The sequence below is a fragment of the Halogranum amylolyticum genome, from assembly GCF_900110465.1.
In the GTDB taxonomy this organism is placed as follows: domain Archaea; phylum Halobacteriota; class Halobacteria; order Halobacteriales; family Haloferacaceae; genus Halogranum; species Halogranum amylolyticum.
Genome location: NZ_FODV01000006.1, coordinates 105,823 through 163,493, shown reverse-complemented (window position 1 = coordinate 163,493; position 57,671 = coordinate 105,823). Strand labels below are relative to the sequence as shown.

Here is a 57,671-nt window from a genome sequence, read left to right as displayed (position 1 = left end):
TACGTTCCGTTCCGCAACGCCAACCTGCTCTCGATGGCCGTCTCCTACGCCGAGGCCAACGACTGCGACGCCGTCTTCGTCGGCGCGCACAGCGAGGACTACTCTGGATATCCTGACTGCCGACCGGAGTTCTTCGAGGCGTTCGAGACGATGGTCGACGTCGGGACGAAACCCGGCACGGACATCTCGCTGGAGGTGCCGTTCGTCCACGACTCGAAGACCGAGATAGCGAGACGCGGCGTCGAACTCGGCGTTCCGTTCGAGCACACGTGGTCCTGTTACCGCGCGGAGGCACCCGCCTGCGGCACCTGCGACTCCTGTGCGTTCCGCCTGCAGGCGTTTCGAAACGTCGCTACCCGCGACCCCATCGCCTACGAGGAACGGCCGCAGTTCGTCGACGCGGAGTAAAACTGCGCTCTCCCCTCCTCACACCCCGATCCGCGTCACGCCGAGAACCCCGCCGCAGTCGGGACACTCCCAAACCTTCGCGTCGCTGAACCGGGCGTCCGTCTCACTCTCGACGACTTCTCGAAGTTCCTCGCCGTAGTCGGTGCAGTGACCCATACGGTGTGTCTGTACCCGGACCCGACAAACCCGTTTCGGCCTGCGGAGGAACGTCCTTTCGTCGCAGACTCCCCCACCCGGACACCACTTTTCGCGTCTCCCTGTGAACTCCGACTATGAACGATCAGAAACGCGACACCGCTGCGAGTTTCGGGGCGGCCGCCGAGGACGACGTCGAGAGCGCTGTCCACCGCGGCAGCGACGACCTCGAGTTCGACGCGTGGATCGAACAGACGGGGGGTGTCCGACGCGGACCGCGCGGAACTCCAGCGGCGGTTCCGTGAGGCACCCGCCGGCGCGCACGAGCGGTTCGCAGTCGAGTTCGCCGACGACGGCGCAGTCGACTCTTTTGCGAACCCGAAGGCGCTGGTTCGTGCTCGAAAACGGTAGGTTCTCTGGGGGACGTGACACCGAGTCGCAACCGGTAAACACCAGAGCCACGAGATGCATCTGTGTCGCGACTCGACCGTCACGTCCCGCCGCTGGCCGGGTTGGCCGTCGCCGTCCTCGCGGTCAGCACCAGCGCCATCCTCGTCACGTGGAGCGAGGCGCCGAGTCTCGTGAAGGCGCTCTACCGGGTACTGTTCACGACGCTCCTGCTCGCGCCCGTCGCCGTCGCTCGCCACGCCGACGACTTCCGGAAGCTTCGACTCCGCGACGTCGCCGTCGCCGTCGCCTCGGGCGTCGCGCTCGCGATCCACTTCGCCTCGTGGTTCGAGAGTCTAGAGTGGACCACCGTCGCCGCGAGCGTGACGCTCGTACAGGCCCAACCGCTGTTCGTCGCCGTCGGTGCCTGGGCGCTGCTCGACGAGCGCGTGACCCGTCGGACGGTCGTCGGCATCCTCGTCGCCGTCGTCGGCATGATCGTGATGTCGGTCGGCGACTTGCTCTCCGGCGTCGCCGTCGCCGCCCCACGACCGCTGTACGGGAACGCGCTGGCCGTCGTCGGCGCGGTCGCCGCCGCCAGCTACTTCCTCGCCGGCCGGTCGCTCCGCCAGCGGATCGCGCTTCTTCCCTACGTCATCGTCGTCTACACCGTCTGTACGACCGTGTTGTTCGGACTCACCGTCGCGGAGGGTCACGCGCTCGTCGGCTACCCACCCCGCGAGTGGCTCCTGTTTCTCGGGATGGCGGTCGGACCGGGGCTGCTCGGCCACACGCTCATCAACTGGGCGCTCGCGCATCTCGAGTCGAGCGTCGTCAGCGTCTCGCTGCTCGGCGAACCGGTCGGGAGCACGCTGCTGGCGCTCGTCCTCCTCGGACAGGTGCCGACGGCGGCGACGCTCGTCGGCGGGGCGGTCGTCCTCGGCGGCATCTACGTCACCGCCGGGAGCGATGGGTCGGCCGACGACGCCGCCGACCGTACCGAGCGGTCGACGACTGAGTGAGTCTCAGACGTGATAACCCATCCACAAGAGTCAATACCGATAATTGTCTCCCAATCGACATGGTTCGCCCCGACGCACCGATTCGCGTCCTCCACGTCGACGACCAGCCCGCGCTCGGTGAGTTGGTGAAGACCCATCTCGAACGCTACGAAGGCGGCGGTGACGTCGACGTGGAGGTGATCTCGGTGACGACCGCATGCGAGGCGCGGGACCGACTCGACGGCTCTCGTATCGACTGTGTCGTCAGCGACTACGAGATGCCCGAGACGGACGGATTGAAACTCCTCGAAGCGGTCCGCTGCCAGTACCCCGACCTCCCTTTCATCCTCTTCACCGGCAAGGGGAGCGAGGAGGTCGCTCGCGACGCCTTCCGGGTCGGCGCGACCGACTATATGCAGAAGGAGACCGGCACCGACCAGTACGCCGTCCTCGCGAATCGAGTCCACAACGCCGTCGCCCAGTACCGCGCGGAGACCGCCTCAGAGCGGTACGGCGCGGCCATCGAGGCGCTGGAGAACGCGGTGTACGTTCTCGACGGTGAGCGACGGTTCACCTCCGTCGACGAACTGTTCGTCGAGACGACGGGGTACGACCGCGAGACGATACTCGGCACCCACGTCGGGGAGATCGACGCCGACGGGACGATGGTCGACCATCTCGAGTTGCTGACCGACTCCGCGGAGTCGGACACCGTCCAGTTCGACGCCGAGATTCGCGACGGCGACGGCGAGCGTCGCCACTACTGCTATCATCTCACCACCCACCAGTTCGCTGGCGAGTCGCCCCGAAGCGTCGTCGGGACGCTCTCCGACCGCACCGACCACGACGGTCGCCGGGCCGACCGCCGGTACTACGACGGGCTGACCGACCTCGTCATCGACACGTCGACGACGTTGATGGGCGCCGAGACCGACGAGGTCGACACGAAACTCCGGTGGACGCTCCAGAGCGTCGCCGAGTACGTGGGTGCGGGGCGCGCGACCATCTACAGCACCGAGAGCGCCCCCGCCCTCGGCGGCGACGGCGGCGACGACGCCTCGGTCACGCTGGCGGACGTCGAGAAGAGCCACGAGTGGCGTCGGTCCGGGGTTGCTCCCGGCGACGAGACGGCTGCCGACTGTCCGGGGGCGGAGTGGTGGCTCGACCAGTTCCGCCGGTTCGAGAACGTCCGCATCGAGCGGCTCTCGGCGATGCCGCCGGCGGCCGACTCGCTACGCGAGCGGTACGAACGACAGGGCGTCTCCTCGGTCGTCGCCGTCCCACTCGTCGGCGATTGGTCGCTCCGCGGCGTGCTGGAGTTCGCTAGCCACGACACCGAACGGAGCTGGTCGGACCGCGAGGTCCGTCTCCTGCGGACGCTCGGCGACCTCGTCGGCCACACGCTCGAACGTCGTCGTCGCGACCGGGAGATGGCGCGCTACGAGACCCTCGTCGAGACCGTCCCCGACGGGGTGTTCCTCCTCGACGAGGCGGGGCGGATGACGCAGGTCAACGAGGCGTTCGCCGCCAGCCTCGGCGCGGAGGTCGACGACGTGCTCGGCGACCCGTTTCTCGACCTCGTCGACGAGGGGCTCGTCGCGTCCGGCATCGCCGAGGAGTACGTCGAGGGCGTCGACGCGATGCTCTCGGGCGACCGAGAGAAGAACGTCTTCGAGGTCGAGATCGACGCACCGGACACCGACGGCCGCCGGACGTACGAAGCGCACACCCGGTTACTGCCGCACGACGACTCGTTTCGGGGCATCGCCGGCATCGCCCGCGACGTCACCGACGAACTCGACCAGCGCGCTCGGCTACGGCGACAGAACGAACGCCTCGACGAGTTCGCGAGCGTCGTCTCACACGACCTCCGGAACCCGTTGAACGTCGCACAGGGGTTCCTCGAGATGGCGCGTGAGACGGGCGACGACAGCTATCTCTCCCGGGTCGAGGAGGCGCTCGGCCGTATCGACCATCTGGCGGACGACGTGCTCTCGCTGGCACGACGAGGGCAGACCATCGGTGAGACGTCGCAGATCGACCTCGGACGGTCGGTCACGCGAGCATGGGAGACCGTCGAGTCCCACGACGCGACGGTCGAGGTGGCCGACGGCCTCGAGACCGTCGTCGCCGACGGGACGCGCTTCTCGGAGGCGCTCCAGAACCTCTTTCGCAACGCGGTCGAACACGGCGGCCACGACGTCGCTGTCACCGTCGGACCGCTCGCCGCGGATCGGGGGTTCTACGTCGCCGACGACGGTCCCGGCATCCCGCCGGACCGGCGGACCACCGTCTTCGACCACGGACACACGACCTCGAACGCTGGAACCGGGTTCGGGCTCGCCATCGTCCGCGACATCGTCGAGGCCCACGGCTGGGAGATCACCGTCGTCGCGAGCGAGACGGGCGGCGCTCGTTTCGAGATCCGGTTCGGACGCTCGGACGCGGACCGACAGACGGCCGAACTGGAGTGAGAGAAAGAGCGACCGACTCCCGCGCGACTCCGACCTCTCGGCGACGTCGTACTCGCCGAGTAGGCTGGACCCCCTCGATCACTCCGAGTCGCCGACTACTCCAGTAGCTCTCTGGTCTTCCGGTGACGATACCGGAACATCGGCTCGAACCCGACGACGGCGAAGGGAGCGACCGCCGTCCCCAGGCCGTCGAGCGGGAGTTCGTACTCGACGTTGTCGTGGACGATGGTGCCGCCGTCGTCGGCGACGAAGCGGTGGGTGTGGACCCACTTCTTGAACGGCCCGTCCTGCATGTCGTCGCGGAAGATGGCGCTCTCGTCGTCGCGGTCGCGGTAGACGATGCGCGAGACCCACTGTTGGCGCGGGCCGACGTCGAACGGCCGCATCGACATCCGGACCTGCGCGCCCTGCTCGAGCAGTTCGGGGTCCGCTTCCCCGTTCGGCCCGCGGGCAGCCTCGACTCTGAGATTCATCCAGCCGGGCGTCAGTGCCTCCAACCCCAAGATGCGCGAGTGGAAGTCCCACACCGTCTCCAGCGGTGCGTCGACCCGAACCTGTCGGTGGTACGTGGGCATGTCAAGAGAGTAGAACGCCGCGAGGGAAAAGCGCACTCGCCGCGGCGGTCCGTGCCTGTTCGGCGGCGGCACAAAGAATTTGTCACCCCGATAGAGAGTGAACGTATGATCCCCCTGTTCGGTCCTCTCCCCGGCGGTCCGGAGCTGCTCGTCATCTTTCTGCTCTTCCTGCTCGTACCCGTGTTCGGACTCGGTCTCGGGTTCTGGGTCTACCGCGACGCGAAGCGCCGCGCCGTGCCGTACGCGCCGGCGTGGGCGCTCGGCATCGTCGCGCTGTTCTTCGCCGGCTTCGTCCCCGGTCTGCTCGCGCTGGCGGTGTACTTCTACATGCGCGAGCAACTGAGCGGACAGGCGCAGACGATCTGAGACACTCGAAGGCGCACGCGACGCGAACGAGTCGCTCCCGGAGGGGGCGTCGTCGATCTACAGCGTGAACCGGCGGACCGTCGTCCCCGCCACGGTGAGGTCCTCGTCGGTCGCGGCGGCGACTGTCACCTGGTTCTCGCCGTACTCGATGCTGACCGTCGCTTCGAACTCGCCGTCCTCGGGTTCGACGAGCACCGTCTCGGTCGGCGTGCGGACGGCGACGACGGCGCCGTCGGTCTCGCCCATCACCTCGAGGTGGTCGCCGCTGAAGCGCGTGTCGACGCGGAGCGTCGGCCCTTCGGGACGGTCGGTCTCGAGGTAGCGTTCGCGGACGAACGCCGGCATCTCGACGGGTTCGCCCGCGTCGATGCCGTGGGCGAGACGGACGTACTGCGCCATACTCCAGGCCAGCGGCGTCGCAGCGCCCGTCCCCTCGCCGAACGCCCAGTTGTAGGCCGTGGTGTGTTCGCGGTCCCAGACCTGCTCGGAGAGCATCCGACCGGAGTTGGCGAACCCCTGCATCGTCTTGAGCAGGCGGTTCGGCTCAAGCGGCCCCTTCTCAGTCCCCTTTAGCAGTTCGTACTCGCCGCGTTCACCGGTGAAGATGGGCCACAGTCGGCCCTTCCCCTTCGTCTCGATAGTCCACGGCGCGCCCTCGGCGTCGGCACCCTGCTCGCCGTAGCCGTCGCCGTTGTAACGGTACCACGCCGGACCGTGCGGCGTGTCCACGCGGATGGTGTCGTCGGCCTCTTTGACAGTGTTTCGGATCACCTTGTCGTCCCACGGCTTGATCCCCAACCGCGTGAATTCGAGGAAGCCGCCGTCGATGATCTCGCGTTCGTCGAGCGTCGGCCCGTCGTTGGCGAGCGTCCGGAGGTGGCCCGCTTCGGGGTCGCCGTCGCGGGTGACCCGAACGTAGTACGGCGTGTTCGTGTGGAGGTCCGTCCCCGTCTCCGTGGCGGTCCACTCCTCGACGCGGTCGGTCCACTCGTCGGCCAGCGCCAGCCAGATCAGCGAGTCGGCCTCTTCGCCTTCGTCGAGGCCGATGGCCGCCGCACACGCGAGTCCAGCGATCTCGGCGGCGATGGAAGAGGGCGAGTAGCCGGCCTCCTCCTCCCAGCGCTCCTGTGCCGTCTCGGGACCGTTGCGAGCGACGTAGTCCGCAGAGCGTCTGACGTTCTGGAAGTCGAACTCCGTCTCCTCGAAGTCGACGCCCGACTCCCAGAGCATGTACGCCATCACCTGCGGGAAGGAGATATTGTCGATCTGTTCGCCGCCCCAGCGGGTCTTCCCGTTGAGATAGGTGTTCTGCGGGATGAACCCCTCGTCGTCCTGCTGATAGTTGTAGATGTACTCGAGGGCGTCCGTCGCCGTCTTCAGGTCGCCGACGGCCCAGAACACCGTGAACACCTGATAGAGGTCGCGCGACCAGACGAAGTTGTAGCCGTACCCCTTCGACTCCTCGGCGGCGACGGCCTCACCCCACGGCACCGACGGCGAGGCGATACCCGCGCCGAGGAACGTCTTGTCCTCGACCGCGCGCAGCCCCATCAGCGAGGCCTTGTACTGGTTGGCGAGAGGGGGTTCGTCCGCGACGGACGAGGGCAGCGGCTTGTCCGCGAGGAACGTCTCCCAGGAGTCCATGTACGCCGATCGAACCGTCTCGTAGCCGCGCGTGAGCGCCCCGACGGCCTCGCCGAGCGCGGCGGCGGTGTCGGCGTTCTCGGCGAAGCCGAGTGCGAGCGTCTGCTCGACGCTCGTGCCGCCGCCGATCCGTCCGACGAGGACGACGTTCTCGTCGTCGAGTCGTTCCTGCGAGTCGGGGAGTTCGCCCCGACCGAACAGTTGGCCGAGGTAGTCCGACCCGGCGACGCCGACCGTCGCCCAGTCGAACCGCTCCTCGGCCGTCACCGCGACGGCGATACTGTATCTGTTGCCGTCCTCGTCGATGAGAAGCGGGTCGTCCTCGTGACCCTTGTCGTAGGCGCTGGCGTCGCGCGCGACGAGGTGGTAGCGGCCGGGTTGGCCGAGACGCAGACCGCGGTCCATGTTGCCCGTGTTCGTCAGCGCCGTGTCGGCGATGACGTAGACCTCGTACTCGTTGTCGTCGTCGGCCTCGAACTGCATCTCCGTCAACAGCGCGTCGTGTTCGGGGTCGGTGGCGTACTCGACGGTGAGCGTCCACTCGTGACCCCGCCCGTCGCCCTGTTCGGCGACGATCTGTCGGAAGACGAGCGAGTCGTCTTCGACCATCTCCGCGCGGCGCTCGACAGTGTCGGCGGCGTCGTCGCGGCGGGTCTCGTTGTGCGTCCGCGCGGTGTACTCGGACTTGGGGTTCGTGTCGACGACGAGGAAGTCCAGCGTCCGGAGGTTCATCAGGTCGACCCGCGGGAAGCGCACCTCCGTCAGCGCGCCCTCGGTGAGCGTGAACCACACGCGCGAGGGGTCGGTCTCCACGTGGTCGGCGACCGTTCCGACGCCGTACTTCTCGCCGGTCGTCCACCGCGGCCGTCCCTCCGGTCCGGACGGCGACTTCTTCGCCGACGGGAGCGCGTCGTACTCGCGGAGGAGTGCGGTCGTGTGGAGTCGGAGGGCGTGTGACCAGCCGAGCGGGGCGGCGCTGTCGGGCGTGCCGTCGTCGAACACCTGTTCTGTGAGGTAGCCCGCCTCAGTACACAGCGGTCCGTCACCCTCGATGAGTTCGTAGAGGTCGCCCGCTCGGTCGAAGAAGTCGTCGGCGTCGCGCTCGCGACCGAACGAGTCGAGCAGCGTCGCGAGTTGGGCGGCGACGTTCGCCCCCCACGCGGTCGACACCGACCACACCTTCTCGTAGTCCTGGTCCCACGTCCGCCAGAAGTCCTCCTCGAACCGGATGAGGCCGGCAACCGGACTCCCCGGCGGGTCTCGGTAGAGACCGTCGAGCGTCTCCTCGACGTGCGTGGTGAGTCGGTCGAGATCCTCCGCCGTGAGCCCTTCCAGCGAGTCGTACTCGTCGAGGGCGTCGACGAGCGCGAACGTCGCCGAGTCGTAGCGCGCGTCGATGTCGCCGTTCTCGATACGGAGTGCGTACACCTCGCGGTCCTCGTCCCAGAGGTCGTCGAGCGCCTCGTAGATCGCCGTCGCCTGCTCGGCCGCGTGTCGTCGCAGACTGTCCTCGACCGGCGCGCGAGCGACGGTGCTGTACGCCTTCAGGAAGGTTGCAGCGGTGTGGGTGAACCGGCCGCTCATGTTCTCCCAGAGGTTCTGACAGCGCTCGGGGAGACCGTCGTCGGCCAGCGTGTCGTCGAGTCCGTCGACGCCCGCGCGGATCGTCTTGCGGACGTCGCTCGCGAGGGCGTGTGGCAGTCCGTTGCCGCGGTGACGCAGCAGCGTCGCGAGGTAGGCGACGACGCTCGCCGTCTGGTCGGCCTGATACTCGGGTTGGTCGGAGCCCTCCACGCGAGCGTGAGCCCACCCGGGGGCGAGCGACCCGTCGACGGCCCAGACGCGGTGCGGCCACGTCCCGTCGTCCTGCTGGGTGTCGCAGTAGAACTGGGCGCTCGTCTGCAGTTGGTCGTCGACCTCGAGATCGAATATACGGTCGACGTCCAGGAGGTAGGAGGCGACCTCGGCGTCGTCGCGGAACCAGGTGTAGCCGTAGCCGCCCGAGTGCGCGTAGAACGGGTCGAACTCGGGGCCGGCGATGTGTGACCCGGTCGGCGCCGTCAACAGCGAGAGTACTCGCAGGTCCGCACGCACCAGATTCGAACGCGGCGCGTTCTCGGGGACGGTCACCTCCGCGTGCGCACGCCCGGCCTCGCGAAGCGAGTCCGCGTCGGCGTGGTGGGTGGCGCAGTGTCTGAGGTCCGCCAGCGCCTCCTCGCGGCTGACCTCGTCGTGATCCGAGAGCTGCGTGACGAGCGTCGTCTGGGCGGCTCGACCGGTGCGTTCCAGCGGGGCGCTCACGACGACGTCGCCGCTGAGGTGGGTGTCCTCGTACCGGTTGAGGACGGCCTCGCGCGGGAAGTCGAAGTAGTCCTCCGAGAGGATCTCTTCGAACCGCTCGGGGATCTGTCCACGTACGTCGTCGAGCCCCGTCGAGGCGGTGACGTAGTCGTGCTCATTGCGGTGGAACACCTCGACGGCCTTCGTCCCGTTCGGGCCGCCGTTCTCGTGGATGAGCCGTCCGACCTGCGTCTCGCGCCCCTCGGGAGCGAGCGTCAGGAAGGCAGTGAGGTGAGCGTCCGCGGGGATGGCACCGCGCAGTTCGACGTGTGTCACGTGCGCACGACCGAGCGTGAGGTCGTACTGGTGGACGGTGAACGCGCCGGCGTCGTACTCCGTCTCGACGAGGTTCGTCTCGCGGTAGTAGTGCTGCCGTACCGAGTCCAACTCGTCGAACCAGTGAGTCCCCTCGTCGGTCTCGATACCGAAGCGCGAACGGTCGATCCCGTACAGCCCCGACAACGCTGAGGAGTAATCCCGAATGAAACCGCCGGGGTCGACGTAGACCAGTCGGTCCCCGTGTCCCGAGAAGGCGCCCGCCGCCGTCGGACACTCCTCCGGGAAACGCCCACCCCGGTTGCGTTTGTAATCGTTCAGCGCGGTTCGCAGTCGCATAGAGTGACAGGCGGGTCCCACTATATAAATATTGGCGGAATCCGCAAGGTGGGGGGCTCAGACCCGGTGAAACCAGTGGCTCGCCGACCCGCGCTCTCCCGACTTCGACGGACGTTGTGCGACGTTCCGAGAGTAGGTATATAAACCTTGACTATACTTTTACTACGGGTGTACACAATACTCGTTCAAGGAGAAAAACCAAAGTACCGTTGATGGCTGGAGTCTACCATGCATCATCCTGGGCCACCCCGATTCGCGGCGGTGGGCGACACGCTCGAACTCGCCCCTCGCGACCCGGACCCTGCTGCGACGTACAGCTGGCACGTCAAGAGCGCACCCGTCTCCAGCCAGGTGACGGTCGGCACCGACGACGTCGAGGAGTTCGTCCCCGACGCGCCCGGCCGATACACCGTCGAACTCGACGCGCCGGACGGCACCCACGAACTCACGATCCGGGCGTTCCCCGGATCGCTCCGTCCCGTCGGCGGCACCGGTCTCGGTGCCTCCGGCATGAGCGGTATGAGCGGCTGGAGCGGCGTCTCGGGCATCTCCGGCGTCTCCGGGGTCTCCGGTGTCTCCGGCGTCAGCGGCTCCGGGAGCGGCGCGCTCGGTGCGGAGAAGGAGGGCGAGGGTGGCGGTCGACCGCGCGTCCAACTGCGCGGGCGGGTCGAGGGCGACACCGTCGTCGTTGAGGCCCACCCGCAGCCGAACCCCAAGAGCAGTCGGTCGGCCGAGGAGCTCGACGTCGAGTTCCTGCTCGACGACCGCGACGACGTCTCCCGCGGCGACGTCACCGTCGACGACCGCGAGGTTCGCATCCCCGTCGACGCCTTCGACGAGCGCGTCCGCGTCCACGGCGTCGCCATCGGCGAGTCCTACTCCGTCCCGGACTCGGTCTCCGTCGAGAAGGCCGGCGAGTCGGTCTCGGTCGTCCGTCTCAACGACCCGCCGGAGTGGTCGAAAGACGTCACGCTCTACGAGATCTACGTCCGCGGCTTCGCCTCCGACGACGAGGAGTCGGACAACACGTTCGAGGCGCTGACGAAGCGTCTCGACTACCTCGAAGAGCTCGGCGTCGACTGTCTCTGGCTGACGCCCGTGCTCCAGAACGACCACGCGCCGCACGGCTACAACATCGTCGACTTCTTCGACGTCGCGGAGGACCTCGGGACGCGCGAGGACTACGAGGCGTTCGTCGACGCCGCCCACGACCACGGGATGAAGGTGCTGTTCGACCTCGTGATGAACCACTCGGCGCGCCAGCATCCGTACTTCCAGGACGCGTACAAGAACCCCGACTCGGAGTACTACGACTGGTACGAGTGGCAGGACAGCGGCGAACCGGGCACCTACTTCGACTGGGAGTACATCGCCAACTGGAACTTCGAGAACACGAAGGTCCGGCGGTATCTGCTCGACGCCGTCGACCAGTGGATGCGCGTCGCCGACGGCTTCCGCTGTGACATGGCGTGGGCCGTCCCCAACGCCTTCTGGCAGGAACTGCGCGACCGCGTGAAGTCCTACGACCGCGAGTTCCTCCTCCTGGACGAGACCATCCCGTACATCGCTGACTTCCACAACGGGATGTTCGACATGCACTTCGACACGACGCTGTACTTCACGATGCGGCAGGTCGGCAACGGCCACCAGTCGGCCGACGCCATCCTCGACGCCATCGACCAGCGCACCGAAGTCGGTTTCCCCGACCACGCGTCGTTCATGCTCTATCAGGAGAACCACGACGAGACGCGCTACGTCGTCGAGTGCGGCGAACCGGCGGCGCTGGCCTCCGCGGGCGCGCTGTTCACGCTCCCGGGCGTCCCGATGCTCTACGGCGGACAGGAGCTCGGCCAACTCGGCCGACGCGACGCGCTCGCGTGGGAGGAGGCCAACGAGGAGCTCCGCGACCACTACGAGACGCTCATCGACACGCGAAAGGAGATCCCGGCGCTCCAGTTCGAAGGCGGGTTCCGGCGCGTCGACTACGAGGCCGACTCGGACCGCGTCACGTCGTTCGTCCGTCAAGATGGCGGCGAGGGGTACGTCGTCGCGCTCAACTTCGGCGGTGGACGCGCGTCGTTCTCGGTCGCCGAGTCCGTCGAGACGCGCGACGTCGTCTCCGGCGAGGACGTCCTCGTCGACGGCGAGTTGACCGTCGACGACGTCGTCGTCCTCCCGATTCAGGACTGAGGACAGCCTCACCCCGTTCTTCCGTTGCACCGCCGACAGACCACATTCAGCGACACAGACACCACCACATGAGCCACACCTACGGAGAGTGCAGCCTACTCGAAGACCGAACCGCCGACCTCGTCGACTGGCACGACGACGTCCTCGCCAGCCACGACCGAGAGTTCGAGGCGATGAAGGAGATCGTCACCCGCCTCGGCGCACACTACACCGACGGCCACGCCGAGGTCGGCTTCTGGACGCCCGAACTGCTCGACGAGGGCGTCTCCGAAGGCGACGTCTACCTCGAAGTTCTCACGCCGACCGACGGGGTCGAGCCGTACGGCCACGACAGTCTCACGTTCCACCGCGAGCGCGTCCCGCTGCGTCGCAACGGCGAGTTCCACTGGGGCGTCGTCTCCGGGATGCGTCCCGGCACCCGCGAGCAGCTCGGGTCGCTCTACCGACTCACCTACCAGCACGACGGCGAGTGGCAGACGATCCCCGACCCACTCGCTTACTCCGTCCCGTTCGGGGCGTTCGCGCCCGCAGAGCTGTACGACATGGAGCGACTGGACGAGGAGCGCGCCGACAGCGAGTACTTCCAGGCCTTCGGTACGGACGCGGAGCGCATCCCGACGTCCGAGGACGACGGCGTTCCGCGCGTCGACCCGGCGACGAGTATGCTGGAGATCCACCCCGGGACCGCCACGGAGGCCGGGTCGCTCGGCGGTCTCGCCCGGCAGTACGAGACGATCGGCGAGAAACGCCGCGCGGGCGACGATCTGACGCCCGCCGAGCGCAACTTCGTCGGCTACGACGCCATCCAGGTGATGCCGGTCGAACCGATCACCGAGAACGAGGAGCTCCACGAGTTCTGGTCCGTCGAGACCGACGACCCCGAGGCCAGCGAAGTCGAGGTCGCCGTCGACCGCCCGGAGATGATCAACTGGGGGTACGACATCGTCATCTCGGCGTTCTCGGCGACCAACCCCGCTATCCTCGAGACCGGTCGCCCCGACGAACTGGTCGACTTCATCGCCACCTGCCACAACCTCCCCGACCCCATCCGCATCGTCTTCGACGTCGCACTCGGCCACTCCGACAACGGCGGGCTGAAACTGCTCAACGACTACTACTTCGAGGGACCGGGGATGTACGGCCAGGAACTGGAGTACCCCCACCCAGTCGTCCGCGCGGTCCTCCTGGAGATGCAGCGCCGGAAGATGGACTTCGGTGCGGACGGCATCCGTGTCGACGGCGCACAGGACTTCACCAACTGGGACGAAGAGTTAGAAGAGAGCGTCCACGACGACGACTATCTGGCCGAGATGGACGAGATCGTCCAGGAGGTCGCGGGTCAGAAGTACCGTCCGTGGATGATCTACGAGGACGGCCGGCCGTGGCCGCGCGAGGACTGGGAACTCGCTTCCTCTTACCGCGCGCTCATCGAACAGCACCCCCACTCGTTCCAGTGGTCGCCCATCACGTTCGCGCACAACACCCCCGCCCTGCTGACGTTCTGGGCGACGAAGTGGTGGCGCGTCCGAGAGGTGGCGGACTTCGGCGGTAACTGGCTGACCGGCGTCGCCAACCACGACACCGTCCGCCGCGGGACGCAGATCGACCCGACGGTGGAGTTCAACCAGTCGCCGGTGAACCCCTACCTCGGCGAAACGTTACCAGAAACGCTCGACGAGGCCTACGACAACCCGGCGTCGTCGATGCTGTTTCACTGCATGCTCCCGGGCGTCCCGATGGACTTCGTCCACGCCAACATGCGTGCGCCGTGGGGGTTCATGCGCGACACCGACTCCGTCTGGAACGTGAAGGTCGTCGCCGACGAGTCGAAGTTCCTCTACTGGCAGGTGCGCCCGCAGGACTTCCAGAACCCGACGCACTTCCAGCGGATCAAAGAGCTCGGCTTCGAGAGCCGCGACGAACTGCGGACGTTCATGAACGCGCTCTCGGCGGCCGTCGACGCGACGAACTACGACCTCGACGTGATGGCCGCGATGCTGTCGGCGATCGACCAGCCGTTCGGCGACGACCTCTCGCCGGCGGACCTCGAAGCCTACGCCTACGCGTGGATGCGGGACGTCCACGACTTCGCGAATCTGGCGCACTGGCACGACTCGCAGGACGACGACCGCACCGCCTTCGACCTCTCTGTCCGCGAGTTCCGCCACGAGCGCGAGTGGTTGCTGGCGGATCTCGACTACGACCGCGAGGACTTCGGCTACGTCCACCCGACGGAGGGGACCGTCCTCTACTACGGGCTACGCGAGTCGCCCGACGGCGACGAACAGGTGCTGTTCGCCGCCAACATGGAGGGCGTTCCAGTGACGGTGTCACCCGCATCGCTGCGCGAGCAGATCGCGGTCCCCGTCGCGACCGAGGGGTGGGACGTCGAACTGGCCGCGCCGGGCGTCGACGAGGATGCGGACGAGTTCGAACTGTCGAACAGTCAGGCCGTCGTCTGGACGCGCGAGTTGTAGCGTTCGCTCCCCTCTCCGTCGTATTATGTAGGGGGTGTAGGGGAGATTCGTAGTTTCTCACTCTCTTGCTATCGAGCGGTTGTGTCTCTCGAAAGGGGGACGCGCTGTCGACTCGCGCGCCTCAAAAGCGGCCCCGTCTCACGCCGTCTCGTTTACGACTTGCACGTCGGTCTCGCCCGCGACTCGCGCGTCCGTCTCGACCGACACGCCCGACACGTAGTCACCGGCCGGGCCGACGTACGTCCCCTCCGTGCCGCACTCCGTCGTCAACGAGCACACCCGCGTCTCCGGCGGCCAGACGACGCGAATTTCGTCTCCACTCGCGTCGACGGTCGCCTCCTGCCGGTAGGTCACCGTCGCCCCCGACTGGGTGACGAAGGTGACGACGAGGTCGACCTCGCTCGCGCCGTCCGGTGTCGCGACCTGCGCCGGGTCGGTCGCTGCCGGGAGGTTCGTCACCCGCGCGCCGTCGGGCGTCAGCGTCCACTCGACGGTCAGCGACCCCTCGGGCTCCACGCCGCCGACGTCGTAGCGGGCGTACCCCGTCTCGCTCTCGAGGCGGACCGTCGCAGACGTGGCGCGGGCGGGCACGCCGAGCGTCGACGTCGCGTTCACCCGCTGGCCTTCCAAGACGTCCAGCTGCTGGAGCCGCGGCGTCACCGGGTCGACCGCGCCGGTCCACTCGCCCCGGTAGGTGAACCGGTACGGCGTCCGGTTCGCGGCGACGTTCAACGTCTCCACGTCCCGGTCCGGTCCGCCGTCGAGCACGTAGAGGACGTCGCCGTCGAACCCGGGGTCGTTGCGGAGGTACTGGAACGGATGCTGCTGCCAGTCGCCGTAGGGGTCGGGGAGGAAGACCACGGCGTCGTCGAACTCGGTCTCGACGAGCGGTTCGTAGGTGGCCGCGAGATTCGCCGTCCGCTGGCCGTTCTCGGCGAACGGCTCCGAGAGCACCTGCGCCTCGGCGGTGGCGACGACGGGCGCGGAGACGACGAGCGCGAGAAGCAGGACGCCGCGGACCTCCGCCGGGGAGAACCGCGCTCGCGCCTCGCGACGGAGCGTCCGGACGACCGTGAGCGCCCCGACGGCCGTGAACGCCGACAGCGGCAGGAGGAGATCGAAGTGGTAGAACGGCCCGAGCAGGTCGATCAGTTCGTTGCGCATCCCGTTCAACGTCCCCCAGAAGTAGACGTTGCCGAGGACGACGCTCGCGACCAGCCCTGCGAGGACGAGTTGCACCTCGCGGTCGGGCATCCGAGCGGCCGCCCGTCCCCGCTTCGAGAGCGGCGAGGGTCGCCGTGCGGACGCCGGACCCGCGAACGCCCGCCGGATCGTCACCCCGAGACCGAGGAGGAACCCCAGCGTCCCGACGAGGCCGGCCGTGGTCCACTTCGTCGCGAACAGCGCGAGCAGTCGGACGGTCGTCTCGACGGCCAAGGCGGGGGTGTAGTGCCGCTCGTAGCCGAGGATCTCGCGGCGGCCGAAGCCGACGCCGTCCGCCGGGGCGAACGCCGCGTAGGGGAAGACCAGCGGGTCGCCCGTCACGACGGCGTTGTACGCGAGCGTCGCGCCGACGAAGCAGAGACCGGGGACGGCGATACCGAGATACCGCCCGAACACCGGGCCGAACTCCTCGGCCTTCCACGCCCGCCACAGCGACACCAGCGTGTGGCCAATGAAGGGGAGCGCGAACAGCACCGCCGTGTACGACCGCGCGAAGAACACGACGCCGATGGCGGTCCCCGCGACCACACTCCAGGGGAGACTCTCGCGGCGGGCCGCCCGGACGTACGCGAAGCCGAACAGGAGGTTGAAGAACGTCGCCGGCGCGTACGAGAGGAACGTCGCGGAGGTGACGAGAAACAGCGGTGATCCGAGGAGGACGAGCGTCGAGAGCGCGCCCGTCTGCCGGTCGAACGCCTGCGCCGTCAGCCCGTAGACGAGCGCGGCGTTGCCGGCGGCGACGACGCCGAGGACGACGTCGAACCGGCCGGTCAGCGCCTTCGAGAGCGCGAAGACGGCGGGGACGACGGGGGAGTACTTGCCGTACATCTCGACGCCGCCGACCTCCGTCGGCGCGTCCGCGACGACGAAGAACCACGGGCGGACCACCTCCGCGAGCCGGCCGGGGTAGAGAAACAGCTGTCCCTCCAGCAGCATCGACGCCTGCAGGAGGTAGACGCCCTCGTCGTCGTTGACCGAGTGGTACGGAAAGAGGTTGGTCGCGAGGACGTAGACGGCGATGCCGGCCAGCAGCGCGACGACGAGACCGAGGAGGGCGAACCGTCGCTGCCGACGCTCTCTTTTCATCCGTCAGTCGCTCGAGTGGACCGCCGTACGCTGGCCGTGCGGGAACCACGACAGCTCGTGGTCGGCGTTGACGGCCACGGCGACGTCGGCGTCGAGCGGCACCGTGTCGTCGTGGTTGTGCATGCACTGGACGCTGTCGCCGTTGTCCAGTTCGACTTCGTAGAGGATGGTCGGCCCGAGGTAGCGCCGCTGGACGACGTGCCCGTGGGCGTCGCCGTTCTTCGCAGGGGTCGCGATCACGTCGTCCGGGCGGACGAGGACGTCGATGCGGCTCTTGTCGTACTCGGGGGCGAGACCGTGGATCTGTTCGCGCGGGACGGTCCCGAGGTCGGTCTCGACGTCGTCGCCGTTGACGTACCCCGAGAGGAAACTCGCGTGGCCGAGGAAGGAGGCGACGAACCGCGACTCGGGGTGTTGGAACACGCCTTCAGGGTCGCCGATCTGTTCGATTCGACCGTCGTTGACGACGGCGACGCGGTCGGAGATGGACATCGCCTCCTCCTGGTCGTGTGTGACGGAGACGGCGGTAACGCCCGCTTTCTTCAGGATGCGACGCACCTCCTCGCGCATCTGCACCCGGAGGTCGACGTCGAGGTTCGAGAACGGTTCGTCGAGCAGGATCATCGCGGGTTCGGGAGCGAGCGACCGGGCGAGGGCAACCCGTTGTTGCTGGCCGCCCGAGAGCTGGTCGGGGTAGGAGTCGCCCTGCGCCTCGAGATCGACGAGGTCGAGCAGTTCGTCGACGCGCTCGCGCCGCTCGCGTTTCGACCACTCGTTGAGCCCGAAGGCGATGTTCTCGCGGGCAGTGAGATGCGGGAACAGCGCGAACTCCTGGAAGACGACGCCGATCCCCCGCTGTTCGGGCGGGACGAACTCGCCGGGTCGGGAGACGGGGTTCCCGTTCAGGCGGATCTCGCCACCGTCCGGCCGTTCGAGCCCCGCGACGAGGCGGAGCGTCGTCGTCTTCCCACAGCCCGAGGGGCCGAGCAGGGTGAGGATCTCTCCCTCTCGGACCGACAGTGAGAGATCGTCGATGACCGTCTCCTGGCCGTAGCGTTTCGTCACGCCGTCGAGTTCGAGGACGGCGTCGTCAGTCGGTTCACCTTTCAGTACGTTGGTTCGGTGTTCGAGTTCACTTGACATCGTATCCCTCCTGTGAGAGGATGACCAGCATCGACAGCCCCGACACGAACAGCAAGATGAGCGCCGGCATCGCCGCCTCTCCGAAGTAGCCCTGTTCGTGTGCCGCCCACACCTGCGTGACGAGCGTCCGGAACCCCGGCGGCGAGAGCAACAGCGTCGCCGGTAGTTCCTTCATCGTCGTGAGGAAGACGAGCGCCGCGCCGCCGACGACGCCGGGTGCGACGAGCGGCATCGTCACCTCGCGGAACGCACCCGCCGAGGTGCGCCCGAGCGTCCGCGCCGCCTCGGGGAGCGCCGGGTTGACCCGGAGGAAGGAGGCGCGCATCGACCCGACCGCCTGCGGCAGGAACCGGACGAGGTAGGCGAAGACGAGCAGGTAGACGGTCTGATACAGCGGCACCTCACCGCCGATCTCCAACTGCGTCCCGAGGTAGACCAGCGCGAGGCCGAGCACGACGCCCGGAACCGCGTAACCGACGTAGGTCGACCGCTCGAACGCGTCTGCGAGTCGCGATCGGTGGCGGGCTGCGAGGTACGCGACCGGCAGCCCCAACGCCGTCGCCACGACCGCCGCGGCGGCCGACACGCCGACCGAGTTCACCACGTAGGTCAACTCGAACGCCAGTCCCCCCCCGACGTCGCCGACTCCCCGTGTGAACCACACGAAGAGGATGCCGACGGGAACGACGAGCGCGAGTCCGGAGACGGCGGCGCAGAACCCGAGCGCCGGGAGCTTCCACTTCCCGAGGCGGGCGACGTCGCCCGTGCGACCGCCCTGTCGCCCCGAGTGAAGCGGTTGGTCGCCGCGGATGCGCGACTCGAGTGCGAGGACGAGGAACGTCACGCCGACCAGTTGGAGCGACAGCAGCGCCGCGAGGTCGCGGTTGAAACTGTTGAACTCGACGTAGATAACCCGCGTGAACGCGTTGAACCGCATGATCGCGGGCGTCCCGAAGTCTGACAGTGCGTAGAGTGCGACGAGCAACGCGCCGGCGGCGACGGCCGGGCGGATCTGCGGCGCGGTCACGCGCTTGAACGCCTCCCAGCGCGTGTGTTCGAGCGTCCGCGCGGCGTCGATCAGCGTCGTGTCCATCGACTTCAGCGCCGCCCGCGTCGTGATGTAGACGTAGGGGTAGGTGTAGAGCGTGAGCACCAGACTCGCGCCGACGAAGCCGTAGATCTCCGGTAGGCGCTCGACGCCCAGCGGCGCGAGCAATCGCTGGAACGACCCCTGCGGACCGAACGCCGAGACGAACGCGAACGCGCCGATGTAGCTCGGGATGACGAGCGGGAGCGAGACGGCGACGGTCCAGAACTTCTTGAACGGGAGGTCGGTACGGACGGTGAGATACGCCAGCGGGACGCCGAGGAGCACCGACGCGACGGTGACGGCCGTCACGAGCAGCGCGCTGTTGACGAAGACGTCCAGCGTCTGCGGTCGGAACGTCAGCGCCAGCGCCTCTTCGAGTCCGACCTGGAGCGCGTTCTTGACCAGCCAGACGAGCGGGAGCAACACCGCCGCAGCGACGGCCGCACTGGCGACCGTCGGTGCCAGCGGCAGGTTATCTGTCCGTCCGTCGTTCGCCGTCGTCCCGGTCTGTTGGTCCGTCGCCATCGTTGTCAGTCGTTCTCAGAGGACGCCGACGTCGCGCAGCAGTTCGACGGTCCCCTGGAGATCCGACAGTTGGGTGAGGTCTAACCCCTCGGGTGGGTTCAACTCGTCGATGTTCGGTAGCTCCGCCAGCGGTTCGATCTCGGGGACCAGTGGGTACTCGAAGGTCTCGCGGGCGAAGTAGTCCTGCGCCTCCGCCGACAGCAGATGGCGCACGAAGTTCGCGGCGAGCGTCGTCTGATCGCTGCTGTTGACGACGGCACCGCCGGCGACGTTGAAGATGGCGCCCGCGTCGTTCTGAGTGAACGCGACGTCGATCGGCGGGTTCCGACGTCCGGCCTGCACCCGGAGCGTGTAGTAGTGGTTCGCGAAGCCGGCACCGATCTCGCCGTCGGCGACGGCCTGCGAGACGAGGAACTCGTCGTTGTACGACTGGACGCCGAGGTCCTGCATCCCTTGGAGCCACTGGCGCGTCGCCTGCTCGCCCTCGAGGATGCGCATCGCCGTGACGAACGCCTGGAACGAGGAGTAGGTCGGTGCCCACCCGAGGTTGTCGCGGAACGCCTCCGTCTCGGGGAACGCCATGACGTCCTCGGGGATCTCCGACTTCGAGAACTGGTTGGTGTTGAACGGCACCGACCGGGCGCGGCCGGAGGTGCCGACCCAGTTGCCGTCGGGGTCGCGGAACTGTTCGGGGACGAACTCCAGCACCTCGTCCGGGAGCGACGTCGTCCGCCCGGCCTGCTTCAACTGGCCGAGCGCCCCGGCGTTGACTGAGAAGAATACGTCGGCGGGGCTGTTGTCACCCTCCGTCTGGATGAGGTTGACGAGGTTCATCGCCGAGTCGTACTTCGGCTGGACCGTGAAGTTCGGGTAGAGATCCTCGATGAACTCGACGAGCGTCCCGACGAGCGGTTCGCCGCGGCCGGAGTAGAGCGTCAGTTCGCCCTCGAGGTCGGGCATCTCGTTCATCGAGACGCCGCCCTCGATGGTCCGATCGCCGAACGGCGACCGACCGGAGCCGATCTGCTCGCCCGCCGTCCCGTTGGCGGTACTGTTCCCGCTACCGCCGTCGCCGCCGTCGTTCCCCGAGGACGGCAGCAGACTGCTACACCCCGCGAGGCCCGTCGCTCCGACCGTCGCGCCCGCCGCGAGGAATCGTCGTCGACCGTGCAGCCGTGGCTCCCTATCGTCGTCGTTCATGTATGATTTAGGTGTACCTAAATCATTTATAGCTGCCGGTTCGGGAACCGCTTACGAAGAACTCTCCGGGCTCAGTCATCGGCGACTGCCGGTTTCTTCGGGGCCGCGAGGGCGTCGAGACAGTCGAGCCACTCGTGCATGTGTTCGCCGACGTAGGTGAAGAACTCCCCGTTCGTGTACTCCTCCCAGTCGCCCTCGGCGAGCGCGTCGGCCATGGCCTCGAAGACGGCCGCGTAGCTCTCGGCGTCGCCGCCGACGTCGTCGATCTCCTCCCAGAGATGTTCGTTGAGTTCGAGCCCCGGCACCTCGTTGTTCAGGTCGTCGAACGTGGGTCGCGGTGCCTTGTTGTGCTCACACAGCGGGTAGCCGTTGACGACGTCCTTATCGAGGACGTCTGCGGCGCGCTTCAGGAAGACGCCCGACCAGATGTCGTCGAAGCGACCGACGTCCCACTCGTTGTCGTCCATCGGCAGTTGGTAGAACGCCGGGATGATCTCGCGCTTGAACGCGAGGTTCATCGAACAGACGGTGAGATACTGACCGCGGTCGGCGACGAAGTCACCCGTGAAGTCGTCTTTCGACGTTCTGGTCTGGGCCTGTCCCCGCAGGTCGCCGTCCATCAGGATGCGGACGGCGTCGAGGTCGGGGACGTTCGTCCAGAGCCCCTGCGAGGCGACGACGTCCATCACCTCTGCCGTTCCCGTCTCGACCGTCTCGTCCATCGCGCCGTAGGGGTAGCCGCGGGGGTAGAGGCCGTGTTCGTCGGCGTTCTGATAGAGGACGTTCACCCACCGTTCGTCCGAGCGGACGGACTCTATCTCGCCCTCGTAGTGGAGGTTCTCCATGTGCCGGCCGAAGAAGTCCCACTCGTCGTGCGGGAGAGTGTCGTCGTCGATGAAGACGCCGTAGTCGAACCGCTCGTGTGCCCACATGTAGAGTAGGCCGAAACTGGTCTCGGCGTGACTCGCCGCGGGGACGACGTGGGCGTACTGTGCGACGTCGTTCGCCTCGTACCACTCCGCCCGTCGACTCCCGTCGAAGACGGCCCCGTCGACGCCCTCCTCGTCGAGCATCGCCTCCATCGCGTCGGTGTCACAGAAGTCCTCGGTGACCAGCAGTACGAACAGCCGATCGAGGTCGAACCCGTGCTCGCGGGCGTTCCGGAAGTACGACCGCATGCACTCGTACTCCCGAATCGTCGGCACGACCACACAGATGTCCTGGCTCATTGCTCCTGAGTTTTTAGGCCAACCAAAAATAGCTGTTGTTTGCGCTCGGCTCGTCTGGTTCTCGATGTCGAGAATTAACGGATAAGGTACATGCTCCGTCGACGAGAAGGGGTGGTGATGAGTACTCCGACTCGCACATTCCGGGCGGTCGTTCGCGACGCGCTCATGCTCGACACGCTCGACGAACCGACGGAGGTCGCCGACAGACGGGACCGAGGCGGCCTCCGCCGGGTCGTCGCCAGTGGCTCGGTGAGTCTCACCGGGCTGGCACTTCTAGTTCCCCACCTCACACATCTCGGCGGCGGGCCGCTCCTCGGCCTCTCGCTCGCTGTCATCGGTTCGCTGGTCTCGTTCGGTCTCTTTCTCGTCGGAATCGCTCTCGCCCGCAGCGGGTTCACGACGACGAACGTCGTTCGCATCTCCGTCTGGAACCTCCTCGGAGTCGTCGTCCTCGGCTCGGTGATGGTCGCGAACCTCGTCTACCAGACCCAACTCGGGACGACGCTCCGAGCGCCGACGTTCACCGTCGCGAACCTGCTGGCGCTCGGCGCGGCCGCACACGTCATCATCGGGTTCTACGACGCTCGCCGTGTCCGCGCAGAGCAACTCGCCCGCGAACGCCAGAAGATCGCCGTGCTGAACCGCGTCATCCGACACAACCTCCGGAACAGCGCGACGGTTCTACAGGGTCACGGTGACATCCTCGCCGACGGCGTCGACGACGAGGAGCTGGCCAACTCGGCCCGAGTCGTCAGCAGACACGCGGCGACCATCGGTAGCCTCGCCGACAACGCCAAAGAGATCATCCGAATCTACGACCGCGGAGCCGTCGACTACGAGGCTTACAACGTTCGAGCGCTCGTCGAGGACGCGGCCGCCGAAGCGGCACGCACGTATCCCGACGCAGCCGTCACCGTGGACGTCGCCGACGGCGACGCGGAGTACTGGGTCGACGCCGACTCGGATCTCTCGCTCGCCCTCGAGGAACTCGTCGAGAACGCCGTCGAACACAACGGCTCGGAGACGCCGACCGTCGACCTCTCGCTCACTGCGGACGACGACTGGGTGACCGTCGGCGTCTCCGACGACGGACCGGGCATCCCGGCACACGAGAAGGCTGTTCTCACCGGCGAGGCCGAACTGACGCAGCTCCGACACGGCAGCGGCCTCGGCCTCTGGGTCGTCCGCGCGGTGGCCGACGTTTCACGGGGCGTCCTCGGCTTCGAGGAGTCTGCGACCGGCGGTTCACGCGTGACGCTCCGACTCCGCCGGTCGCGGTCGCCGCAGTGAGTGATTATTTCGACAGCGTCGTTCGCTACTCGGTCAGCGCTCGCAACAACGTCACCGCGGGCTCCTTCGCGAGCGGTTCGTTGGCGTTCCCGCAGTGCGGCGACTGGACGCAGGCCGGACAGCCGTCCGCACAGTCGCAGTCGTCGACGAGTCGAGCAGTCCGCACCAGCAAGTCTTCGATCCGGTCGTAGCCGCCGCGAGCCAGGCCGACGCCGCCGGGGTAGCCGTCGTAGATGAAGATGGTACTTCGCTCGGTGTGGTCGTGATACGGCGTCGAGATCCCGCCGACGTCGCCCCGGTCACAGAGCAGCGACAGCGGCAGCAGCGAGATGGTCCCGTGTTCGGCCGCGTGGATGCCGCCGTTGAACCCCCACTCGCCGTACTCCTCGCGTAGTTCGGCGTCGACGTCCGGAGGAACGGTGTAGTACAGCGCCTTCGTCCGGAGCGTCGTCGCCGGGAGGTCCAGCGACCCGCGGCCGATCGCCTCGCCGCGCTTCGGGTCCCGACGTTCGAAGCCGGTGATCTGCGTCGTCACGGTGACGTCGGCGAACCGGACGTGGACGTCTGGCCGCGCCGACAGCGGCTTTTCCAGCAGGTCCGCCTCGACGTCGATCTCCTTGTCGCTCAGGATGCGCGTGTAGTAGTCCGCCCACGTCGGTTGGAGCTCGGCGACGTCGCGGTCGAGATCGAGGTCGACCACCTCGTAGGACTGCCCCTGGTGGTGGTAGACGGCTCCCGGATGGGCGTCGCGGAGGCCGTCCGAGAAAGAGAGCGAGCCGACGACCTCGTTCTTCCGACGGTCCAACAGGTCGATCTCGCGGTCGTCGATGGTTCGCAGGCTCATCTCGTGTTGCGGGCTGCCGCCGGCGTTCGTCCAGCGGACGCCGTCGGCCGTGTCGCGCCGGTCGAGCTTCCCCGCGGACTCGAGGTCGGCGACGAGGTCCGGGAACGGCGACCCGAAGTGCCGTTCGTCGTCGGTCGACAGCCAGTTTTCACTCGCTGCTGACCGGACGTGACCCGGCAACAGCTGTTCGTTCTCGGGGTTCGAGAGCGCCCACTCGGGGTCGCCCTCGAAGAAATCCTCGGGGTTGTTCATCAGATACTGGTCGAGTTGGTCCTCGCCGCCGACCATCACGACGAGCGCGGGGTCGTCGCCGCGGCCCGCCCGCCCCGCCTGTTGGAAGGCAGACATCCGCGTGCCGGGGTAGCCGTCGAGTAACACGGCGTCGAGACCACCGACGTCGACGCCGAGCTCCAAGGCGTTCGTGCTCCAGACGCCGCGAACCTCGCCGGCGTGCAGACCCGCTTCGATCTCGCGGCGACGCTCGGGGCAGAGCGCGGCCTGGTACGCCTCCACCGCACCGGCGGCGTCGCGCGCGCCGCGCTCTCGGAGTTCCGTCGAGCTATCCGTGGCGTACCGCTCGGCCGCCTGACGAGCGCGGGTGAACGCCAGCGTCTGGTGACCCGCCGCGACGAGGTCGACGAAGAGGTTCTTCGTCTCGACGTGGTTCGACCGACGGCGACCGCTTCCTCTCTCTCCCTCGTACTCCGGCGGGTTCCACAACAGCCAGTGCCGTGGGCCGGTTCCGCTCGTGTCCTCGTCGACGAGCGTGAACGACGACTCCTCCTCGCCGGTCACCCGTGCGGCGTGGTCGACGGGGTTGCCGATGGTGGCCGAACAGCAGACGAACTGCGGGTCGGCGTCGTAGCGCTCGCAGATCCGCTGGAGTCGCCGGAGCGTCAGCGCGACGTGGCTGCCGAAGACACCTCGGTAGCTGTGTACCTCGTCGACGACGACGGTCTCCAGCGAGGAGAAGAACCAGTCCCAGAGACGGTGGTTGTAGGGTAGAAGGGCGTAGTGCAGCATGTCGGGGTTCGAGAGCAGGACGGTGGGTCGGCGGTCTCGGACGTCGCGTTTCTCGGTATCGTTCAGCCGCCCGGTGTACTGCGCGACGGAGACGCGACTGCCGAAGCCGAGTCCTCGCGCCAACTCCGAGAGCGTCTCCTCCTGATCGGCGACGAGCGCGTTCTGCGGGCCGAGATACAGACTCCTCCCGCCGTGGTCCATCGCCCGCTCGAACGCCGGGACGGTGTAGGCGAGGCTCTTGCCGCTCGCCGTCTCGGTGGCGAGAACGACGTTGTCGCCGTCGCGGACGGCCTCGATCGCCTCGGCCTGGTGGCGATAGAGACTCGTGATGCCTTCGGACTCCAACGTCGACGCGAGGCGAGATTCGAGGTCGACGTCGACGAACGTGGGGTCGCGGGCGGGAGTCCGTCGATGCTCGTGGATCTGCCCCTCGTAGTACGGTCGGCTTCGCAGCCACTCGACGATGTCGTCCACGGTCGGACTCGGGACGCAGCGTGCCTAACGGTTGTGGTGGTGGCGGTTCGTCGTGTCTGCACTGGTGTGTCGACGGCCGCACTCACCGTGGCCGCCAGCAGCGGGCGACGAGTGCTTCGTTCGTCACCCTTTCCCGACCCGAACTCCGGCCAGCACCAGGAGCACGACCGCCGCGACGACGATCACGAAGACGGGTCCCGTGAGGGTGGCGGACGTCGGTGCCTCGGGAGCCAAGACGAACAGCCAGAACGTCATCCCGCCGACCAGACTCGCGAGGGCGAGGAGGGCGACCCTCGGAGACGAACTCGCCGGGACTACTCCGAACATCGCCCCTCCGACTCCGCTCGCTCTTGGATCTCTCGAAGCGCCTGCTCCTGTTCGTCGCGTGTCAACCCGCCGGACTCGACGTGTCGTCCCTCGTACTGCCAACCGGGGATCATCTCCCAGACGCTCTCGCTCTCGTCGGCGCGCTCGCGTCGACCCTGACGGTACAGCGCGCCCGTGGCGACGAGCGCGGCGATACCGAGGAAGCTCCCGAGAACCACCCACCACGCCCGTCGTCCGAAGGAGCCGGCGGCGGCGACGACGGGGAACACCAGCGCGGCGGCGAGACCGGTCAGGACAGCTCTCGCGACCGTCGAACTACTGAAAACCATGCGATGTGTTATCGATGCGGAGTCAAGTAGCTTGTCCTGTCAAAGATCGTGTCGGTCGCTCTCGCTTCCGCCTTCGTTCCCGCGCTCGCGAAGCCCCGTCTCCCGGTCGCGTCGGGTCGTCGGGTCGACCCCGCGGTCTCGACCGTCGGACTCCCACTCGGGGACCGCCGCCCAGACGGTGCCGAGCGCGTCGCCTCCGGCGTCCGTCTGTCGGTAGAGTACGACTGCGACGACGAGGCTCGCGAGGGTCAGCGAGAGACCGACGACGCCCACCCAGCGAGGCGGCGTCGCCGGGTCGACGCCGCTCGTGGACAGCGTCGCGACTACGACCACCCAGCACACCAACAGGACGCCGACGAGGTCGGCCGCGCTGACCGCTTCGAGGCGGGCCAGACCGGGGACCATGGTTCGAACGTCATCGTGAACCAGCAAATACGCTCGGGTGATTCTCACGCGCTGGGGGTGGTTCTCGCGCGGCGAGTCTACTCTCTGCCGGCGCGCAGGTAGTGGAACACGTACGTCTGGGTGTAGCCGGCGTAGTCGCCGCCGAACGCCTCGCGGATCGCCCGCGACGTGGTGGCGTAGCCACCCTGTTCGCAGTCGGGGTAGTAGTCGGCGATAGCCGTCCGAATCCACGTGTCCAGCGGGACGGCCTCCAGGTAGCCGAGCGAGAACAGCAGCACGCAGTCGGCGACCTTGTCGCCGACGCCGACGAACCGCGTCAGCGACTCCCGGGCGTCCTCGTACGCCATGCCGAGCGCCTCGTCCGGATGCGCCTCGCCGTCGGCGACCATCTCCGCCGTCCGCTGGACGTAGGGGGCGCGGTAGCCGAGTTTCAGCTCCCGTAGCTCCGCTTCCGTCCGCGCCGCCAACTGCTCGGGTGTCGGGAAAGCGTGGTACGCCTGTCCGTCCATCTCCACGACGTCGCCGAACTCACGGGCGAGCGCCAGTTGCATCCCGTGGATGCGCGAGACGCGCATCTGTGCCGAGCAGATGAACGAGACGAGACAGGCGAACGGTGGGTCGCGGACGAGTCGCATCCCCGGGTAGGCTGCGTAGGCCCGTTCGAGCAACGGGTCGTCCGGCGTCGCCTCGAGGATGGCGTCGAGGTCGTCGTCGAGGCGGAGCAGATGCGTCAGGATCGGCACGGCGTCGGTCGTCGACTCCCACTCCAGGAGGCCGTCGGTCTGACGCACTCGGACGACGGCCCGTTCGTCCGTCACGCCCGACAGCGGCGGGACGACCGTCTCGTACCACTCCTCGCCGCCGTGGACGTTCAGTTCGTCGTACATCCCGCCGTCGGCCCGGTCCCAGAGGTAGCTCTGTCCGCTCTCGACGGTCGCCTGTAGGTCGAACTCACCGTCGACGTCCGCGAGGGGAATCGCGCCAGTCTCCATCGTTCGACGGGAGGGACAGCGCAGGTTTCCGGGTTTCGGTCGTCGGCGACTCCACCGGAGCGGCTGTAATCACGTCATATGCTACAGGGGCCCGTGCCAGCGTCAGGCGCTGTACCCGTCGAACGTGCGGCTTATACGCTTCGAGGACTGAACCGCACGTGATGAATACATTCGACACAACCTCGCTCGGTACGGTCCTCGGGCTCGTACTCGTGGCGGCCGGTGAACTGTTCGCGGCTGCGACGGTGGCGACGCTCGGCGTCGCACTCGTCGGCCTCTCGCTTCCGGCTGGACTGCTGGTCACGACGTGGCGACTCCTCCGCGCGACCGACCGTCGCGTCCGGGGTCGGGATCACTTCGTCAACGTCGACGGCGTCCTCTACCCGCGAACCTGAGGCCGACCCGGTCGGGCTGACCGCTCTCCAGTCGACTGTCCCACGACGGGCTATCTTTCTACAAGGAGAGAATCCCGCCGTTTACCGCGGGAGTGAATCCAAGACTCCCTACACAGACCACCGACGACGTTCGGGCAGGATACTCCACGCTGATCCGTGCCATTGGGTACTTGCGTCAGAAGATAGCTCCGTGTCCTCACGGCGAGGAGAGGAGTAACGGCTGTGTGGCACAGCCATCGACACACTTGTTCGACCGCGAGAGCGGGACGTTTCGCACGAGAGAGCAAGTGATGTCGTAGCCCGGCAACTATCCCACCTGCGGTACGGGAAGCCCCGCCGTTTACGGCGAGGAGGACGTCACCGGATGTGGATATCAGTCAGCATCGAGAGGTGGCTGGCAACGTCGCCGTCGAGCCCAGCCTCGGTGCAGCGCCACTCCCAGTTGCCCTCGGCTGTCCCGGGGGTGTTGAACCGGGCGTGGCTGTCCAACCCGAGCAGGTCCTGCATCGGTGCGAGCGCGAGGACGGCGTTGGAGTTCCAGACGGCCTCGATCATCGACCAGTGGATCTCGCTACCGTCGACGCCGAGGTTGTAGTGGAGACAGTCCTTCTGCTCCGACGGGAGCGAGCTGTAGTAGCCGACCGTGGTGTCGGTGTCGTGCGTCGCCGAGTAGGCGACGGCGTTCTCGGGGTAGTGCATCGGCTGGTTCGGGTCGCCGGCCTGACACCAGTTCGCGTAGTGTGGGACTTTCATCCCCGGGAAGTCGAACTCCTCGCGGAAGTCGATGAGCTGTTGGTCGATGAAGCCGAGGTCCTCCGCGATGAAGGGTAGATCGCCCAGTTCGGCTTCGACCGTCTCGAAGAAGTCGTAGCCCGGAGCGTCCCGCCACTCGCCCGCGGCGGGGCTGTCGGCGTCGGCGGGGATAGCCCAGTACTCGTCGAACCCTTTGAAGTGGTCGAGGCGGGTGATGTCGACCAACTCGAACAGGCGGTCGAACCGTGCGAGCCACCACTCGTAGCCCGTCTCCTGCAGCGTCTCCCAGTCGTACAGCGGGTTCCCCCAGCGCTGTCCGCTGTCGTCGTTGTTCGGCGGGACGCCGGCGACGACGGCGGGTTCGTGCTCCTCGTTCAGGTCGAACGCCTCCGGCGCGGCCCAGACGTCGGCGCTGTCCAGCGCGACGTAGATGGGGAGGTCGCCGACGAGTTTCACGCCATGTTCGTGGGCGTACTCCAGCAGGTCGTGCCACTGACGGTCGAACACGAACTGGACGAACTCGCGGTACCGGACGTCGTCGGCCAGTCGCTCGCGGTACTCGTCGAGGGCGTCCGCGTCGCGGGTCTTCACGTCGTGTGGCCACTCGGTCCACAGCGCGCCGTCGAACTCCTCTTTCAGGCTCATGAACAGCGTGTAGCCGTCGAGCCACGCGGATTCGCGCTCGCGGAACGCCTCGAAGGCCTCGCGGTCCTCGTCGCTCGCGGACTCCTCGAACCGCTCGAAGGCGGTGCGGAGGAGCGGCCGTTTGTACTTGCCGACGGCCTCGTAGTTCGTCTCGTGCGGGTCGAACTCGCCGGGAACCGGTTCGAGGTCGTCGTCGGTCAGGTAGCCCGCGTCGACCAACCGTTCGAGGCTGACGAGAAGCGGGTTGCCGGCGAACGCCGAGTACGCCTGGTACGGCGAGTTGCCCATCGCGGCCGAGGTCGGCCCGAGCGGACAGACCTGCCACAGCGATTGGTCGGCGTCGGCGAGAAAGTCGACGAAGGTGTAGGCCCCGTCACCGAGGTCGCCGATGCCGTGCGGGCCGGGGAGAGAGGTGACGTGCATGAACACGCCACTTTGACGATCGAATCGCATGGATGGGGTATGTCGTGGAGGGGGTTTGAACCGTTTGGTCGGAGTGGTACTTGGTGGACGGTCTCACCGGAACCGCGGTGTGATCGGTGTGTGCGTGATGTGGTCGGCCCGCCCTGGCGTGGTCAGCACGCCCTGGCGGCGACCTATAGTAACGAGTGTGAGTCATCACTCACCCGACCACACGACGGCGTGCGGTCGGGTGAGCGACCAGTTACACGAGCTACTATAGAGATGGTACACCCGACCCCGGTCACCCGTCGTCGACGAAGACGTCGAGCGTCGCGTCGGTGCGCCGCGTCGTGAGCGTCACGCCGACGAACCGGCCGTTCTCGTCGGTCGCGTAGCTTCGCTCCCGAACTCCGCCGCCGGTCCGCCCGAACGTGAGACGGGGAGGGCGGTCGTACGAGCGGTCGAACGTGATCGAGACGGTGTCGCTCTGCGGGCCGGTGGCGACGCCGCGGTGGACGTCTATCGGAGGCGCAGTGGTTCCGCGCGACGGACGTCGGACTCGTGATCCGCCACGGTCGGGTGCCGTCGCTCCGGTTGTCGGCGTAGTGGTTGTTGCCGGCGGCGTCGGTCTCGGCCTCGCGCATGCGGTGGATCGTGTGTCCGTCGCTCGTGTAGTCGTTGTGGCCGACTGTGAGGTGAGTGACGCCCGCCGTCGGCGATGCGCGGGTCCACGCCCCGACAAAGCTCTTTCCCCGCTCTGACACACCGTCGCGCGTCTCAACAACACTTATCCGAACGCTCCGATTCCGTTCTCGTATGAGCGACATCGTAGTCATTCTCCCCGACGGGTCGGAGCTCTCCGTCCCGGAGGGTTCCTCCGTAGAGGACGCCGCCTACGAGATCGGACCCGGTCTCGGCAAGGACACGGTCGCCGGTGTCGTCGACGGCGAACTCGTCGACAAGGCGACGGAACTGCACGACGGCGACGACCTCGTCATCGTCACCGACCAGAGCGACGAGTATCTCGACGTGCTGCGGCACTCCGCGGCCCACGTCTTCGCACAGGCGCTCCAGCGACTCCACCCCGAGGCCAAGTTGACCATCGGCCCGTGGACGGACCAAGGGTTCTACTACGACGTGACGAACGTCGACCTCGACATGGACGACCTCGAGGACGTCGAGGCCGAGATGGCCGACATCGTCGCGGAGGACCTCCCCATCGAGCGCGTGCTCGTCGACCGCGAGGAGGCGCTGGAGAAGTACGCCGACAACGAGTTCAAACGCGAGATCCTCGAGACCGAGGCCGCGGGCGAGGACCCCGTCTCGTTCTACCAGCAAGGCGAGTTCGAGGACCTCTGTCAGGGACCGCACGTCGAATCGACGGGCGAGATCGGCGCGTTCAAACTCCTCAACATCTCCTCGGCCTACTGGCGCGGCGACGAGGACAACGAGACGCTGACGCGCGTGTATGGGACGGCCTTCGAGAGCGAGCAGGACCTCCACGACTTCCTCGAGATGCAGGAGGAGGCCAAGGAGCGCGACCACCGCAAGTTGGGCCAGGAGCTCGAGCTGTTCTCCATCGACGAGACGACGGGGCCGGGGCTACCGCTGTACCACCCGAACGGCAAGCGCATCCTCGACGAACTCGCCGACTACGCGAAACAGCTCAACCTCGACGCTGGCTACGACCCCGTCGAGACGCCGCACCTGTTCCGGACGGAACTGTGGAAGAAGTCGGGCCACTACGACAACTACGTCGACGACATGTTCCTCCTCGACGTCAACGACGAGGAATATGGATTAAAGCCGATGAACTGCCCGGGTCACGCGACCATCTTCGACCAGCGCTCGTGGTCCTACCGCGACCTGCCGGTCCGCTACTTTGAGGACGGCAAAGTCTATCGGAAAGAGCAGCGCGGCGAACTCTCGGGGCTCTCGCGCGTCTGGTCGTTCACCATCGACGACGGCCACCTGTTCGTCCGTCCCGACCAGATCGAAGACGAGATCAACCTCATCATCGACAACATCCTGAGCGTCTTCGACACGTTCGATCTCGAAGCCGAGGTGGCGCTGGCGACGCGCCCGGAGAAGTCCGTCGGCAGCGACGAGATCTGGGAACAAGCGGAGTCTCAACTCAAGTCCGTCCTCGACGACAGCGGCATCGACTACGGGCTCGAACCCGGCGACGGCGCGTTCTACGGTCCGAAGATCGACTTCGCGTTCAAGGACGCGCTCGGTCGTAAGTGGGACGGCCCGACGGTCCAACTCGACTTCAACATGCCCGAGCGCTTCGAGTTGACCTACACGGGCGAGGACAACGAGGAGCACCGGCCGGTGATGATCCACCGCGCGCTCTACGGCAGTTACGAGCGGTTCTTCATGGTGCTCATCGAACATTTCAACGGGAAGTTCCCGTTCTGGCTCGCCCCCGAGCAGGTGCGCATCCTCCCGATCAGCGACGACCAGCTCGGGTACGCGAAGAAACTCCAGTACCAACTCGGCGACTTCCGCGTCGACATCGAGGACCGCTCGTGGACGCTCGGCCGCAAGATCCGCGAGGCACAGGAGGACCGCGTCCCTTACATGGTGATCGTCGGCGGCGACGAACAGGAGGCCGAGACCATCTCCGTCCGCGACCGCAAGGAACGCGAGGCGAAGGACGTCACCGTCGAGGAGTTCCGGAGCCACCTCGAAGCCGAACGCGACGAGAAACGCGCCGAACCCGACTTCCTCGACGAGTAGTCGAGGAGCGGCTCCCCGCCCCTCTCACTGCGTCTGCGGCGTCGACTCCCCGGCGTCCGTCTCGCCTTTCCCTCTGTTTCGTTCCGTCAGCGCGTCGAGTTCGCCCGTCGCTCGACGCTGGTAGTCGTCGTGCCGGAGCAGCCGCATCAGCACGCCCATGTGACCGACGTCCCACTCGACGCGGTTCTCGTCCGGCACTTCCCACGAGTCGAGGAGCCACCGGGTCGTGTCGTACGGCGCGACCTCGTCGCGACGGCCGCCGAAACTCACCACGCGCTCGGGGTCGATGCCACACGTCGTCGGCGGGTTCAGCAGCGGCGCGAATTCGCCGAGCAGCGCGGGCGTCCACCCCGCCGCTCGCAGCGCGTCGTCGGTGTCGAGCAGTTCGAGCAGTCGACTGCGGACGAGCGTCTCGTCGATCACGCCGGGTGCGCCCGCCGGGAACGCTAGGTCCGGCCGCGTCGACTCGGGCCACGACCCGCAGTGGCCGACGACGTGGAACGACGTGATGCCGCCGAGGCTGAGACCGCCGACGGCGACGGCGGGCGCACCCTCCTCTCGCGCCCAGTCGACGAGCACGCCGTTCTCGAGCGCCGCCGCCGAGAACAGTTGGAACATCCCCACCGGTGCTCTCGCGAGGTACGGCTCGCCGCTGTAGTAGCCGGCCGTCTCGCGACGGCCGTGCCACGGGGCGTCCGGGAGCACCACGCGGTAACCCTCCTGCGCGAGCGGCCGAGCGAGCGCGGCCTCCGGCGGCCAGTAGGCCATCGTGTCGTTCATCATGCCGAGCCCGTGGTTGAACACGAGCGTCGGCAGCGTCGAGCGGTCGCCGTCGTCGTCGCCCTCGTCGGCCGGTTCGTACACTCGGGCCGTCGCCGTCTCGAAGTACGGCGAGGGCGACTCGAACCGGAGGAACGACTCCCGTGTCCCCGGACCGGGAACCGCTCGTGACCGTTCGACGGTCGGCAGGTCGCCGTCGAACCCGTAGAGCCGCTCGGGGTTCGTCAGGTAGCCCTCCCACTGGTGGGCGGCGGCGTCAGGTCTCGGCACGTCGTATTTGACCGCCGGCAGCAAGTGGTCGCTCGCGAGGAAGCGAAAGAGTCGGGTCGGTTGGGCGTGGCGGTCCGCGGCCTCGCGGCGCTGGCGTTCGACGGCGACGAGTTCGTCGGTGTCGACGTCGCCGTCCCCCCAGAACGCCGTCTCCCAGCGCTCGTTGGCCTCCTCGAACGCCTCGCGTCGGGTGGCGTACTCGGCGAGCGCAGCCTCGATTCGCGGGTGGAGATCCGGTGCGGGTGGGGTGCCGACGGCCTCGAGGAAGGCCGCCGGGCCGTGGCCGAGCGACACGTCGGCGGCGGCGCGGGCGCGGTTGATACCGAACTCGCTTCGGAGGCCGCGGAGCGCCAGCCGTTCGACCGTCCGTGTCTCGAGCGGTCGGCCGAGCGGCGAGGTCAGCAGTCGGTGGATCCGTGGCGTGTCGAGCGTGTCCATACCTGCCTTACGGCCGTCGTCGTCTTGACACTAGGCCCGCAGCCGACGTCGTTCGGAACGCCCACGACGGCCTCGCCTACCACTCGGTCAGCGCGGTCGGGCCGTGGAAGTACGAGAGGACGCCGAAGAACGTCACGACGCCCGTGATCGCCGACGCGCCGCCGACGTAGAACACCCACGCCATGCCGACTTCGGCCATCAGATAGCCGCCGAGCAACGGCGCGGCGACGCTGCCGGGTCGCCAGACGAGTTCGCGGATGCCGAAACTGCTGGCGACGCCGCCGTCGTCGGTGCCCTCGTCGGCGAACAGCGCCATGCTCGCGGGTTCGCGGAAGCTGTCGGCCACACCCAGAAGCCCCGAGAGCGTCACGAGCGGGACGAACGCGGGCGAGAGCGGGCCGAGGACGGGGAGCGTCGACGGCAGTCCGAGCGCCGTCCCGATGGCGGGCGAGAAGGGGACGGCGAGGGCGACGAGACCGTAGAGCCCGCCGCCGAAGAAAATGAACAGCGCGCGGCCGTGACGGTCGGAGATTCGGCCGGTGTGAGGTTGCAGCAGCATATTACAGAACTTCTCGGCGATGATGGTGAGGCTGACCGCGAGCGCGCCGTAGGCGAGGCCGCCGTTCGCCGCCGTGACACCGGCGTAGATGGGGATCCACGTCCGGACGAGCGTGACGGCGACGGCGTACTGTGCGCGAAAGCTCGTCAGCGAGACGATGCGGCGGTTGACCGCGAGATCCGAGAAGGGGAAGCCGTGGATGCGCGTCTCGTCGGGCGAGAGCGACAGCCACGCGAGGCCGGTGGCGACGGCGAGGATGGCGGTGATGAGCGCGAAGATGGGCGTGAACGCGAACAGCGTCGTCCCGAACAGCGACACGCCCGGGAACGACACTGCCTCGGGTTCGAGGTAGTCGATGAACTTCGGCAGCAGCGTGACGAGCGTGATGAAGCCGAACCCGCCGGCGAACCGCGTCAGATAGAGGGCGGAGAACTAGAGTTTCTTGTCGTCCACGGGGGAGTTGTGAGAAGCCGGCGAAAAGCGGTTACGGTTCGTCGGTTCTCACACTACTTCCGCGTCGCGCGCCGCGTTTCGCATCGCCCGTGCGAGGTCGTCCGGTCGCTGTGACCCGACCAACAGTTCTCGGTCGTCGGGCCGCTCGATTCGGACGCCTCGGGACCCGCTGACGTTGTACGCTAGTTTCTCCGGCCGCCAGCGGATCCCCCACCCGCCGTACTCGCCGAGCGGTCGGTACGTCACCGCCTCGAACGACCCCATCTCGGACCACGGAACCCGCCGGAACGATCGGTGGAACAGTACGAACCTGAGGTACAAACCGTCGTCCCGCACCTCGGTCTCCAGCCGAAGCGACCACACGAAGCCGCCGACCCCGACGGCGACGACGACGGCGACGGGACCGCCCGAGACGACGGAGACGACGGCGACGACGGCGAGCAGCGCCCAGAGCCACGGCTGTCGGAACCGCTGGACCTCGCGGAACGACACCTCGCGCGACACGTTCGACATACCCCTCCCGTCGTCGCGGACGGACGAATACGTTCCGTCGGACCACCTCTATGCGAGACAACCCCACCCAGACGTTTTTACATCATCGTTCGTAGGGGACTCCATGGCGGCTGACCAGCCACCGAGTGACGGACACGACTTCGCGGCGTTTCAGGCGACACGGGAGTACGACGTGTCGGACGCCCCCGCGTACGCCGCACTCGCCTCCGACCTCCGCGAGCACGTCGACGGCGACGTCCGATTCGACGAGTACAGCCAACTGCTCTACGCGACCGACGGCAGCATCTACAAGGCCCGTCCCGCCGGGGTCGTCGTCCCCCGTGACGTCGACGACGTCCGGGCGGCGGTCCGCGTCGCCGTCGACCACGACGTACCGATTCTCCCCCGCGGGACCGGGTCGTCGCTGGCGGGACAGGCGGTCGGGCCGGGATGCGTCGTGCTCGATCTCTCGAAGCATCTGAACGATATTCTCGCCATCGACGCCGAGGAGAAGGAGGCCCGCATCCAACCCGGCGTCGTGCAGGACGACCTCGACGCGGCGCTGGCACCACACGGACTCAAATTCGCGCCGGACCCCGCCTCCTCGAACCGGGCCACCGTCGGCGGTGGCATCGGCAACAACTCCACGGGCGCACACTCGGTGCGATACGGCATCACCGACGCCTACACCGAGGAGCTCGACGTCGTGCTCGCCGACGGCTCGCTGATCCACACTCGGGAGGTCGTCCTCGACGGCGAGGAGTGGGACGAGATCGTCGCGAAGGACGACCGCGAGGCCGCCCTCTACCGGACGGTCCGCCGCCTCGTCGAGGAGAACGCCGACGAGATCGCAACGCGCTACCCGGAGCTGAAGCGTTGCGTCTCCGGCTACAACCTCCACAAGGTCGTCTACGAGCGCGAGGACGGCGAGCGCGTTATCAACCTCTCGAAACTGTTCGTCGGCGCGGAGGGAACGCTGGGCGTCGTCGTCGAGGCGACCGTCTCGCTCGTCTCGAAACCGGCGGACACCGCGCTCGTGCTCTACTGCTTCCACGACCTCGTCGATGCGATGGAGGCGGTCCCGCGCGCACTGGAGTTCGACGTGAGCGCGGTCGAACTGATGGACGACGAGGTGTTCCGATTGGCTCGTGGCTCCTCGGAGTTCGCCGAGTACGCCGCGCCGATCCCCGAGGAGGCCGCCGCCGCGCTGATGCTGGAGTTCGACTCGGAGCTTCACGACGAGTTCGAGGAGGCGGTCGCTCGGACGGACGCTCACTTCGTCGACGGGGGGAACGCGTTTCTCTCGATTCCGGCGTACACCGACGCGGACCAGACGAACCTCTGGAAGCTCCGGAAGGCGGCGATCCCCCTCCTGATGTCGATGGACGGCGACCCGAAACCGTACCCGTTCATCGAGGACGCGACGGTCCCTCCAGAGGAACTCGCCGAGTACGTCCGGAAGTTCGAGGAGGTGTTGGCAGACCACGATACCTCGGCGGCGTACTTCGCGCACGCCGGGTCGGGGACGCTCCACATCCGGCCGATCTTGAACCTCAAGGAGGAGCAGGACGTCCGGACGATGCAGCACATCGCCGACGCCGTCACCGACCTCGTGCTCGACCACCACGGGTCGTTCTCGGGCGAACACGGCGACGGCCTCGCGCGGACGCAGTTCAATCCGAAGATGTACGGCCCGCAGCTGTGGGAGGCGTTCAAAGAAGTCAAATCGACGTTCGACCCCGAGTGGCGGCTGAATCCGGGGAAGGTGGTGTTCAGAGACGAGAACCCCACGGACATGCGCGAGCATCTCCGCTACGGGCCGGCCTACCAGTCGGTCGAGCCGCAGACGACGCTCGACTTCGCGGACGACGGCGGGTTCGCCCATCTCGTCGAACTCTGTAACGGCTGTGGCACCTGTCGACAGACCGGCAGCGACACGATGTGTCCGACGTACCGTGCCTCGAAAGACGAGGCGGAGACGACACGCGGCCGGGCGAACCTGCTCCGGGCGGCCATCAGCGGCGACCTCCCGCGGGAGGAGCTCTACTCCGAGCGGTTCCAACAGGAGGTGCTCGACCTCTGTATCGGCTGTAAGGGCTGTCAGAACGACTGTCCGACCGGTGTCGACCTCGCGAAACTGAAAGCCGAGGTGAAACACCAGTACCACGAGCGGGAGGGGGCGTCGCTCCGCGAGCGCCTGTTCGCGAACGTCGACCGCGTCGCCGCGGCCGGAAGCGCGCTCGCCCCCGTCGCCAACGCCGCCGCGAAGCTCCCGGGATCGGGGCGACTGCTCGAACGACTCGGCGGGATCGCGGCGGACCGAGAGCCGCCGACGTTCGCCGCGGAGTCGTTCGAGACGTGGTTCTCCCGTCGCGGGAGCCACCTCGCCCCCGAGGAGGCCGACCACCGCGTCCTGTTGTTCCCCGACACCTACACAAACTACGTCTACCCCGACGCGGGGCGGGCGGCCGTGCGAGCACTCGAGGCCGCGGGCGTCCACGTCGCCGTCCCGTTCGACGCCGCCCCGAGCGGTCGGGCGTCGTACTCGGAGGGGTTCCTCAACCTCGCTCGCGAACGTGCGGAACACAACGTCGAGTTCTTCGCGCCGCTGGTCGACGACGGCTGGTCGCTCGTCTTCGTCGAACCGTCGGATGTCGCGATGTTCCAAGACGAGTACGCCGACCTGCTCTCGGGCGACGCCGTCGCTCGCGTCGGCGCGTCGAGCTACGGCGTGCTGGAGTTTCTCGACAGCTACCGACTCGACGAGTCACTGCCGACGCGGGACGTCGACGCGAGCGTCGCCTACCACGGTCACTGTAACCAGAAGGCGCTCAACAAGGACCACCACGCGGCGGCCGTCCTCGACCGCGTCGGCTACGCAGTCGACGCACTCGACTCGGGCTGTTGCGGGATGGCCGGCTCGTTCGGCTACGAGGCCGAACACTACGACCTCTCGCGGGCGATCGGCGAGATCCTGTTCGAACAGGTCGACGAGAGCGACGGCGACCTCGTCGCCGCATCGGGTGCGTCGTGTCGGACGCAACTCGGCGACCGAAGCGGGAAGAGCCGGCCGCCGCATCCCGTCGAGCTAGTCGAGAAAGCGTTGGTCGAAGTCGAAGACGGGTCGGTCGACTCCGCCCGTTAGGACTCGAAGAACGTCGCCTTCGGGACGGTGACGTGCTCCGAGAGCACGTAGGCACCGGTGACGAGTAGGGCGACCCCGCCGGCGAGCACCCCCCAGACGTTCACGCCCATCCCGGCGACGAAGAACAGCACCGTCGCGATAGAGCCCGCGAGCAGGGCGTAGGGGATCTGGGTGTTGACGTGGTCGACGTGGTCGCTGGCGGCGAACATACTCGACAGCACCGTCGTGTCGCTGATGGGCGAACAGTGGTCGCCGAACAGCGACCCGGTGAGGATGGCCGCAATGGTGATGTCGAACGGCGCGCCGAGCGACGCGGCCAGCGGCACCGCCACGGGAAACAGGATGCTCATCGTCCCCCACGACGTCCCGATGGAGAAACTGATGAGCATCGCCGAGAGGAAGATGATCGTCGGTAGGACGCCGGGCGTGATGAGTCCCTCCGCGACGCCGGCGACGTAGGCACCGACGCCGAGTGCCTGACTGACGGCGCCGATGCTCCACGCCAGCGAGAGGACGGCGATGGGGAACATCACCATCTTGAACCCCTCGAAGATGGAGTCGTCGACGTCGTCGAGGCCGATGCGGGCGTGGCCGACGAGGACGGCGAGGATGGTCGCACAGCCGGCGAACGCACCCCAGAGGATGGCCTTGCCGGTGGCGGCGTTGCTGAGCGCGTCGACGACGGAGCGGCCGTCGAGGATGCCGCCGCTGTAGAACAGGCCGAACGCCGTCACGGCGACGAGCGCGACGATGGGTGCGGCGAAGTACCACCAGCGCGGCTCGACGTGAGCGGGCGTCTCGATGTCGTCCTCCTGGGTCTCGATGAGCGGCGTCGCGTCGTCGCCGACGAGTTTCCCCTCGTCACGGGCGCGACGCTCGGCGCGTTGCATCGGGCCGAAGTCCCACCCGGTGAGGACGACGACGAAGACGAGCGCGAGCGCGAGCAGGCTGTAGAACCGGAACGGGATACTCTGGAGGAACACCACGAACGGGTCGGCCTGCGCGCCGACGGCGTCGAACTGCTGTCTGATGAGGCCGACCTCGAACCCCAGCCACGTCGAGACGACGGCGATGCTTGCCGTCGGGGCCGTCGTCGAGTCGAGAAGGTAGGCGAGTTTCTCGCGGCTGATGTCGAACTTGTCGGTGATCGGTCGCATCACCGACCCCGTGATCATCGTACTCGCGTAGGAGTCGACGAAGATGAGCATCCCCAGAAGCGAGGTCCCCAACTTCGCCTGTCGGCGCGTCTGGATGCGGTTGGCGATGCGCGTCGCCAGCGCGTTCATCCCGCCGGAGAGGAACACCATCCCCAGCATCGCGCCGATGAGGAAGGTGAAGAGGAGTATCGTACTGTTGAACGAGTCGGTCACGCTAGTGATGACGAACTGGAGCGCCCGAGCGGCCCCCGCGATCGGGTTCCATCCGACGAGGATGGTCGATCCGATCCAGATGCCGGCGAACAGCGACATGAGCACCTGTCGCGTCGCCAGCGTCAGAGCGATAGCCAAAAACGCCGGGAACAGACTGACCAGTCCGTACGTCTCTGCAGACATTGCGGTTCCCCGTTTTTCAAAGGGGTAGTTAACGGTTTTCGCCGCCTGTCAGCCGTTAGAACGCTTCGTCGGCGGGTTGGGGGCAACGATGGACCCCTCCCGTGGCTTTTTGAACCGTCACGAATGACCAGTCAGTATGTCAGACACTCCCGACGTCGACGAACTGACACCGCCGGAGCGGACGCTGATGGGACCCGGACCCAGCGACGTCCATCCACGAGTTCTCAAGGCGATGAGCACGCCGCTCGTCGGCCACCTCGATCCCTCGTTTATCGAGATCATGAACGAGGTGCAGGAGCTGCTGCGCTACACCTTCCGCACAGACAACCAGTGGACGATCCCCGTCTCCGGCACCGGGTCGGCGTCGATGGAGGCCGCCATCGGCAATCTGGTCGAACCGGACGACACCGTGCTCGTCCCGACGAACGGCTACTTCGGCGGGCGGATGCAGAGCATGGCCGAACGCGCCGGTGGCGAGGTAGTCCACGTCGACGCGCCGTGGGGCGAGCCGCTCGACCCGGCCGACGTCGCCGACGCGTTCGACGAGCATCAGCCGGACGTCTTCGGGTTCGTCCACGCCGAGACGAGTACGGGCGTGAAACAGCCCGACGTGCCGGAGCTCACCTCGATCGCCCACGAACACGACGCCTACGTCGTCGCCGACTCGGTCACCTCGCTCGGCGGGGTGGAACTCCGCGTCGACGACTGGGACGTCGACGTCGCCTACTCCGGGCCGCAGAAGTGTCTCTCCTGTCCGCCGGGGGCGTCGCCGCTGACGCTCAACGACCGCGCGATGGACAAGGTGCTGAACCGTGAGACGGAGTGTCGCTCCTGGTATCTCGACCTCTCGCTGCTGGAGGGCTATTGGGGCGAAGAGCGGGCGTACCACCACACCGCCCCGATCACGAACGTCTACGCGCTCCGCGAGGCGCTCCGTCTCGTCGCCGAGGAGGGTGTCGAGGAACGCTGGGACCGCCACCTGCAGGTCGCCGGCGCGCTCAAGGCCGGACTCGAGGGGATGGGACTGGAGATGAACGCCCCTGACGAGTACTGGCTGCCGAGTCTCAACGCCGTGCGCGTCCCCGACGGGGCTGACGACGGGGAGGTCATCTCCCACCTGCTCGAAGGGTACGACCTCGAGATCGCCGGCGGCCTCGGCGACCTCGCGGGCGACATCTTCCGCATCGGCTGTATGGGCTACTCCGCCCGGCCGAAGAACGTCACCTACCTCCTCTCGGCGCTCGGCGAGACGCTCGACGCCAACGGTGCCGACGTCTCTCCCGACGCCGGGATGGACGCGATGGCCGAGGAACTGTCAGACTGACAGAACAAGCCACCAACCATACATATTACCCGGACGTGAGTTCAGGTGTCATGAGCGACAGTCACGAGTCGACCGACGACGAGACGGCCACGACCGACGCACAGCAGCCGACGACGACCGTCGACCTCGAGGAACTGCAGCAGGAGCTGCAGACGAACCAGGAAGTCGACAAAGAGGAGATCAAGGCGGCGGTCCGCGAGGTGCTCGCGGAGTCGACGCTCAAGTTCAGCGGCGTCGAGGAGGAAGAAGAGGAAGCGGAGACCGAAGACAGCAGTTCCGGCCCCGGTCTGGGGACGGTCGTGATGCTGCTTCTCGTCCTCGTCCTCGCCATCCTCGCGCAGTCGAAGGGCGTCGGCCCGTTCGCCTCCTCGGACGGCGACGAAGACGACCCGAGCGTCGACGTCGACTTCGAGGAGTAAGCGGACCAAGCGGTGGTGCCACTCGATTCCACTTTTTAGTGGCTTCGACCGCGAGTGGAGACGCTCCGTCGCTCTCGACCGGGTGGTATCGAGCAGTCCAGCGAAGCCTTATCCCGTACGTCGCTCTCTAGAGGACGAATGGGCTTCTTCAGACGAGTCGGCAGGCAGGTCGAACAGTTCAAACAGACCGCGGAGGGCGCTGCCGAGGAGGATGCGGACTATCGGTGTCAGACGTGCGACGCCCGGTTTCAGAGCCACCACGATCAGTGTCCGGAGTGCGGAGCAGAGAACGTCGTCTCGGTGACAAGCGAGAACTAAACGCTCGACGTTCCGCTTGGCTTTCCCCACACGAACTGCGAGTCGCGAGCGCATACGGCGCTCGCTGTCGAGTTAATTTCCGCGAGAAGCGGGCCGGAGCGCGATTTGAACCACGGTCACTCCACTCGCTAACGCTCGTTTCGTTCCCTGCTTCAAATCCTGCATACCCGTTTCTCGGTTCACAGCAGTGGCGAGTACACGAGGTGCTCGCCGTGTGGTTCACCGAAGAAAGCGGGCCGGGCGCGATTTGAACACGCGACCGTCTGATTAAGAGTCAGACGCTCTGCCTAACTGAGCTACCGGCCCTCTCTGCACTCACACGTTACGAGGGTACGTTAAAAGGCGTTTCCCTTTTCGACCGGCGACGGTATCTCCTCACACACCCGTTGACGGCCGTAAACGGTGGGTGTTAAGTGTCGTCCGTGGATAGCAGGCCCTACTGATGAGTACTGGGGTCAGCATCTCCTCGATGTCGACGTACGCTATCTTGGGGTGTGGGAGCGTCGGCCACATCGTCGCCGAGGAACTGGCAGAGGAGGGGAAGGACGTCCTCATCCTCGACAAGGACGACAGCCGCGTCGAGGCGCTCCGGGACCAAGATCTGAACGCCCAACAGCAGGACATCAGCGAGGCCGAGGTCGCCGACGCCGTCACCGACCGGGACGTGATCCTCATCCTCGCCTCTGACGTCGACGCCAACAAGGACGCCGTCTCGGCCATCCGCGACCACGGCGGCGACCAGTTCATCGTCGTCCGCGCCTCCGACCCCGTCTCCGAGGACGAACTGAAAGAGCTCGGTGCCGACATCGTCATCAACCCCTCCACCGTCATCGCCGACTCCGCGCTCCGCACGCTCGAGTCGGGTGAACTGGAGTACAAGGCCCGCCAGCTCGCGGACATCCTCGGCGAGACCGACGAGTCGCTGGCCATCCTCACCCACGACAACCCCGACCCCGACTCCATCGCATCTGCAGTCGCTCTCCAGATGATCGCCCGCGAGTACGACCTCGAGGCGGACATCCTCTACCGCGGCGACATCGGCCACCAGGAGAACCGCGCGTTCGTCAACCTGCTCGGCATCGAACTCACCTCCCGCGAGGAGGCCCGCCCGCTCTCGGAGTACGGCGCGGTCGCGCTCGTCGACCACATGAAGTCCGGCGACTTCGAGGGCGACGTCGACGTCGACATCTTCATCGACCATTTCGAACCCGACGAGGGAATCGACGCGGCGTTCATGGACGTCCGCCCCAACGTCTCTTCGACCTCGACCATCCTCACGAAGTACATCCAGGAGTTCGACCTCAGCCCGTCGGAGGCCGTCGCGACCGCGCTGCTCTACGGCATCCGCGCGGAGACGCTCGACTTCAAGCGCGATACGACGCCGGCCGACCTCACCGCCGCGGCGTATCTCTACCCCTTCGCCAACCACGACACGCTCGAACAGGTCGAGTCGCCGTCGATGTCCCCAGAGACGCTCGACGTGCTCGCCGAGGCCATCCAGAACCGCGAGGTACAGGGGAGCCACCTCGTCTCGAACGCGGGGTTCATCCGCGACCGCGACGCGCTGACACAGGCCGCCTCGCACCTCCTGAACCTAGAAGGGATCACGACCACTGCCGTCTTCGGCATCGCCGACGACAAGATCTACCTCGCCGCTCGCTCGAAGGACATCCGGATGAACATCGGGAAGGTGCTGCAGGACGCCTTCCAGGATATCGGCGACGCTGGCGGCCACTCCACGCAGGGGAGCGTCGAGATCCCGCTCGGCATCTTCACCGGCATCGAGACGAGCGAGAACAACCGCGATACACTGCTCTCGCTGACCGAGGAGGCCGTCCGCCGAAAACTGTTCCAGGCGATGGGCGTCGAAGGCGCGAGCAGTACGAGCGAGAGCGCTAACGGCAACTGATCCGACTGCACTCGATCCGACTAGCAGCGTGGGTCGCCGAACGCTCGAAACGGACCGTCTTCTGTCGCCGACGTCGTGTGTTCGCGAGAAGAGAGACCGTCGGTTCCGACCCGAGCGTCAGGCGACCGCTTCCTGCTCCTCTTCGGACGTCTTCAGCCGCTCGATGACGTCGTTGACGAGGATGATGTCACCGACCGCACGGACCCACCGGTACGGCAGCAGGACACCCATGCCGCGTTCGATCCGGCCGCTGAACAGTTCGTCGTTCAGCGCCCCGAGCGCGAGTCCCGTGACGACCTCCTGATCGAGGTCGAGACGAACGTCTTCGACTTCGCCGACGAACACGCCGTTGTTCGAGTAGACCTCCCGACCAACGAGCGTGGTGATCTCTTGTGGTGTCTCGTCCATACGCACCCTGTTGAAGTGACGGGCCTTAATTGTTCGTAGGAGGCGCTCCGCTCGGCCGAAACGCCCGATATCGAGACGTACGGGCGACAGACTGCCGTCAGACGACGGAGAGAATCTGTCAGACAGTTCGAGAAAAGAGAGTGTTCTGAGTGTGGTAAAAGACCGCTCGTCTTACACGTCGACCGCCGGACGTCACCGGGGTGCGACCAGTTCGACCGGATGCTGAGTCGGCCGCGAGAGCAACGCGTCGAGCTGCTCCAGACAGGAGGTACCGCTGGCGACGACGGTTCGCTCCCGGGCGTCGTCGGTCGAGAACTGCTCGCGCAGCGGTTCGCCGACGTCCATGCTCAACTCGTAGTACTCGGTCTTGTAGCCGAACGAGCCGGCCATCCCACAGCACTCGGTCTCCGAGGTGACCACGTCGTAGCCGAGGTCGTCGAGCACGGAGACCGTGTGTGCCTCCAGCCCGAGCGTCCGCTGTTGGCAGTGGCTGTGGTAGGCGACGCGGTCGGTCTCCACCGGCCCGTCGCTCGCGTTCCGGAGTGCGGACGCGTCGGCACCGTTGTGGAGCAGTCCGTAGAGATACTCCATCACTTCGTAGCTGTCGTCGGCGAGCCGCTCCTGGGACTTCTGGGGGAGGAACTTCTCGTACTCGCGTTCGAACATCGCGAGATCGGAGGGCTCGACGACGACGACGTCGCGGTCGGCGTCGATATGTTCGGCCAGCGCACCGTACACCTCGTGGGCGTGCCGTTCGGCGGTCGCAATCATCCCCTGCGACAGCGGTGCGCGCCCGCTGGAGGTGACGTCGGGAATCCGCACGGAGACGTCGAGCGCTTCCAGCGTACGCACGGCCGCCTTCCCTCGCTCGACCTGGACGTGGTTCGTGTAGAGATCGGGGTAGAGCACCGCCTCTCTGGTCGCGTCGGTCGCGTCGACTCGCGACCCGCCGCGCGCCTCGAACCAGTCGACCAGCGTCTGTCGCTGGAACGCCGGCAACTCGCGGCGGCGGTCGATGCCCAGTACGCGCTCCATCGCGGCGCGGGCGGCGTCCGTCTCCGCCAGCCAGTTCGACAGCGGTGCGGTCGCACTCCCTACCTTCGCCACGGTAGAGAAGTTGCCGAAGAAACGCTTGCCGAGGTCCATCCCGCCGGGTTCCTCGTCGGGCGTCAGTCCATCGACCAGCCAGTCGAACTCGCCGCTCTCACCGCGGTTGATCCGATCGCGGACGACCGTGTTTATCCACGGGATGTCGATCTCGACCGGACAGGCGTTGACACACCGGGAACAGCCGGTACAGAGGTCGTTGAACTCGGCGGCCGTGTCGAGCCCTTCGATTCCGGCCTCCCAGCCGGTCGCGATGCCGCCGGAGTAGGTCTCGCCGCCGAAGGCGTGGCCGCCCACGCTCTGGAAGTTGCCACAGACGTTCGAACACGCCGAACACCGGATACAGTAGAGCGTCTCCCGCAACTGGTCGTCTTCGCGCATCGCCAACCGACCGTTGTCGATGAGCACGAGATGGAACTCTCTCTCGGCTTTCCCACCTTCGGCCATCGGCGTCTCCTCGTCGTCGAAGTCGACTGGCGGCGACTCCACCGGCGGGGTCAGAAGCGAGATGTACGAGGTGATGTCCTGTCCCGTCCCCGACCGGCCGATGAGTTCGACGAACGGCTGGAGGTCTTCGACGGACGGGACGACCTTCTCGACCCCTGCCACGGCGACGTGGGTGTCGGGAACGACGGCCGACTTCCGGGCGTTCCCCTCGCTCGTGACGAGGGCGATAGTGCCCGTGTCGGCGGTGACGAAGTTCGCACCCGTCATCCCGACGTCCGCGCCTTCAATGCGGTCGCCGAGCTGTTCGCGAGCGAACGCCGTCAACTCCTCGGCCGTCTCCAGCGGTTCGTCTATCTCGTCGGCGAACATCTCGTTGAACAGGTCGGCGATCTCCGCACGGGATTTGTGGATCGCGGGTGCGACGATGTGCGAAGGGGCCTCCTCGGCGACCTGCAACACCCACTCGCCGAGGTCAGTCTCGACGACGTCGACGCCGGTGGCCTCCAACTCCTCGTTGACTTCGATCTCCTCGGAGGTCATCGACTTGCTCTTGACCACCCGCTCGGCTCCGTTGTCCTCGCACACTTCCCGGACGTAGCGGTTCGCGTCGGCCGCGTCGTCGGCGAGATAGACGGTGCCGCCGTTCGCCTCGACGGTCTCACGGACCTGCTCGAGCAGCTCCGGGAGGCGCTCGATGGCGTCCTCCTTTATCGCGCGCGCCTCGTCTTTGAGCGCCTCGTAGTCGTCGAGTTCGGCGACCGAAGCGTACCGGCCGGCGTTGAACCCGCGGGTGTTCTCCGCGACGGCGTCGCCCTCGGTCTGCATGAGTCGACGGATCTCCGCCGCCTTCTGGTCGCGGGACTTACTCATCGCTCCCTCCGCCTTCGACGTTCGCCTCGTCTTCGTCCCCGTCGGTCACGACAACGACGTGGACCTCCTTCGGGCCGTGTGCACCTCTGACCAACTCACCCATGTCGGCGGTCGCGCTCGGTCCGGTCGCGAGAATCGCGCTCTTGCCGTCGTCGCCGTCCGCTCGCAGGCGCGGGCCCAACCACTCGAACGCTGCCGCCATGTCGTCGACGATGTCCGACTCGTGGAGGACGGCGACGTGGAGGTCCGGAAAGAGACTGACCTGCTCTGCGCTTTCGGGACTCGACTCGAGGACGAGACTGCCGTAGTCGGCGATTGCGAGGCTCGCCTTCGTGACGCCCGTCGTCGCCTCGCGGAGGTCTGCCGGGGTCGGGTCTAGCCGGACCGACGCCGGCAGTGCGAGATCGTCACCGAGGCCGACGCCGACCGCGGGCGGTCGGACCAGCCCGCTCAGTGTCGATTCGACCGTCTCTGCGGACGTCCGTGTCCAGCCGACGTCCAGCCGTTCGAGGGACCTCTCGAACACCGCAACCGTGCCAGTTGCCATACGTCACCTTGTGGCAACAGGGGGTTTGTGTCTTTGCCTTCTGACATCGTTCGTCTCCCGTCCGGGGTCTCCGAACCCACGGACGGGACCTCACGAGAACAGTCGGTCGCGACCGTCCGCGGCGTCGACCGTGCCCGCGGCCTGCCGCTTGCCCTGTATCGACCGCACGACTGCGTACGTCTGGACGAGGACGAAGACGGCCCAGAGCACGTAGCCACCGGGACCGCTGCCGACGACTCCCGCGGCGGCCCGAAATGTCTCGCCGCTGGTCCAGGTCGTCAGCGTCTGTCCGACGAGCAGGACGCTGAAGTAGCCGTAGAACCCCGACGCCCACCACATGGCGACGACGCGGAGCCACCCCGGTTGGACGTGCTCAGGGAGTCGCGTCGTGTTGATGACGAGCGTGAGTGCCGTGTACGGCCACATCATCACGCCCGAGAGTGCCGCGCCGACGACGAGGAAGAAGAATGGCCCTTGGCCCTCGAACGGCGTGGTGAAAAGCAGGATGATGAGTATGCCCCACGCGGTGAAGACGGTCAACAGCCGCCAGAAGATCCGCGAGAGGTCCCACCCGGCGTCGCGACCGAACGCCTCGTACATCGCGTCGGCGCTGTTGCGAACGAACGACTCTACGATGGCGTACTCCGTCGTGAACAGCGCGACGAAGAGGACGAGAAAGACGAGCAACGCGCCGACGCCACTGAGTGCGGGTGCGATCTCCGTGAGCCACATGCTGATAGCGCCGGTGGTCGTGCCGGGCGTGTACCGACTCGACACGCTCATCAGAATCGTGGCGACCACGAGCAGTCCGACGACGAACGTGAAGAAATGCTCCAACTGAATCGCTCGCCACCACCCCCGCCAGCGACGAACGTTCAGCCGGGTCGGTCGGAACGTGAACCCGTCTCGCTCGATCGGCTCGGGGTCGTCGCCGATCAGCGGGTTCTTCACTCGCCCCTGGTAGTTCCCCATTCCGTACCCCTTCTCGCGGACCCACAGACTCTGTGAGAGGTTCAGATAGCCGCCGGCACCGGCGAACGCTAACCCTCCGAGGAAGACCGCGATGTCCATCCCCTCGGGAAGCCGGCCGACGTTCAGGATCGCCTCGGGGAGGTTCGTCAACTCGCCGAGCGATCCCGAGTAGAGAAACAGGACGACTGCCGTTCCCGTCGCGACGAACAACAGCCCCACCTGAAACGCCTCGACGGCGTTGTACATCACCGACGAGATCTGATACGAGAGCCAGATGACGAGCATCAACCCGACGGCGAGCAGTTTCCAACTCGGGAGCGTGAGACCGAACGCTCCGACGCTCACACCCTCCAGACCCAACGCTGCGCTCGCGACCTGTGCCGCCCCGGCGGCCCACCCCGGCCATCCGAGGCTGGCGAAGCCGAAGAGTAAGAACAGTATCGGCCACCCGCGGTGCAGCCGGGCGAACGATCGGAAGACGCTCTCTCCGGTCGCGACGGTCCACCGCTGGAGTTCGGTGTTGATGAAGAACTGCGTGAACACACCGACGACGAACGCCCAGTAGACCGCCCAGCCGTGTTGTGCCACGAGAATCGGCCAGAACAGCGTCTCGCCGCTCCCCAGGGAAGCACCGAGCATGATGGCGCTCGGTCCGATGATATGTCGCACGCGCGGCACGCGCGGTAGGTCGGTGAGTCGGAACGCACCGCCGTCGCCCCGCGTCGGATAGTCGTCGGACTCGGGTGCGTGTTCCAGTTTGTCGTACGGGAGCGGGAGATACCACGTGCCGCGGTACTGTCGGGCCTCCGCCTCGGACGCGTACACCCGCTCTTCGGCGTCGTCGGTCTCTCCGTCTTGTTGCTCGGCGCTATCGAGCACCATCGCTCCGTGTCTCTCCGGTGCCTCCGAGGGCGTCGTCTGGCTGTCGCTGTCCACTCATCGATACTGGTTGACGCGGGGGGCCATCGCATGATAAATCCCCCTGATTGGCTGTCAGTCCCCGCCGAGGAAGTGCCAGAGGTGACCGCGCTCTTCTGGTGGGTCGACGCCAGGGAGCCCCTTGAGCGCGGGCTGGATGGCGTTCCACCACCCTTCGGCGGACTCGTACCCGGCGGTGTGGTCGTGGTAGACGTCCCGGAGGAAGTCCGCCTTCGTCGCCTCCGGATGCTCCGTCAGGTAATCGTAGGCGGCCGACAGTGCCTCACGACGCGCTTCGAGCGTCGGCCCGCTCCCCGGCAACTCGGCGGTGCGAATCGCCGTGGAGACGTCGTCGGGTCTGTCGGTGCTTTCGGAGACGTCCGCGGGTCGCTCGATGGGGACCCACCAGACACGGCTGCGTGCACCGACCTTCCGCGTGTCGAGCGTTCCCCGTTCGACCAGCTCGTTGAGCTTGTTGTGGGCGGTCCGTCGTGAACAGTCGAGCGCGTCCATCACGTCGCTGGCCGTGAGCGGACGTGCCCGGTCATCGCGCGCTTCGAACACCTCGACGACCGCATCCGGGGGAATCCGGTCGGCGTACTGCCCGCGTTCGTTCCGCTCCCGGTCGCGCGTCGCCTCGTCCATACCTGGAGTCACTGACCGAGCCGTGATAAGCCTATACACACGTGTACACCACCGTTACACACGTGTGTAGGTATCCGTTACAGCCTCAGTGGTCCTCTACACTCGTGTTGTCCGGGAGTGTCACGGTCTCCGTCACCGCCTCTCGTAGCACCTGATAGAAACGACGGAGAGCGTCTCGAACTGCCGATTTGCCCAGTACACACGTGTTTTGTGGAGTCGTACACTCGACTGTACCCGTCGCCGGAATCCATCACGAACTGCAACGAACGATGCCTATTTATCATCGGCATTGGTGAGCTGGTTTCATGCCACACCGCTTCAGGTATGGAACAGGAACGGACCGCTCGGCCACCAGAGGTAGTACGAGTGGGTCGAACGTAACCGGACGACCATCGAACTGCGAGCTCCCGGAGGTGAGCGATGGTTAACGCCGTCGACGCTGCCGTCGCACTTCTCCCGCTCGCGACCATCGCGGTGCTGATGGTGGGGCTCTACTGGCCTGCGACGCGAGCGATGCCAGTCGCGTGGGTGGTCGCCATCGGTGCGGGCGTCCTCGGCTGGGGGATGAACCTCCAGTGGATCGCTGCCTCGACGATAAACGGGTTCATCACCGCGGCGAACATCCTCTACATCGTCTTCGGCGCGATTCTGCTCCTGTACACCCTTAAACAGACGGGGGCGTTCGACGCCATCAACGCCGGCTTCGCCTCGGTCAGCGAGGACCGTCGCGTGCAGGTCGTCCTCCTGGTGTTCCTCATGGGGTCGTTCATCGAGGCGGCGGCCGGCTTCGGGACGCCCGCGGCCATCGTCGGCCCGCTGCTCGTGGGACTCGGTTTCCCGCCGCTGGCGGCCGTCGTGGTCGCACTCACGGGAAACCTGATGGCCATCACCTTCGGCGCGGTCGGGACGCCGCTCATCATCGGGATGATCGACATCTTCGAGAGCGTCGAGTCGATCAGCTCCGAGGTGGTCGGTCAGGGTAACTTCGCCTCCATCGCCGCGTGGGTGAGCGAGATCGCGGTGTTCGCCGCGAGCATGCACGTCGTCGTCGGCGTCGTCCTCCCCTTCATCGGCGTCGCCATGATGACGCGGTTCTTCGGCGAGGAACGCTCTATCAAGCCGGCGCTCGAAGTGCTGCCGCTCACGCTGTTCGCGTGGGCGTCGTTCTCGGTGCCGTACTTCCTCACCGCCTACTTCCTCGGGCCGGAGTTCCCCGGCTTGCTCGGGTCGATGGTCGGGCTGGCCGTGACGGTCGGTGCGCTGAAGGCGGGCTACTTCCACCCCGACGAGGAGTGGGACTTCGCGCCGGAGTCGACCTGGCCCGACCACTGGGTCGGCGACATCAAACCCGGCGAGTCGACGGCCGACGACGTCGCGGTCGCCGCCGACGGTGGCACGGTCCAGTCCAGTGGGCCGACCTCCGCGGGCACGATGTCCCTCTGGAAGGCGTGGACGCCGTACGCGCTCGTCGCACTGCTGCTCGTCGTCACCCGGGTCGTCGACCCGGTGAACGCGTTCGTCACGATGGACCTGTTCACCATCGCGTGGAGCGAACTCCCGTTCGGCGGGGTCGAGATACTCGGCGTTCCGCTCGCGATCGACGGTATCCTCGGGACGGGTCTCACCAACGACTTCGCCGTCCTCTACCTTCCCGGTGCGGTGTTCATCGCGGTCCACCTCGTGACGATTCCGCTCCACGGGATGGATGGACGGGAGATCAAGGCGTCGTGGGTCGAGACCGTCGAGAAGGTCGCACCCGCCGTCGTCGCGCTACTGTTCGCCGTCGCGACGGTGCAGATCATGCTGCAGTCGGGTGCCGCGACGGAGACCGACAGCATGCTCATCGTCCTCTCGGAGGGGATGGCCGGTGTCGCGGGCGGCGTCTACCCGTTCTTCGCGGCCTACGTGGGCGCGTTCGGCGCGTTCCTCGCCGGGTCGAACACGGTGTCCGACATCCTGTTCGGGACGTTCCAGTACGGCGTCGCCGAGCAGATCGGCACACCGCGGACGATCATGCTCGGCGCGCAGGCGGTCGGTGGTGCCATCGGGAACCTCATCGCCGTCCACAACGTCGTCGCTGCACTCGCCGTCGTCGGGCTCGTCGGCGAGGAGGGCCGCGTCATCCGACTGGAACTCATCCCGCTCGTCTACTACGGGACGGCCACGGGCATCCTGACGCTGCTGTTCAGCTACGTGCTGTTCCCGGGGACGTTCTAGCGGACGTGCCCGACCGACTTCGAGACGAACCGTCCACGAACACGCTCCCGGGTTGCGATATTACCCGGTTTTTATACACGGACACACAAAGGAAACACAACATGGCATCCCACTCACCCGACCACGCCCCAGAGGACCCCGCGACGAGGGGGGCGGACTACGACTACACGAGCGACGACGTCGCCCGTCCCGGACTCGTCGACGATCTCGAATCGCTCGTCGACGGCGACGTCCGCTTCGACTCCTACTCGCGACAGCTGTACGCCACCGACGCGAGTGCCTACGAACAGACGCCCATCGGCGTCGTCATGCCGACGTCGACGGCGGACGTCGCCGCCGTAATGGAGTACTGCGCCCGACGAGAGATACCCGTCCTGCCCCGCGGCGGCGGCACGAGTCTCGCGGGACAGACCGTCAACGAGGCGGTCGTCCTCGACTTCATGGACGGGCTGGACGACGTCGTCGACGTCGATCCCGAGGGGCGGACGGTCAGCGCTCAACCGGGTATCCGCCTCGGCGACCTCAACGGCGTGCTCGAACCGCACGGGCTGAAGTTCGCCCCCGACCCCGCGTGGGGCGACAAATCCGCCCTCGGCGGGGCGATCGGCAACAACTCCACCGGTGCCCACTCGCTGAAGTACGGCAAGACGGACTACTACCTCGAGGAGGCGGAGGTCGTCCTCGCCGACGGTACCGTCACCCGACTCGGAGAGACCAGCGTCGACGAACTGCGCGCCGAGGCCGACCCCGACGCCGACGACCTGCTCCCCCGCATCTACGCCGAGGTCGTCCGCATCCTCGACGAGGAGGCCGAGGAGATCGACGCTCGCTACCCCGACCTGAAGCGGAACGTCTCGGGGTACAACCTCGACATGCTGCTCGACGAGTTCCGCGGCGAGCGTCGGACGCCCGACGACGAGGGGATCGACCCCGACAGCCAACCGGGGACGGTCAACCTCGCCCGTCTGCTCGCGGGCAGCGAGGGGACGCTCGGCATCGTCACCGAGGCGACGGTGTCGCTCGACCCGATCCCGAACACGGCCGCCGTCGCGCTTCTCACCTACGACGACGTGCTCGACGCGATGGAGGACGTCGAACCGATCCTCGAACACGACCCCGCCGCCGTCGAGGTGATGGACGACGTCCTCCTGGATCTGGCCCGACAGACCGCAGAGTTCAGCGACGTCGTCGGCATGCTTCCCGAGGCGACGGATTCGGTCCTGCTCGTGGAGTTCTACGCCGAGGACGGCGACCACGGCCGCCAGCAGGTGGCGGATCTCGTCGCCGACCGTGTTCCCGGTGAGATAACCGAACTCGACCCGAGCGACGACCGCGTTCGGACCGAGCAAGAGCAGTTCGCCGTGGCGGCGATGGAGGCGCACGACGCCGACACGCGGGCGAAGTTCTGGAAGATGCGGAAGTCCGGACTCCCGATCCTGCTCTCGCGGACGACCGACGAGAAACACATCGCCTACATCGAGGACACCGCCATCCCGGCGGCGAACCTGCCGGCGTACGTCGCCGACTTCCAGGACATCCTCGACGACCACGACACGTTCGCCTCCTACTACGCTCACGCCGGCCCGGGCGTGCTCCACATCCGTCCGCTCGTCAACACGAAGACGGTCGAGGGCGTCGAGACGTTCGAGGCGATCGCCGACGAGGTGACGGACCTCGTCGTGAAGTACGGCGGGTCGGTCTCGGGCGAACACGGCGACGGCCGCGCGCGAACGCAGTGGAACCGGAAACTGTACGGAGACGACCTCTGGCAGACCTTCCGCGACCTGAAGACGGCGTTCGACCCCGACTGGCTGCTCAACCCGGGGAACATCTGTGGGCTGAGCGACGACGAGCTCGCAGCCGACGCTACCGGCGATAACGGTCCGAAACCTGCCCACGACATGACCGAGAACCTCCGGTTCTCGCCGGAGTACGACTTCGACGCCGAGTTCGACCCGACGCTGAACTGGGAGAACGACAACGGGTTCCAGGGGATGGTCGAACTCTGTCACGGCTGCGGCGGCTGTCGCGGTCCACAGGAGACGACCGGTGGAGTGATGTGTCCGACCTACCGCGCCGCTGAGGAGGAGATCCAGGCGACGCGAGGCCGGGCGAACCTGCTCCGGCAGGCGATGAGCGGCGACCTCTCCGAGGACGAGCAGTTCTCCGACGAGTTCGTCACAGAGGTGCTCGACCTCTGTATCGGCTGTAAAGGGTGTTCGAAGGACTGTCCCAGCGAGGTCGACATGGCGAAGCTGAAAGCCGAGGTGACCCACGAACACCACGAGCGACACGGCATCAGCCTCCGCGACTACGTGTTCGCCAACGTCGACACGCTCTCGAAGGTCGGGTCGACGTTTGCCCCGCTCTCGAACTGGGCGACGAAGGTGCCCGGCGTCCGGACGCTACTGGAGTCGACGCTCGGCATCGCGAAGGGCCGCGACCTCCCGACGTTCCACCGCGAAAGCCTCGAAGAGTGGTTCGAGGAACGCGGCGGTCCCCGGGTGAGTCGCTCGGAGGCGACGCGTTCCGTCCTCCTATTCCCCGACACCTACACCAACTACAACCACCCCGACGCGGGGAAGGCAGCCGTCCGGGCGCTCGAGGCGGCGGGCGTCCACGTCCGCATCCCGGAGGGCGTCGCCGGTAGTGGTCGTCCGGCACACTCGAAAGGGATGCTCGACAAGGCCCGCGAGGAGGCACGACAGAACGTCGAAGTGCTCGCACCGCAGATCCGCGAGGGGTGGGACGTCGTCGTCGTCGAACCCTCCGACGCCGTGATGTTCCAACTCGACTATCTCGATCTCCTCTCGGGGGCCGGCGTCGCCGAAGTCGCCGCCAACAGCTACGGTGTCATGGAGTACGTCGACACGTTCCGCCTCGACGAAGCGCTCACCTTCCGCGACACCGACGAGGCGCTCACCTACCACGGTCACTGCCACCAGAAGTCGACGAAGAAGGACCACCACGCCGTCGGCGTCCTCAGGCGGGCCGGCTACGCCGTCGACCCGCTGGACTCGACCTGTTGTGGGATGGCGGGGTCGTTCGGCTACGAGGCCGAACATCTCTCGATGAGCGAAGCGATCGCGCGAATCCTCTACGACCAGGTCGACGACAGCGACGGCGACGAGGTCGTCGCACCCGGCGCGTCCTGTCGGTCACAACTCGCCGAGAAGACGGGGCAGTCGAGCGATCCGCCGCACCCCGTCGAGAAGTTCGAGGCCGCGATCCGTTGAGGCGGTCCGAGGGTTTAGATCTCATCACGCGGCCACCGCGTTCCGTGACCTGACCGTCGTCACGGGCGACCCGCCGCAGTACGACGCACCGCCCGTGAACGCTCGCCCCCACGACTCTCTCTCCGCGTGGTCTGTCCGCCACTCTCCACTCGATACAGTAGCTCATGCAACTGGTCACTCACCCGACCGCACGCCGTCGTGTGGTCGGGTGAGTGATTACTTGAACTCGTTTAGTTACCGGAACGTCACTATTGGAACCTACCGTCCGCCGTCGGACTGGGGAACGGGGTCCCCGACTTCCAGTAGTCGTCCACCAGGTCTCGCGCCCACTCGACCGCTTTCGGCGAGTCGTTGCCGACGAACCCCTGAACGCCGCTGTCGGCGTAGACGAGAAACCCCATCTCCGGTCCGGCGTCCGTCTCCGCAGCGACGAGACTGTACGGAATCGACCGCTCACACCGGCGTATCTCCAGCTGTCCCGTGTCGAGCGACTCGGTGAGCTCTGTCCTGTAGCTGCTCACCAGTCGGTCGATGACGTCGTTCGTGAAGACGAGGCGCGCACTGAGGTCGTCGTCGACGAACTTCCGGTGGTAGATCTCGACCTGCTGGGGGAGGACGGCCGGAGCGATGGCGTCGACGTGCGTCGCTCGGTCGACGAGGTCGCTCAACCGTTCCACTGGAGTCAGCGGCGAATGTCGCTCGGCGACGACGACGGTGGCGTCTTCGAGAACACAGGGGTCACAGGGAGCGTCCGCTGGGAGCAACGAGAGCACGTCGACGCTGTCACCGAGGCCCTCGATCCGCCTCGCGAACTGGTCGTACTCGGTCAGCGCGAGGCGACCGGGGAGCGTCCGACGGTAGCCGCCGTTGTCGGTCCGCTCGACGAACCCGATCGCCTCGAGCTCGCGAACCGCTCTGTCGACGGTCGACCGTGAGACCGACAGCTCGTCGACGAGGTCACGTTTCGGAACTCCCTCCGTGTCGACTGCCCGCAACACTGGACCGCGACGTGCGACGACAGCCATCACCTCTGTCGGGTCCGGCTGTGCCATCGGATAGTTTTGTCGTCACTGCGACTATAAGGGTTCGGATGCGGGAACTACGTATAAATCAACGAAAGGTTTTAGTGATATGAATCAGGCTATGACAGATTCCTCCGAGCCATGAAGTAAAGGTGGGTCGCTGGGTAGGAGGGTATGCCGGGGTGCCTCTGACAAACACCGGCAACGAAGGCGGCTCCGTCGGTTCTGCCCGGACCGACGTGGCCGCATCTGGGGGTGGATCGCCGCTCTCTTTCCCGGCTGGCCGGCTCTTGCCCGGACTGGTCAGCCATCGGGGGACCATCCTCGTTTCTCTCAGCGACTCGCTCTGTGCGTCTGTCGTACCGCGTCTTCGAGCGCCGCGACCGACCGACAGAACGACAGATGGCTCTCGCAGTCGCAGTCCGACGCCCCGAACTCCTCGAGCGGTCCGTCTCCGAGTCTCTGGGCGACGGCACATTCGACGTCGACGCCTCGGGTCACGACGACCGCGACTACCGACGTCGACGGGTGGCCCAGCAGATAGTCGACGTGCCAGTGACGTACGTCGTGGTCGCCGGTCGCAACCCGGCGATGTCTGTCGACACGGGACAGCCCTCCGGGACCGAACGCGCTCCCAGTGTAGGCGTAGCCGCCGGCAGGGAATCGACAGTCGCCCAGTGCACCGACGTCGATCGTCGCCGTCTCCGGGAGGTCGACCACGAGCGTGTACGTTCCGATCTCGGCCGCCTCATCGACCATACTGTCGGGTGAGGGATCACACGCCGAAAAATCCGGCGTTGCACTCTCTCGACCCTTGTTTTCCCAGCCGAAGCTTCTTACAGCATGATGAACAAACGTGACACATGGATTGCAGAGTCGTCGTCGAAGCGGC

General features: G+C 66.8%; 43 protein-coding genes, 1 tRNA gene and 2 pseudogenes (2 of these 46 only partly in view). 19 read left to right on the top strand and 27 right to left on the bottom strand.

Features of this window, described 5'->3' with window-relative positions; translation table 11 throughout:
- Positions 1-408: the 3' portion of a 7-cyano-7-deazaguanine synthase QueC gene (gene queC / locus BSG17_RS13720; RefSeq protein WP_089825022.1), read on the top strand. 348 nt of this gene lie to the left of the window's left edge; 408 of the gene's 756 nt are visible here — the last part of the coding sequence; its start codon lies off the left edge, out of view; it ends in the stop codon at positions 406-408.
- Positions 409-426: 18 nt separating this feature from the next.
- Here the strand turns inward: queC and BSG17_RS27065 are convergent, their stop codons facing one another.
- Entirely contained in the window at positions 427-564 is a 138-nt protein-coding gene (locus tag BSG17_RS27065) for a hypothetical protein (RefSeq protein WP_170864808.1), read from the bottom strand.
- 116 nt (positions 565-680) lie between these two features.
- Between BSG17_RS27065 and BSG17_RS27505 the strand changes: the two genes are divergently transcribed.
- The 3 genes from BSG17_RS27505 (at position 681) to BSG17_RS13705 (ending at position 4,405) form a co-directional block, all read left to right on the top strand.
- Positions 681-848 carry a hypothetical protein gene (locus BSG17_RS27505; RefSeq protein WP_211609137.1) on the top strand — a complete coding sequence of 56 codons (168 nt, stop codon included), beginning with the start codon at positions 681-683 and terminating at the stop codon, positions 846-848.
- A gap of 168 nt (positions 849-1,016) precedes the next feature.
- Positions 1,017-1,952: a DMT family transporter gene (locus BSG17_RS13710; protein WP_089825020.1), complete on the top strand. Its 936-nt coding sequence runs from the start codon at positions 1,017-1,019 to the stop codon at positions 1,950-1,952.
- Between the two features lie 59 nt (positions 1,953-2,011).
- Complete coding sequence (locus BSG17_RS13705) at positions 2,012-4,405, top strand: hybrid sensor histidine kinase/response regulator (RefSeq protein ID WP_089825018.1); 2,394 nt, start codon at positions 2,012-2,014, stop codon at positions 4,403-4,405.
- Positions 4,406-4,500: 95 nt separating this feature from the next.
- On the opposite strand, the gene BSG17_RS13700 is transcribed toward BSG17_RS13705, so the two are convergent.
- Positions 4,501-4,980 carry an SRPBCC family protein gene (locus BSG17_RS13700; RefSeq protein WP_089825016.1) on the bottom strand — a complete coding sequence of 160 codons (480 nt, stop codon included), beginning with the start codon at positions 4,978-4,980 and terminating at the stop codon, positions 4,501-4,503.
- Between the two features lie 105 nt (positions 4,981-5,085).
- Here BSG17_RS13700 and BSG17_RS13695 point away from each other — a divergent pair, with 105 nt between their 5' ends.
- Complete coding sequence (locus BSG17_RS13695; RefSeq protein WP_089825014.1) at positions 5,086-5,346, top strand: hypothetical protein; 261 nt, start codon at positions 5,086-5,088, stop codon at positions 5,344-5,346.
- 57 nt (positions 5,347-5,403) lie between these two features.
- Here the strand turns inward: BSG17_RS13695 and BSG17_RS13690 are convergent, their stop codons facing one another.
- Positions 5,404-9,945 carry a DUF7997 domain-containing protein gene (locus BSG17_RS13690; protein ID WP_089825013.1) on the bottom strand — a complete coding sequence of 1,514 codons (4,542 nt, stop codon included), beginning with the start codon at positions 9,943-9,945 and terminating at the stop codon, positions 5,404-5,406.
- 228 nt (positions 9,946-10,173) lie between these two features.
- Between BSG17_RS13690 and malA the strand changes: the two genes are divergently transcribed.
- The gene (gene malA / locus BSG17_RS13685; protein ID WP_089825011.1) at positions 10,174-12,135 is read left to right on the top strand and encodes an alpha-amylase MalA; all 1,962 of its coding nucleotides are present in this window, start codon (positions 10,174-10,176) and stop codon (positions 12,133-12,135) included.
- 68 nt (positions 12,136-12,203) lie between these two features.
- The gene (gene gghA, locus BSG17_RS13680; protein WP_089825009.1) at positions 12,204-14,612 is read left to right on the top strand and encodes a glucosylglycerol hydrolase; all 2,409 of its coding nucleotides are present in this window, start codon (positions 12,204-12,206) and stop codon (positions 14,610-14,612) included.
- A 138-nt stretch (positions 14,613-14,750) separates the two neighbouring features.
- Here the strand turns inward: gghA and BSG17_RS13675 are convergent, their stop codons facing one another.
- The 5 genes from BSG17_RS13675 to BSG17_RS13655 all read right to left on the bottom strand — a co-directional run bounded on the left by BSG17_RS13675 (position 14,751) and on the right by BSG17_RS13655 (position 22,109).
- Complete coding sequence (locus tag BSG17_RS13675) at positions 14,751-16,922, bottom strand: DUF7846 domain-containing protein (RefSeq protein ID WP_089825007.1); 2,172 nt, start codon at positions 16,920-16,922, stop codon at positions 14,751-14,753.
- A 3-nt stretch (positions 16,923-16,925) separates the two neighbouring features.
- A complete protein-coding gene (locus tag BSG17_RS13670; RefSeq protein WP_089825005.1) occupies positions 16,926-18,065 on the bottom strand; it encodes an ABC transporter ATP-binding protein in 1,140 nt (379 codons plus the stop codon).
- Positions 18,055-19,680: an ABC transporter permease gene (locus BSG17_RS13665; protein ID WP_089825003.1), complete on the bottom strand. Its 1,626-nt coding sequence runs from the start codon at positions 19,678-19,680 to the stop codon at positions 18,055-18,057. Before BSG17_RS13665 ends, BSG17_RS13670 begins: the two co-directional genes overlap by 11 nt.
- Before the next feature lie 15 nt (positions 19,681-19,695).
- Positions 19,696-20,880, bottom strand: a complete 1,185-nt coding sequence (locus BSG17_RS13660; RefSeq protein ID WP_089825001.1) for an extracellular solute-binding protein — start codon at positions 20,878-20,880, stop codon at positions 19,696-19,698.
- Positions 20,881-20,951: 71 nt separating this feature from the next.
- Positions 20,952-22,109 (bottom strand): alpha-1 4-glucan-protein synthase, encoded by a 1,158-nt coding sequence (locus BSG17_RS13655; RefSeq protein WP_089824999.1) that lies wholly within the window; start codon positions 22,107-22,109, stop codon positions 20,952-20,954.
- A gap of 117 nt (positions 22,110-22,226) precedes the next feature.
- On the opposite strand from BSG17_RS13655, the gene BSG17_RS13650 reads away from it, so the two are divergent.
- Complete coding sequence (locus BSG17_RS13650) at positions 22,227-23,399, top strand: sensor histidine kinase (RefSeq protein ID WP_170864807.1); 1,173 nt, start codon at positions 22,227-22,229, stop codon at positions 23,397-23,399.
- Between the two features lie 25 nt (positions 23,400-23,424).
- Here the strand turns inward: BSG17_RS13650 and BSG17_RS13645 are convergent, their stop codons facing one another.
- The 5 genes from BSG17_RS13645 to BSG17_RS13625 all read right to left on the bottom strand — a co-directional run bounded on the left by BSG17_RS13645 (position 23,425) and on the right by BSG17_RS13625 (position 27,793).
- Positions 23,425-25,740, bottom strand: a complete 2,316-nt coding sequence (locus BSG17_RS13645) for a DEAD/DEAH box helicase (protein ID WP_089824996.1) — start codon at positions 25,738-25,740, stop codon at positions 23,425-23,427.
- 123 nt (positions 25,741-25,863) lie between these two features.
- Positions 25,864-26,067, bottom strand: coding sequence for a hypothetical protein (locus tag BSG17_RS13640; RefSeq protein ID WP_089824994.1), 204 nt, complete (start codon positions 26,065-26,067; stop codon positions 25,864-25,866).
- A complete protein-coding gene (locus BSG17_RS13635; RefSeq protein WP_089824992.1) occupies positions 26,055-26,396 on the bottom strand; it encodes a DUF2029 domain-containing protein in 342 nt (113 codons plus the stop codon). The genes BSG17_RS13640 and BSG17_RS13635 overlap by 13 nt, the downstream gene beginning before the upstream one ends.
- 39 nt (positions 26,397-26,435) lie before the next feature.
- Entirely contained in the window at positions 26,436-26,801 is a 366-nt protein-coding gene (locus BSG17_RS13630) for a hypothetical protein (RefSeq protein ID WP_089824989.1), read from the bottom strand.
- 77 nt (positions 26,802-26,878) lie between these two features.
- Positions 26,879-27,793, bottom strand: a complete 915-nt coding sequence (locus tag BSG17_RS13625) for a DNA-3-methyladenine glycosylase family protein (protein ID WP_089824987.1) — start codon at positions 27,791-27,793, stop codon at positions 26,879-26,881.
- Between the two features lie 161 nt (positions 27,794-27,954).
- Between BSG17_RS13625 and BSG17_RS13620 the strand changes: the two genes are divergently transcribed.
- Both BSG17_RS13620 and BSG17_RS27800 read left to right on the top strand, forming a co-directional pair.
- Positions 27,955-28,188, top strand: a complete 234-nt coding sequence (locus BSG17_RS13620; RefSeq protein WP_089824985.1) for a hypothetical protein — start codon at positions 27,955-27,957, stop codon at positions 28,186-28,188.
- A 170-nt stretch (positions 28,189-28,358) separates the two neighbouring features.
- Positions 28,359-28,487, top strand: a pseudogene (locus BSG17_RS27800) (RNA-guided endonuclease TnpB family protein); the annotation flags it as partial.
- Between the two features lie 58 nt (positions 28,488-28,545).
- Here BSG17_RS27800 and malQ read toward each other — a convergent pair.
- Both malQ and BSG17_RS13605 read right to left on the bottom strand, forming a co-directional pair.
- A complete protein-coding gene (gene malQ / locus BSG17_RS13610; RefSeq protein ID WP_089824983.1) occupies positions 28,546-30,039 on the bottom strand; it encodes a 4-alpha-glucanotransferase in 1,494 nt (497 codons plus the stop codon).
- Between the two features lie 250 nt (positions 30,040-30,289).
- Positions 30,290-30,730, bottom strand: coding sequence for a hypothetical protein (locus BSG17_RS13605; protein WP_089824981.1), 441 nt, complete (start codon positions 30,728-30,730; stop codon positions 30,290-30,292).
- A gap of 74 nt (positions 30,731-30,804) precedes the next feature.
- Between BSG17_RS13605 and thrS the strand changes: the two genes are divergently transcribed.
- Entirely contained in the window at positions 30,805-32,730 is a 1,926-nt protein-coding gene (gene thrS / locus BSG17_RS13600; RefSeq protein WP_089824979.1) for a threonine--tRNA ligase, read from the top strand.
- A 24-nt stretch (positions 32,731-32,754) separates the two neighbouring features.
- Here thrS and BSG17_RS13595 read toward each other — a convergent pair whose 3' ends face one another.
- The 3 genes and pseudogenes from BSG17_RS13595 to BSG17_RS27060 form a co-directional block, all read right to left on the bottom strand.
- On the bottom strand, positions 32,755-34,218 hold the full coding sequence (locus BSG17_RS13595) for an alpha/beta hydrolase family protein (RefSeq protein WP_089824977.1): 1,464 nt from the start codon (positions 34,216-34,218) through the stop codon (positions 32,755-32,757).
- A 76-nt stretch (positions 34,219-34,294) separates the two neighbouring features.
- A pseudogene (locus BSG17_RS13590) lies at positions 34,295-35,074 on the bottom strand (MFS transporter); the annotation flags it as partial.
- Positions 35,075-35,278: 204 nt separating this feature from the next.
- Positions 35,279-35,743: a hypothetical protein gene (locus BSG17_RS27060; RefSeq protein WP_170864806.1), complete on the bottom strand. Its 465-nt coding sequence runs from the start codon at positions 35,741-35,743 to the stop codon at positions 35,279-35,281.
- A gap of 103 nt (positions 35,744-35,846) precedes the next feature.
- On the opposite strand from BSG17_RS27060, the gene BSG17_RS13580 reads away from it, so the two are divergent.
- Entirely contained in the window at positions 35,847-38,867 is a 3,021-nt protein-coding gene (locus BSG17_RS13580) for an FAD-binding and (Fe-S)-binding domain-containing protein (RefSeq protein WP_089824973.1), read from the top strand.
- Here BSG17_RS13580 and BSG17_RS13575 read toward each other — a convergent pair.
- Entirely contained in the window at positions 38,864-40,420 is a 1,557-nt protein-coding gene (locus BSG17_RS13575; RefSeq protein ID WP_089824971.1) for a Na+/H+ antiporter NhaC family protein, read from the bottom strand. The genes BSG17_RS13580 and BSG17_RS13575 overlap by 4 nt on opposite strands.
- 136 nt (positions 40,421-40,556) lie before the next feature.
- Between BSG17_RS13575 and BSG17_RS13570 the strand changes: the two genes are divergently transcribed.
- The 3 genes from BSG17_RS13570 (at position 40,557) to BSG17_RS13560 (ending at position 42,481) form a co-directional block, all read left to right on the top strand.
- Positions 40,557-41,744: a pyridoxal-phosphate-dependent aminotransferase family protein gene (locus BSG17_RS13570; protein ID WP_089824969.1), complete on the top strand. Its 1,188-nt coding sequence runs from the start codon at positions 40,557-40,559 to the stop codon at positions 41,742-41,744.
- Between the two features lie 50 nt (positions 41,745-41,794).
- Positions 41,795-42,163, top strand: a complete 369-nt coding sequence (locus BSG17_RS13565; protein WP_089824967.1) for a hypothetical protein — start codon at positions 41,795-41,797, stop codon at positions 42,161-42,163.
- Between the two features lie 138 nt (positions 42,164-42,301).
- Positions 42,302-42,481 (top strand): FmdB family zinc ribbon protein, encoded by a 180-nt coding sequence (locus BSG17_RS13560; protein ID WP_089824965.1) that lies wholly within the window; start codon positions 42,302-42,304, stop codon positions 42,479-42,481.
- A 232-nt stretch (positions 42,482-42,713) separates the two neighbouring features.
- Here BSG17_RS13560 and BSG17_RS13555 read toward each other — a convergent pair.
- Positions 42,714-42,787 (bottom strand) — tRNA-Lys (locus BSG17_RS13555).
- A 136-nt stretch (positions 42,788-42,923) separates the two neighbouring features.
- Between BSG17_RS13555 and BSG17_RS13550 the strand changes: the two genes are divergently transcribed.
- Positions 42,924-44,390: a DHH family phosphoesterase gene (locus BSG17_RS13550; RefSeq protein WP_089824963.1), complete on the top strand. Its 1,467-nt coding sequence runs from the start codon at positions 42,924-42,926 to the stop codon at positions 44,388-44,390.
- A gap of 117 nt (positions 44,391-44,507) precedes the next feature.
- Here BSG17_RS13550 and BSG17_RS13545 read toward each other — a convergent pair whose 3' ends face one another.
- The 5 genes from BSG17_RS13545 to BSG17_RS13525 form a co-directional block, all read right to left on the bottom strand.
- Complete coding sequence (locus BSG17_RS13545; protein ID WP_089824961.1) at positions 44,508-44,798, bottom strand: PRC-barrel domain-containing protein; 291 nt, start codon at positions 44,796-44,798, stop codon at positions 44,508-44,510.
- Between the two features lie 192 nt (positions 44,799-44,990).
- Positions 44,991-47,222, bottom strand: coding sequence for an LUD domain-containing protein (locus tag BSG17_RS13540; RefSeq protein ID WP_089824959.1), 2,232 nt, complete (start codon positions 47,220-47,222; stop codon positions 44,991-44,993).
- Positions 47,215-47,769, bottom strand: a complete 555-nt coding sequence (locus BSG17_RS13535) for an LUD domain-containing protein (protein ID WP_089824957.1) — start codon at positions 47,767-47,769, stop codon at positions 47,215-47,217. Before BSG17_RS13535 ends, BSG17_RS13540 begins: the two co-directional genes overlap by 8 nt.
- Positions 47,770-47,859: 90 nt before the next feature.
- A complete protein-coding gene (locus BSG17_RS13530) occupies positions 47,860-49,623 on the bottom strand; it encodes an Nramp family divalent metal transporter (RefSeq protein ID WP_244531538.1) in 1,764 nt (587 codons plus the stop codon).
- Positions 49,624-49,734: 111 nt separating this feature from the next.
- Positions 49,735-50,304 (bottom strand): helix-turn-helix transcriptional regulator, encoded by a 570-nt coding sequence (locus BSG17_RS13525; RefSeq protein WP_089824953.1) that lies wholly within the window; start codon positions 50,302-50,304, stop codon positions 49,735-49,737.
- Between the two features lie 420 nt (positions 50,305-50,724).
- Here BSG17_RS13525 and BSG17_RS13520 point away from each other — a divergent pair, with 420 nt between their 5' ends.
- A complete protein-coding gene (locus tag BSG17_RS13520) occupies positions 50,725-52,521 on the top strand; it encodes an L-lactate permease (RefSeq protein ID WP_089824951.1) in 1,797 nt (598 codons plus the stop codon).
- Positions 52,522-52,622: 101 nt separating this feature from the next.
- Positions 52,623-55,757, top strand: a complete 3,135-nt coding sequence (locus tag BSG17_RS13515) for an FAD-binding and (Fe-S)-binding domain-containing protein (RefSeq protein WP_089824949.1) — start codon at positions 52,623-52,625, stop codon at positions 55,755-55,757.
- A gap of 248 nt (positions 55,758-56,005) precedes the next feature.
- Here the strand turns inward: BSG17_RS13515 and BSG17_RS13510 are convergent, their stop codons facing one another.
- Together BSG17_RS13510 and BSG17_RS13505 are read right to left on the bottom strand one after the other, a co-directional pair.
- Positions 56,006-56,809, bottom strand: coding sequence for a helix-turn-helix transcriptional regulator (locus BSG17_RS13510; protein ID WP_089824947.1), 804 nt, complete (start codon positions 56,807-56,809; stop codon positions 56,006-56,008).
- Positions 56,810-57,112: 303 nt separating this feature from the next.
- Positions 57,113-57,538 (bottom strand): GIY-YIG nuclease family protein, encoded by a 426-nt coding sequence (locus BSG17_RS13505; protein WP_089824945.1) that lies wholly within the window; start codon positions 57,536-57,538, stop codon positions 57,113-57,115.
- Between the two features lie 104 nt (positions 57,539-57,642).
- On the opposite strand from BSG17_RS13505, the gene BSG17_RS13500 reads away from it, so the two are divergent.
- A protein-coding gene (locus BSG17_RS13500; RefSeq protein WP_089824943.1) for a DUF555 domain-containing protein crosses the window boundary here: on the top strand, positions 57,643-57,671 show its beginning. It continues 400 nt past the right edge of the window; 29 of the gene's 429 nt are visible here — the first part of the coding sequence; it begins with the start codon at positions 57,643-57,645; the stop codon falls past the right edge of the window.

Coding starts and splice junctions, on each gene's coding strand:
- BSG17_RS27065 (WP_170864808.1), bottom strand. CDS start 564: ATGGGTCACTGCACCGACTACGGCGAGGAACTTCGAGAAGTCGTCGAG.
- BSG17_RS27505 (WP_211609137.1), top strand. CDS start 681: ATGAACGATCAGAAACGCGACACCGCTGCGAGTTTCGGGGCGGCCGCC.
- BSG17_RS13705 (WP_089825018.1), top strand. CDS start 2,012: ATGGTTCGCCCCGACGCACCGATTCGCGTCCTCCACGTCGACGACCAG.
- BSG17_RS13700 (WP_089825016.1), bottom strand. CDS start 4,980: ATGCCCACGTACCACCGACAGGTTCGGGTCGACGCACCGCTGGAGACG.
- BSG17_RS13695 (WP_089825014.1), top strand. CDS start 5,086: ATGATCCCCCTGTTCGGTCCTCTCCCCGGCGGTCCGGAGCTGCTCGTC.
- BSG17_RS13690 (WP_089825013.1), bottom strand. CDS start 9,945: ATGCGACTGCGAACCGCGCTGAACGATTACAAACGCAACCGGGGTGGG.
- malA (WP_089825011.1), top strand. CDS start 10,174: ATGCATCATCCTGGGCCACCCCGATTCGCGGCGGTGGGCGACACGCTC.
- gghA (WP_089825009.1), top strand. CDS start 12,204: ATGAGCCACACCTACGGAGAGTGCAGCCTACTCGAAGACCGAACCGCC.
- BSG17_RS13675 (WP_089825007.1), bottom strand. CDS start 16,922: ATGAAAAGAGAGCGTCGGCAGCGACGGTTCGCCCTCCTCGGTCTCGTC.
- BSG17_RS13670 (WP_089825005.1), bottom strand. CDS start 18,065: ATGTCAAGTGAACTCGAACACCGAACCAACGTACTGAAAGGTGAACCG.
- BSG17_RS13665 (WP_089825003.1), bottom strand. CDS start 19,680: ATGGCGACGGACCAACAGACCGGGACGACGGCGAACGACGGACGGACA.
- BSG17_RS13660 (WP_089825001.1), bottom strand. CDS start 20,880: ATGAACGACGACGATAGGGAGCCACGGCTGCACGGTCGACGACGATTC.
- BSG17_RS13655 (WP_089824999.1), bottom strand. CDS start 22,109: ATGAGCCAGGACATCTGTGTGGTCGTGCCGACGATTCGGGAGTACGAG.
- BSG17_RS13650 (WP_170864807.1), top strand. CDS start 22,227: ATGAGTACTCCGACTCGCACATTCCGGGCGGTCGTTCGCGACGCGCTC.
- BSG17_RS13640 (WP_089824994.1), bottom strand. CDS start 26,067: ATGTTCGGAGTAGTCCCGGCGAGTTCGTCTCCGAGGGTCGCCCTCCTC.
- BSG17_RS13635 (WP_089824992.1), bottom strand. CDS start 26,396: ATGGTTTTCAGTAGTTCGACGGTCGCGAGAGCTGTCCTGACCGGTCTC.
- BSG17_RS13630 (WP_089824989.1), bottom strand. CDS start 26,801: ATGGTCCCCGGTCTGGCCCGCCTCGAAGCGGTCAGCGCGGCCGACCTC.
- BSG17_RS13625 (WP_089824987.1), bottom strand. CDS start 27,793: ATGGAGACTGGCGCGATTCCCCTCGCGGACGTCGACGGTGAGTTCGAC.
- BSG17_RS13620 (WP_089824985.1), top strand. CDS start 27,955: ATGAATACATTCGACACAACCTCGCTCGGTACGGTCCTCGGGCTCGTA.
- malQ (WP_089824983.1), bottom strand. CDS start 30,039: ATGCGATTCGATCGTCAAAGTGGCGTGTTCATGCACGTCACCTCTCTC.
- thrS (WP_089824979.1), top strand. CDS start 30,805: ATGAGCGACATCGTAGTCATTCTCCCCGACGGGTCGGAGCTCTCCGTC.
- BSG17_RS13595 (WP_089824977.1), bottom strand. CDS start 34,218: ATGGACACGCTCGACACGCCACGGATCCACCGACTGCTGACCTCGCCG.
- BSG17_RS27060 (WP_170864806.1), bottom strand. CDS start 35,743: ATGTCGAACGTGTCGCGCGAGGTGTCGTTCCGCGAGGTCCAGCGGTTC.
- BSG17_RS13580 (WP_089824973.1), top strand. CDS start 35,847: ATGGCGGCTGACCAGCCACCGAGTGACGGACACGACTTCGCGGCGTTT.
- BSG17_RS13575 (WP_089824971.1), bottom strand. CDS start 40,420: ATGTCTGCAGAGACGTACGGACTGGTCAGTCTGTTCCCGGCGTTTTTG.
- BSG17_RS13570 (WP_089824969.1), top strand. CDS start 40,557: ATGTCAGACACTCCCGACGTCGACGAACTGACACCGCCGGAGCGGACG.
- BSG17_RS13565 (WP_089824967.1), top strand. CDS start 41,795: ATGAGCGACAGTCACGAGTCGACCGACGACGAGACGGCCACGACCGAC.
- BSG17_RS13560 (WP_089824965.1), top strand. CDS start 42,302: ATGGGCTTCTTCAGACGAGTCGGCAGGCAGGTCGAACAGTTCAAACAG.
- BSG17_RS13550 (WP_089824963.1), top strand. CDS start 42,924: ATGAGTACTGGGGTCAGCATCTCCTCGATGTCGACGTACGCTATCTTG.
- BSG17_RS13545 (WP_089824961.1), bottom strand. CDS start 44,798: ATGGACGAGACACCACAAGAGATCACCACGCTCGTTGGTCGGGAGGTC.
- BSG17_RS13540 (WP_089824959.1), bottom strand. CDS start 47,222: ATGAGTAAGTCCCGCGACCAGAAGGCGGCGGAGATCCGTCGACTCATG.
- BSG17_RS13535 (WP_089824957.1), bottom strand. CDS start 47,769: ATGGCAACTGGCACGGTTGCGGTGTTCGAGAGGTCCCTCGAACGGCTG.
- BSG17_RS13530 (WP_244531538.1), bottom strand. CDS start 49,623: ATGGTGCTCGATAGCGCCGAGCAACAAGACGGAGAGACCGACGACGCC.
- BSG17_RS13525 (WP_089824953.1), bottom strand. CDS start 50,304: ATGGACGAGGCGACGCGCGACCGGGAGCGGAACGAACGCGGGCAGTAC.
- BSG17_RS13520 (WP_089824951.1), top strand. CDS start 50,725: ATGGTTAACGCCGTCGACGCTGCCGTCGCACTTCTCCCGCTCGCGACC.
- BSG17_RS13515 (WP_089824949.1), top strand. CDS start 52,623: ATGGCATCCCACTCACCCGACCACGCCCCAGAGGACCCCGCGACGAGG.
- BSG17_RS13510 (WP_089824947.1), bottom strand. CDS start 56,809: ATGGCACAGCCGGACCCGACAGAGGTGATGGCTGTCGTCGCACGTCGC.
- BSG17_RS13505 (WP_089824945.1), bottom strand. CDS start 57,538: ATGGTCGATGAGGCGGCCGAGATCGGAACGTACACGCTCGTGGTCGAC.